The organism is Gilliamella sp. Nev6-6 (assembly GCF_001690605.1).
GTDB classification, from domain to species: Bacteria; Pseudomonadota; Gammaproteobacteria; order Enterobacterales; family Orbaceae; genus Gilliamella; species Gilliamella apicola_C.
Genome location: NZ_LZHP01000079.1, coordinates 1 through 57,671, shown reverse-complemented (window position 1 = coordinate 57,671; position 57,671 = coordinate 1). Strand labels below are relative to the sequence as shown.

51 protein-coding genes, 1 pseudogene and 1 riboswitch are annotated in these 57,671 nt (G+C 34.6%); of the genes and pseudogenes, 36 read left to right on the top strand and 16 right to left on the bottom strand.

Annotated features, from left to right (window positions below):
* Nucleotides 1-615: 615 nt before the first annotated feature.
* Nucleotides 616-1,611, top strand: a complete 996-nt coding sequence (gene gapA, locus A9G42_RS09620) for a glyceraldehyde-3-phosphate dehydrogenase (RefSeq protein ID WP_065567930.1) — start codon at nt 616-618, stop codon at nt 1,609-1,611.
* Between the two features lie 145 nt (nt 1,612-1,756).
* Here gapA and cspE read toward each other — a convergent pair whose 3' ends face one another.
* From cspE to yjgA, 3 genes are all read right to left on the bottom strand, one after another.
* Nucleotides 1,757-1,966 (bottom strand): transcription antiterminator/RNA stability regulator CspE, encoded by a 210-nt coding sequence (cspE, locus tag A9G42_RS09615; RefSeq protein ID WP_065653299.1) that lies wholly within the window; start codon nt 1,964-1,966, stop codon nt 1,757-1,759.
* Between the two features lie 389 nt (nt 1,967-2,355).
* Entirely contained in the window at nt 2,356-2,886 is a 531-nt protein-coding gene (gene ppa / locus A9G42_RS09610) for an inorganic diphosphatase (protein WP_065567931.1), read from the bottom strand.
* A gap of 64 nt (nt 2,887-2,950) precedes the next feature.
* Nucleotides 2,951-3,487: a ribosome biogenesis factor YjgA gene (gene yjgA / locus A9G42_RS09605; protein ID WP_065653298.1), complete on the bottom strand. Its 537-nt coding sequence runs from the start codon at nt 3,485-3,487 to the stop codon at nt 2,951-2,953.
* A gap of 77 nt (nt 3,488-3,564) precedes the next feature.
* Between yjgA and pmbA the strand changes: the two genes are divergently transcribed.
* From pmbA to recG, 5 genes are all read left to right on the top strand, one after another.
* Complete coding sequence (pmbA, locus tag A9G42_RS09600) at nt 3,565-4,917, top strand: metalloprotease PmbA (RefSeq protein ID WP_065653297.1); 1,353 nt, start codon at nt 3,565-3,567, stop codon at nt 4,915-4,917.
* 8 nt (nt 4,918-4,925) lie between these two features.
* Nucleotides 4,926-6,668, top strand: a complete 1,743-nt coding sequence (locus A9G42_RS09595) for a SulP family inorganic anion transporter (RefSeq protein WP_143426144.1) — start codon at nt 4,926-4,928, stop codon at nt 6,666-6,668.
* A gap of 150 nt (nt 6,669-6,818) precedes the next feature.
* A complete protein-coding gene (gene rpoZ / locus A9G42_RS09590; RefSeq protein ID WP_065653296.1) occupies nt 6,819-7,109 on the top strand; it encodes a DNA-directed RNA polymerase subunit omega in 291 nt (96 codons plus the stop codon).
* Between the two features lie 18 nt (nt 7,110-7,127).
* A complete protein-coding gene (spoT, locus tag A9G42_RS09585) occupies nt 7,128-9,236 on the top strand; it encodes a bifunctional GTP diphosphokinase/guanosine-3',5'-bis pyrophosphate 3'-pyrophosphohydrolase (protein WP_065581439.1) in 2,109 nt (702 codons plus the stop codon).
* Between the two features lie 5 nt (nt 9,237-9,241).
* On the top strand, nt 9,242-11,335 hold the full coding sequence (gene recG, locus A9G42_RS09580; RefSeq protein WP_065653295.1) for an ATP-dependent DNA helicase RecG: 2,094 nt from the start codon (nt 9,242-9,244) through the stop codon (nt 11,333-11,335).
* Between the two features lie 90 nt (nt 11,336-11,425).
* Here recG and ulaG read toward each other — a convergent pair whose 3' ends face one another.
* Together ulaG and ulaR are read right to left on the bottom strand one after the other, a co-directional pair.
* The gene (ulaG, locus tag A9G42_RS09575) at nt 11,426-12,493 is read right to left on the bottom strand and encodes an L-ascorbate 6-phosphate lactonase (RefSeq protein ID WP_065581437.1); all 1,068 of its coding nucleotides are present in this window, start codon (nt 12,491-12,493) and stop codon (nt 11,426-11,428) included.
* A gap of 26 nt (nt 12,494-12,519) precedes the next feature.
* Complete coding sequence (gene ulaR, locus A9G42_RS09570; protein ID WP_065567938.1) at nt 12,520-13,281, bottom strand: HTH-type transcriptional regulator UlaR; 762 nt, start codon at nt 13,279-13,281, stop codon at nt 12,520-12,522.
* Between the two features lie 430 nt (nt 13,282-13,711).
* Between ulaR and A9G42_RS09565 the strand changes: the two genes are divergently transcribed.
* The 12 genes from A9G42_RS09565 (at nt 13,712) to uvrD (ending at nt 25,981) form a co-directional block, all read left to right on the top strand.
* Nucleotides 13,712-15,478 carry a PTS ascorbate-specific subunit IIBC gene (locus A9G42_RS09565; protein WP_065653294.1) on the top strand — a complete coding sequence of 589 codons (1,767 nt, stop codon included), beginning with the start codon at nt 13,712-13,714 and terminating at the stop codon, nt 15,476-15,478.
* Nucleotides 15,479-15,501: 23 nt separating this feature from the next.
* Nucleotides 15,502-15,975 carry a PTS sugar transporter subunit IIA gene (locus A9G42_RS09560; RefSeq protein WP_065581434.1) on the top strand — a complete coding sequence of 158 codons (474 nt, stop codon included), beginning with the start codon at nt 15,502-15,504 and terminating at the stop codon, nt 15,973-15,975.
* 3 nt (nt 15,976-15,978) lie between these two features.
* On the top strand, nt 15,979-16,671 hold the full coding sequence (locus tag A9G42_RS09555; protein ID WP_065588448.1) for an L-ribulose-5-phosphate 4-epimerase: 693 nt from the start codon (nt 15,979-15,981) through the stop codon (nt 16,669-16,671).
* A gap of 16 nt (nt 16,672-16,687) precedes the next feature.
* Nucleotides 16,688-17,332: a 3-keto-L-gulonate-6-phosphate decarboxylase UlaD gene (locus tag A9G42_RS09550; protein WP_065653293.1), complete on the top strand. Its 645-nt coding sequence runs from the start codon at nt 16,688-16,690 to the stop codon at nt 17,330-17,332.
* Between the two features lie 65 nt (nt 17,333-17,397).
* A complete protein-coding gene (locus A9G42_RS09545) occupies nt 17,398-18,306 on the top strand; it encodes an L-ribulose-5-phosphate 3-epimerase (protein WP_065588450.1) in 909 nt (302 codons plus the stop codon).
* 309 nt (nt 18,307-18,615) lie between these two features.
* The gene (gene lptM / locus A9G42_RS13705; RefSeq protein ID WP_141673682.1) at nt 18,616-18,783 is read left to right on the top strand and encodes an LPS translocon maturation chaperone LptM; all 168 of its coding nucleotides are present in this window, start codon (nt 18,616-18,618) and stop codon (nt 18,781-18,783) included.
* A 12-nt stretch (nt 18,784-18,795) separates the two neighbouring features.
* Nucleotides 18,796-20,049: a diaminopimelate decarboxylase gene (gene lysA / locus A9G42_RS09540; RefSeq protein ID WP_065567943.1), complete on the top strand. Its 1,254-nt coding sequence runs from the start codon at nt 18,796-18,798 to the stop codon at nt 20,047-20,049.
* Between the two features lie 124 nt (nt 20,050-20,173).
* Nucleotides 20,174-20,998, top strand: a complete 825-nt coding sequence (dapF, locus tag A9G42_RS09535) for a diaminopimelate epimerase (protein WP_065567944.1) — start codon at nt 20,174-20,176, stop codon at nt 20,996-20,998.
* A gap of 167 nt (nt 20,999-21,165) precedes the next feature.
* Nucleotides 21,166-21,900, top strand: coding sequence for a DUF484 family protein (locus A9G42_RS09530; RefSeq protein ID WP_065567945.1), 735 nt, complete (start codon nt 21,166-21,168; stop codon nt 21,898-21,900).
* A gap of 9 nt (nt 21,901-21,909) precedes the next feature.
* On the top strand, nt 21,910-22,830 hold the full coding sequence (xerC, locus tag A9G42_RS09525) for a tyrosine recombinase XerC (protein ID WP_065567946.1): 921 nt from the start codon (nt 21,910-21,912) through the stop codon (nt 22,828-22,830).
* Between the two features lie 2 nt (nt 22,831-22,832).
* A complete protein-coding gene (yigB, locus tag A9G42_RS09520; RefSeq protein ID WP_065581428.1) occupies nt 22,833-23,546 on the top strand; it encodes a 5-amino-6-(5-phospho-D-ribitylamino)uracil phosphatase YigB in 714 nt (237 codons plus the stop codon).
* A 203-nt stretch (nt 23,547-23,749) separates the two neighbouring features.
* Nucleotides 23,750-25,981, top strand: a complete 2,232-nt coding sequence (gene uvrD, locus A9G42_RS09515) for a DNA helicase II (protein ID WP_218837798.1) — start codon at nt 23,750-23,752, stop codon at nt 25,979-25,981.
* An 81-nt stretch (nt 25,982-26,062) separates the two neighbouring features.
* Here uvrD and cyaY read toward each other — a convergent pair whose 3' ends face one another.
* From cyaY to A9G42_RS09485, 6 genes are all read right to left on the bottom strand, one after another.
* Nucleotides 26,063-26,374 (bottom strand): iron donor protein CyaY, encoded by a 312-nt coding sequence (gene cyaY / locus A9G42_RS09510; RefSeq protein ID WP_065581426.1) that lies wholly within the window; start codon nt 26,372-26,374, stop codon nt 26,063-26,065.
* A 104-nt stretch (nt 26,375-26,478) separates the two neighbouring features.
* Nucleotides 26,479-26,991 carry a surface-adhesin E family protein gene (locus tag A9G42_RS09505; RefSeq protein WP_065581425.1) on the bottom strand — a complete coding sequence of 171 codons (513 nt, stop codon included), beginning with the start codon at nt 26,989-26,991 and terminating at the stop codon, nt 26,479-26,481.
* The gene (locus A9G42_RS13955) at nt 26,992-27,783 is read right to left on the bottom strand and encodes a hypothetical protein (protein WP_065653291.1); all 792 of its coding nucleotides are present in this window, start codon (nt 27,781-27,783) and stop codon (nt 26,992-26,994) included.
* A gap of 74 nt (nt 27,784-27,857) precedes the next feature.
* Nucleotides 27,858-28,493, bottom strand: coding sequence for a thiamine diphosphokinase (locus A9G42_RS09495; protein WP_065653290.1), 636 nt, complete (start codon nt 28,491-28,493; stop codon nt 27,858-27,860).
* Between the two features lie 120 nt (nt 28,494-28,613).
* Nucleotides 28,614-29,075, bottom strand: a complete 462-nt coding sequence (gene rimI / locus A9G42_RS09490; RefSeq protein WP_065653289.1) for a ribosomal protein S18-alanine N-acetyltransferase — start codon at nt 29,073-29,075, stop codon at nt 28,614-28,616.
* On the bottom strand, nt 29,044-29,451 hold the full coding sequence (locus A9G42_RS09485) for a DNA polymerase III subunit psi (protein WP_065581421.1): 408 nt from the start codon (nt 29,449-29,451) through the stop codon (nt 29,044-29,046). Before A9G42_RS09485 ends, rimI begins: the two co-directional genes overlap by 32 nt.
* Before the next feature lie 93 nt (nt 29,452-29,544).
* Between A9G42_RS09485 and rsmC the strand changes: the two genes are divergently transcribed.
* A complete protein-coding gene (gene rsmC / locus A9G42_RS09480) occupies nt 29,545-30,579 on the top strand; it encodes a 16S rRNA (guanine(1207)-N(2))-methyltransferase RsmC (protein WP_065653302.1) in 1,035 nt (344 codons plus the stop codon).
* A gap of 156 nt (nt 30,580-30,735) precedes the next feature.
* Here the strand turns inward: rsmC and A9G42_RS09475 are convergent, their stop codons facing one another.
* The 3 genes from A9G42_RS09475 to yihI all read right to left on the bottom strand — a co-directional run bounded on the left by A9G42_RS09475 (nt 30,736) and on the right by yihI (nt 33,952).
* Entirely contained in the window at nt 30,736-31,545 is an 810-nt protein-coding gene (locus A9G42_RS09475; RefSeq protein WP_065588459.1) for a hypothetical protein, read from the bottom strand.
* A 196-nt stretch (nt 31,546-31,741) separates the two neighbouring features.
* On the bottom strand, nt 31,742-33,112 hold the full coding sequence (hemN, locus tag A9G42_RS09470; RefSeq protein ID WP_065581419.1) for an oxygen-independent coproporphyrinogen III oxidase: 1,371 nt from the start codon (nt 33,110-33,112) through the stop codon (nt 31,742-31,744).
* Between the two features lie 327 nt (nt 33,113-33,439).
* Nucleotides 33,440-33,952 carry a Der GTPase-activating protein YihI gene (gene yihI, locus A9G42_RS09465; RefSeq protein ID WP_065653288.1) on the bottom strand — a complete coding sequence of 171 codons (513 nt, stop codon included), beginning with the start codon at nt 33,950-33,952 and terminating at the stop codon, nt 33,440-33,442.
* A gap of 169 nt (nt 33,953-34,121) precedes the next feature.
* Here yihI and coaA point away from each other — a divergent pair, with 169 nt between their 5' ends.
* The 7 genes from coaA (at nt 34,122) to pbpC (ending at nt 45,838) form a co-directional block, all read left to right on the top strand.
* Nucleotides 34,122-35,057 (top strand): type I pantothenate kinase, encoded by a 936-nt coding sequence (gene coaA, locus A9G42_RS09460; RefSeq protein WP_065653287.1) that lies wholly within the window; start codon nt 34,122-34,124, stop codon nt 35,055-35,057.
* Between the two features lie 24 nt (nt 35,058-35,081).
* Nucleotides 35,082-35,519 carry a DUF1090 domain-containing protein gene (locus tag A9G42_RS09455; protein ID WP_065653286.1) on the top strand — a complete coding sequence of 146 codons (438 nt, stop codon included), beginning with the start codon at nt 35,082-35,084 and terminating at the stop codon, nt 35,517-35,519.
* A gap of 545 nt (nt 35,520-36,064) precedes the next feature.
* Nucleotides 36,065-36,109: riboswitch (PreQ1 riboswitch) on the top strand.
* A 2-nt stretch (nt 36,110-36,111) separates the two neighbouring features.
* Entirely contained in the window at nt 36,112-36,585 is a 474-nt protein-coding gene (gene queF / locus A9G42_RS09445; RefSeq protein WP_065567963.1) for a preQ(1) synthase, read from the top strand.
* Between the two features lie 28 nt (nt 36,586-36,613).
* Complete coding sequence (gene queC / locus A9G42_RS09440; RefSeq protein ID WP_065653285.1) at nt 36,614-37,270, top strand: 7-cyano-7-deazaguanine synthase QueC; 657 nt, start codon at nt 36,614-36,616, stop codon at nt 37,268-37,270.
* A gap of 71 nt (nt 37,271-37,341) precedes the next feature.
* Complete coding sequence (locus A9G42_RS09435; protein WP_141673684.1) at nt 37,342-37,992, top strand: 7-cyano-7-deazaguanine/7-aminomethyl-7-deazaguanine transporter; 651 nt, start codon at nt 37,342-37,344, stop codon at nt 37,990-37,992.
* Nucleotides 37,993-38,271: 279 nt separating this feature from the next.
* Entirely contained in the window at nt 38,272-43,425 is a 5,154-nt protein-coding gene (locus tag A9G42_RS09430) for an alpha-2-macroglobulin family protein (RefSeq protein ID WP_179854639.1), read from the top strand.
* A gap of 115 nt (nt 43,426-43,540) precedes the next feature.
* Nucleotides 43,541-45,838: a penicillin-binding protein 1C gene (pbpC, locus tag A9G42_RS09425; RefSeq protein WP_065653283.1), complete on the top strand. Its 2,298-nt coding sequence runs from the start codon at nt 43,541-43,543 to the stop codon at nt 45,836-45,838.
* Nucleotides 45,839-46,068: 230 nt separating this feature from the next.
* Here pbpC and A9G42_RS09420 read toward each other — a convergent pair whose 3' ends face one another.
* Complete coding sequence (locus A9G42_RS09420; protein ID WP_082212104.1) at nt 46,069-47,682, bottom strand: sulfatase-like hydrolase/transferase; 1,614 nt, start codon at nt 47,680-47,682, stop codon at nt 46,069-46,071.
* 222 nt (nt 47,683-47,904) lie between these two features.
* Between A9G42_RS09420 and A9G42_RS09415 the strand changes: the two genes are divergently transcribed.
* Nucleotides 47,905-48,126 (top strand): Flp family type IVb pilin, encoded by a 222-nt coding sequence (locus A9G42_RS09415; protein WP_065589129.1) that lies wholly within the window; start codon nt 47,905-47,907, stop codon nt 48,124-48,126.
* Between the two features lie 44 nt (nt 48,127-48,170).
* Here the strand turns inward: A9G42_RS09415 and A9G42_RS14345 are convergent.
* Nucleotides 48,171-48,711 (bottom strand): annotated as a pseudogene (locus tag A9G42_RS14345) (transposase); the annotation flags it as partial.
* On the opposite strand from A9G42_RS14345, the gene A9G42_RS13950 reads away from it, so the two are divergent.
* From A9G42_RS13950 to A9G42_RS09375, 9 genes are all read left to right on the top strand, one after another.
* Complete coding sequence (locus tag A9G42_RS13950; protein ID WP_179854637.1) at nt 48,650-48,808, top strand: hypothetical protein; 159 nt, start codon at nt 48,650-48,652, stop codon at nt 48,806-48,808. The pseudogene A9G42_RS14345 and the gene A9G42_RS13950 overlap by 62 nt on opposite strands.
* Before the next feature lie 406 nt (nt 48,809-49,214).
* Nucleotides 49,215-49,436 carry a Flp family type IVb pilin gene (locus A9G42_RS09410; RefSeq protein ID WP_065653282.1) on the top strand — a complete coding sequence of 74 codons (222 nt, stop codon included), beginning with the start codon at nt 49,215-49,217 and terminating at the stop codon, nt 49,434-49,436.
* A gap of 205 nt (nt 49,437-49,641) precedes the next feature.
* Nucleotides 49,642-50,949, top strand: coding sequence for a CpaF family protein (locus A9G42_RS09405; protein ID WP_065587833.1), 1,308 nt, complete (start codon nt 49,642-49,644; stop codon nt 50,947-50,949).
* On the top strand, nt 50,946-51,875 hold the full coding sequence (locus A9G42_RS09400) for a type II secretion system F family protein (protein WP_065587832.1): 930 nt from the start codon (nt 50,946-50,948) through the stop codon (nt 51,873-51,875). Before A9G42_RS09405 ends, A9G42_RS09400 begins: the two co-directional genes overlap by 4 nt.
* A 15-nt stretch (nt 51,876-51,890) precedes the next feature.
* The gene (locus tag A9G42_RS09395) at nt 51,891-52,751 is read left to right on the top strand and encodes a type II secretion system F family protein (protein WP_179854638.1); all 861 of its coding nucleotides are present in this window, start codon (nt 51,891-51,893) and stop codon (nt 52,749-52,751) included.
* Nucleotides 52,752-52,764: 13 nt separating this feature from the next.
* Nucleotides 52,765-54,177: a tetratricopeptide repeat protein gene (locus tag A9G42_RS09390; protein ID WP_065587830.1), complete on the top strand. Its 1,413-nt coding sequence runs from the start codon at nt 52,765-52,767 to the stop codon at nt 54,175-54,177.
* Between the two features lie 46 nt (nt 54,178-54,223).
* Entirely contained in the window at nt 54,224-55,096 is an 873-nt protein-coding gene (locus A9G42_RS09385) for a hypothetical protein (protein ID WP_065653281.1), read from the top strand.
* A gap of 62 nt (nt 55,097-55,158) precedes the next feature.
* Nucleotides 55,159-56,529 (top strand): type II and III secretion system protein family protein, encoded by a 1,371-nt coding sequence (locus A9G42_RS09380; protein ID WP_176700821.1) that lies wholly within the window; start codon nt 55,159-55,161, stop codon nt 56,527-56,529.
* Nucleotides 56,530-56,547: 18 nt separating this feature from the next.
* Nucleotides 56,548-57,671 (top strand): hypothetical protein (locus A9G42_RS09375; RefSeq protein ID WP_065653280.1); only part of this gene is annotated, 1,124 nt, incomplete at its 3' end.

Here is a 57,671-nt window from a genome sequence, read left to right as displayed (position 1 = left end):
AAAACTCGTTATTTTTTAACAACAAATTCACCGATACCACATTAATTTTTTCGGCAAACAAGCAAGCGCCATTGTTCCAGCGAATATTTTTATAAGATTCTAGAAAGACTTTTTCTACCCTAGTGATGAAACAAGCATTCTTTTAATAACAATAAAAATAAAATCATTTTTTCTTATGAAGACACCTCTTTTTATGCAGAGATCTTAAATGGATAAAAGGCCGAAAAAGGTTGAATTACGGCAAATAGCACCTTACCTGTTGGTGGCATATTCTGGGGCTGAGTAAGTATGGCGTTAGGTTTGTTGGGTAAAAATCGGTGATTTTTATAAAAAACAAAAAATAAAAACTTCAATAAAATCAATGGCTTTTCTGACTTGTTTTTAAGTGCAAAAATGCCCCATTTTTCACGCTCTTTCGTGTTTATAATTTTATTCAAAATTATTTAATAACATAATGATTTTATTTGTATTAATTCAATAAAGTTTGCGTGTGCTTTAATCTATTTAATCAAATCGTGTTTAATTATTAGGAATCTTCTTGAATAAGTCTTTAAAATTTGATAGTTTACAGGAAAGATTTTTAACATTAAAAACACTAAAAAGAAGGTAATTGTTATGACTATTAAAGTAGGTATTAATGGTTTCGGCCGTATCGGTCGTATTGTTTTCCGCGCTGCTCAAAAACGTTCAGACATCGAAATCGTTGCTATCAATGACTTATTAGATGTTGAATATATGGCTTACATGCTTAAATATGATTCAACTCATGGTCGTTTTGATGGTACTGTTGAAGTTAAAGACGGTAAATTAGTGGTTAACGGTAAAACAATCCGTGTTACTGCAGAACGTGATCCTGCAAACTTAAAATGGGACGAAGTGGGTGTTGATGTTGTTGCTGAAGCAACTGGTTTATTCTTAACTGACGAAACTGCTCGCAAACATATCCAAGCTGGTGCCAAGAAAGTTGTTTTAACTGGTCCTTCAAAAGACAACACGCCAATGTTCGTTATTGGTGTTAATGATAAAGAATATGCTGGTCAAGATATCGTTTCTAATGCGTCATGTACGACTAACTGTTTAGCGCCTTTAGCTAAAGTTATTAATGATAACTTTGGTATTGTTGAAGCATTAATGACAACCGTTCATGCAACAACTGCAACTCAAAAAACAGTTGATGGTCCATCTCATAAAGATTGGCGTGGTGGTCGTGGTGCGGCTCAAAACATCATCCCTTCATCAACTGGTGCGGCTAAAGCGGTAGGTAAAGTTATTCCTGAGTTAAACGGTAAATTAACAGGTATGGCTTTCCGCGTTCCAACACCAGACGTTTCTGTTGTTGACTTAACTGCTCGTTTAGAAAAACCAGCTAAATACGAAGATATCTGTAAAGCAATCAAAGCGGCTGCTGAAGGCCCAATGAAAGGCGTGCTTGGCTATACTGAAGATGACGTTGTGTCTACCGATTTCTTAGGTGAAGTTTGTACATCTGTATTTGATGCTAAAGCAGGTATCCAATTAAGCGATAACTTCGTTAAATTAGTATCTTGGTATGATAATGAAGTTGGTTATTCAAACAAAGTATTAGATTTAATTGCTGTTGTTTCCAAATAATTAGCATTTAACTTGGTTAAAAAGCGACTTTTGGGTCGCTTTTTTTATGCTAAATTTTGAGTAATTTTAGGTTTATTTGGCATAAAAAACGCCCACCTTTTAAGGTGAGCGTTTTGCTAGTATGGAAATAAATTAGTTAGATAAACTAAATAACAACAACTTCAGCTGCTGCTGGTCCACGAGGGCTATCTTGGATCGCACATTCAACTTGTTGCCCTTCAGCTAAGGTTTTAAAGCCATCACCTGAAATAGCAGAAAAATGAACGAATACATCTTTGCTTCCATCCGCAGGAGTTATAAAACCAAAACCCTTACTTTCGTTAAACCATTTTACTTGGCCTGTTTTTTTATTCATTTACTAGACATCCTAACAATAATTAATAATTAGCCTTTTAGGCTCGTATGGGCTTTAACTCTGTATTAATTATGTAACTCAAAACCATGATAAAGCTATCAAAATTACATTATTAAAGTTAATTGATTTCATAATTTCAACGTTGTTGTTTACCCAGTGCTATTACCGCATAAATTATAATCAAAAGCAAGATGTTAATAATAATTTTTTTTCTTAGAACATGGTTTTTTCTTAAATTTTTAGATAATTACTTAGAAATTGATAAAAGACAAATTATTGCATGATTCAAGCGCTGAAATTACTTCAAAAGTTGGCGTATTATAAAATAAAAAGCCATAAAATATTATTTTATGGCTTTGGATTAACAGTGACTTTTTTGTTATTCAATTTTATTTGTTTTTTGCTCGTTCAAATGACTCAAGTATTTCTTTACGAGCGGCATCGGCATTGTCCCAACCGTCAACTTTTACCCATTTACCTTTTTCTAACGCTTTGTATTGCTCAAAAAAGTGTTTAATTTGTGATTTAAGTAGTTCAGGTAAATCATCAACATCTTTAATGTGATCATATTCTTTTGACAGTTTAGTATGAGGTACAGCAACAAGTTTTGCATCTTGGCCTGCTTCGTCTGTCATTTTTAATACACCAACAGGGCGACAACGAATCACTGAGCCTGGTTGTAATGGATATGGCGTTGGGACTAAGACATCAACAGGATCACCATCTAATGATAATGTATTATTGATATAACCATAGTTGCATGGGTAAAACATTGCTGTTGCCATAAAACGGTCAACAAATACAGCACCAGTATCTTTATCGACTTCATATTTTATTGGATCAGCATTAGCCGGAATTTCAATCACAACGTAAATATCATCAGGTAATTCTTTACCAGCAGGTACATTTAAAAGTCCCATTTTTGTATCCTCTATCTAAGTTAGTATAGTGTTTGTTAATAACAGTAAGCGCACATTATAAAGATTATTCTGTATCGCTCAATTCTTTTAAATATTTAAAAATTTGCCTTGCCGTTTTGGTAGGTTTATTGGCTTCTTGCTCTTTTTTGGCTAAACGCGCTAAGGTGCGTAGTTGCTGGCGATTGGCTGTTGGATATATGCTCATGATAGTTTCCGCATCGCCTGTCGCAATCAGGTCATCTCGTAGTTTTTCGAGTTTATGAAATAAAGAAATTTGTTGATTGTGACGATTTTTGAGCTTATCAAGGGCTTGGCTAATGGGATCGATATCTCGGCTACGTAGTAGCTTGCCAATGTATTGGATTTGTCTGCGATACCCTTCTTTTTTTATTTTTTGAGCAAGCTCAATAGCATAAATAAGATCTTCATCGAGAGGAATTTTTTCCAGTTCGTTTTTGCTTAAATTAACAAGCTCAACACCTAATTTTTTTAGCGCTTCCGCATCACGTTTGATTTCGCTTTTACTAACGTAAATGATTTCATCGTCTTGGCTGTCAATAGCAAAGTTGGGTTCTAAATTTGTCTCTTGATTATGATTCATGTTATTTCTTTTGTTAACTAATATTCAATTCTAGCTTATTATAACGTATCACTAGCAGAATTGTAGAAAATAATAAAATGAGTATTGAACAAATTAAAAAAGAAGCGATAAACCAAAAAGAAAATTTATCAGCTATTGTCGCTAATGCTATTAAGCAAGCAAAGTCACGAGTGGATGCCGTTGAAGTATCGATTAATCAATCAACGGGTATTAGTGTTAGCACCCGAATGGGGGATACCGAAAATGTTGAATTTAATAGTGATGGGGCTTTATCCATTACTGTTTATCAAAACCAACGTAAAGGCAGTGCATCAACCAATGATTTATCCCCTTCGGCGATTTTACAAACGGTGGATATGGCGATTAATATTATGCAATATACATCGCCCGATTCTTGTTCTGGTTTGGGCGATGTGAGCCAAATGGCATTTAATCCTCCTGATTTGGATTTATTTTATCCAAGTGATTTAAATGTCGATAATGCCATTGAACAGGCAAAGCAAGCTGAATTAACAGCGCTCAATCATTCAAAACTAATTAACACTGATGGCGGTTATTTTAGTAGCCGTTATGGTATTTATGTTTATGGTAATAGTTTAGGAATGCTACAAGGTTATTGTGCAAGTTCACATTCGCTTTCATGTTCAGTTATTGCCGAACAAGCAGGGCAAATGGAAAGCAATTATGCTTATACCTCGTCACGTGATTTTAGTGAATTAAAATCAGCAAATTGGGTGGGTACGCAAGCAGCTGACAGAGCAATATCGCATTTAGGTGCTAAGCAAATCGCAACCATGCAAGCCCCAGTACTGTTTAGTGCTGAAGTTGCTGTTGGGCTTATTAGGCATTTAGTCAATGCCATCAGTGGTGGCGCAATCTATCGTAAATCCTCATTTTTATTAGACTGTGTTGGGCAGGCTATTTTTCCTGAATGGCTGACTATTTATGAAGATCCTTATATTTTAAAAGGTATTGGCTCTTCGCCTTTTGATAGTGAGGGCACAAAAACAGTTAAGCGTAATATTGTTGAGCAAGGAGTGTTGCAAACTTATTTATTAAGTAATTATTCAGCGCGTAAATTGGGTTTAACATCAACAGGTCATGCAGGTGGGATTCATAATTGGCTTATCTCGCCTAGCCAAACTCATGCTAGCTTTGATGATATGCTTAAAAAACTGGATAAAGGCGTTGTCGTTACTTCGTTAATGGGACAAGGTGTTAATAGTGTAACTGGCGATTATTCACGCGGAGCCACTGGATTTTGGGTTGAAAATGGGCAAATCCAATATCCTGTTAGCGAAATTACTATTGCCGGCAATCTTAAAGATATGTATAAAAACATTGTGGCAATAGGTAATGATGTCGAAACGAGAACTAATATTCAATGTGGTTCGATTTTGATTGATAATATGAGCATAGCTGGAAAATAAGGATTAGTATGGGTCGTTTTTTTAACAATGCTTTTTTTCAAAAATTAGCTTTGTGGATGCCAGGGTTAAGTAGCCTATTACAGTATAAGCGAGAATATCTTAATTTTGACATTAAGGCGGGTTTATCGGTCGCGGCAGTTTCGTTACCAGTGTCAATTGCTTATGCTGAATTGACAGGTGTTGGTGCTATAGCAGGACTATATTCGACCATTTTGCCTTTAATTGTCTATGCACTTTTTGGATCTTCGAAACAACTGATTGTCGGACCTGATACGGCAACATGTGCTGTCGTTGCGGCTGTTGTGTTGCCGTTAGCAGCTAATGATCCCATATTACGTTGGCAATTAGTCATTATATTAACAATAATGATTGGTATTTGGTGTATTATCGCAGGAAAGCTACATCTTGGCGCTTTGGCTGACTTGCTTAGCCAGCCTATTTTAATTGGTTTGCTTAATGGTATTTCAATCACCATTATGGTTGATCAGTTAGCAAAAACACTTGGTTTTAGTTATGATTATTCTTATCTGATTGAGCGAATCGTTTATTTACCTTTTAAAATATCGCAAATCCATATAGCCACTGCACTAGTTTCATTTTTTACTTTGTTTATTTTAATTGCTTTAAAGCGATTAAAACCGTTATACCCAGCGCCACTATTAGCCGTCATTGTGATGACATTTTTTTCATGGTTATTTAATTTTGAGTATTTTAATATTCGTATTATTGGTAATGTTAGTGGAGATTTTATTCCTGCCAAATCATGGCTTGATTTTGATAAAGGGTTGATGCGTGATTTAGTTGTTCCCTCACTGAATATTGCTATCATTTGTTTTGTTAGTATGATGATAACCGTGCGCAGTTTCGCATCCAAAAATAACTATGAAACCAACGCCGATATCGAATTTAAAGCGCTAGGTGTGGCTAATATTGTAGCGGGGTTATCACAAGGTTTTGTTGTTAGTGGTACCTCATCAAGAACAGCTGTTAATGATGCCAATGGTGGTAAAACTCAGCTAGTTTCAATTATTGCTGCAATATTAATTGGTATTGTCGTGTTGTTTTTTCTTTCGCCTTTACAATATATTCCCACTTGTGTATTAGGCATAATTTTGATTTATTCATCCATTTCATTAATTAATTTTCACACAATCCTCCGCTTTTTTAAATTTGATCGAGATGCGTTTTATTTAAGTTTAACAACACTGATTTCAGTTCTTGTGATAGGTATTATTCCCGGTATGGCACTGTCGGTGTTACTTGGGATATTTTTATTTTTGCGCCGTGTATTTAGGCCGAAAGATCAATTATTAGGTGTTGATGCAAGTGGTCGAATTCATTCAATAAACCAAGGTGTTAAATCAATCAATAATACTCTGATTTATCGATTTAACTCTCCACTAACTTATTTTAATATTGCCTATTTTAAACGGAGAATTATTAGTTATATTGATGAGGCAAAAGAGCCAATAAACTATGTGATTGTTGATGCAATTCCTTGTTTTACTTATAAAGACGTGAGTGTGTTGTCAGGAATCGATGAATTAGTAAGATCCTTAAAAGTAAGAAACACCATGTTAATCTTATCAGGTCGGCGTAAAACACTCAAAAATTGGTTTAAACAAATGAACATTAAGCTTGATAACGATCATATTGATTTTGCTTATGATCTTTATTTTGCTGTGAGATTAGTGCAAAGTAAAAAGCATATGGATAATAAAATTGATGATGAATATGAAAAGTTATCGTAATCAATGATAAGAACCTAGCAATTTTTTATTATCTAAGATCCCTTTATTTCAATGTATAAAACAATATTAATATAGACAAATCACTACAAATTTAAGTAGAATATCAGATCTTTCAAATAAAGCATTTTAGTAAACAATTTAGAGGTGAAAATGGCACGTGTAACTGTTCAAGATGCAGTAGAAAAAATTGGTAATCGCTTTGATCTCGTTATTGTAGCAGCAAGACGCGCTCGTCAATTACAAGTTGAAAATAAATCTCCACTGGTTCTGGAAGAAAACGACAAAGAAACGGTTGTTGCTTTACGCGAAATTGAAGAAGGCCTTGTTAATAAACAAATTCTCGATATTGCTGATTTCCAAGCGCGTCAAGATGAAGAAGCAGAAGCACGTGCAACACTTCATGAGTCGATTCTTCTCGAAAACACACCATCATACGAATAAGCTTTACAGGAATTGCTTATGCAATATTTTGATAGCTTAAAAGAGGTTGTAGCATCTTATCTTCCTGCTAAAAAAGTGGAATTGATACAAGATGCTTATCTTTTTGCTAAAAATGCACATGAAGGGCAATTCCGATGTAGTGGTGAGCCTTACATCACCCACCCTGTTGCAGTTGCAACAAATTTAGCTGAGATGCGGCTTGATTATGAAACAATTATTGCCGCACTTTTACACGACACTATCGAAGATACTCCGGTTACCTTTCAAGATATTACGAATAAATTTGGTAAACATGTTGCTATTTTAGTTGAAGGTGTTTCTAAACTTGATAAATTAAAATTCCGTAATAGACAAGAGGCACAAGCTGAAAATTTTCGGAAAATGGTGCTTGCCATGACCGAAGATGTGCGTGTTATTTTAATTAAACTAGCTGACCGTACCCATAACATGCGCACACTCTGTGCCTTAAGATCTGACAAGCGCCGTCGCATTGCCAAAGAAACTCTCGAAATTTATGCCCCTTTAGCTCATCGTTTGGGCATTAATCATATTAAAACAGAGCTTGAGATTTTGGGCTTTACCGCAATGCATCCAAATCGTGCCAAAGTGATTGAAAAAGTAATTAAAACCGCGCGAAATACACGAAAAGAGCTTATCCAACAAATTTTGTCTGAAATACGTAATCGATTATTAGATGCTCATATTGACGCCGAAGTTACTGGTATCGAAAAAAACATTTATGCGATTTATCAAAAGATGAAATTGCGTGAGCAGCAGTTTCATTCCATTATGGATATTTATACGTTTAGAATTGTAGTAAAGGACGTTGATGCTTGTTATCGCGCTCTTGGGTTAGTGCATAATCTTTATAAGCCACGGCTTAATCGTTTTAAAGACTATATAGCGATCCCCAAAGCGAATGGTTATCAGTCATTACATTCATCGTTAATTGGACCTCATGGAACACCTGTTGAAGTACAAATCCGCACTGAAGATATGGATCAAATGGCTGAAATGGGTGTTGCTGCTCATTGGGCATATAACGAAACCGATGAAATGAACAATACTACCACGCAAATTAAAGCTCAGCGCTGGATGCAAAGTTTATTAGAATTACAACAAAGTGTGGGTAACTCTTTCGAATTTATCGAAAATGTAAAGTCTGATTTGTTTCCTAAAGAAATTTACGTTTTTACCCCTAAAGGGCGTATTGTTCAGCTACCTGAAGGCGCAACAGCAGTTGATCTTGCCTATGCAGTCCATTCTGATATTGGTTATCAGTGCATTGGTGCAATTGTTGATCGTAAACCTTATCCTCTATCGCAACCATTAAGTAGTGGTCAAACTGTTGAAATTATTACTTCATCGGAAGGGCGACCTAATGCTAATTGGTTAAGTTTTGTAGTTAGTGCTAAAGCAAAATCTCGAATTCGTCATGCGCTTAGGACACTTAAACGTGAAGATGCAATTAAATTGGGACGACGTTTACTCGATCTTTCGTTAGTTAAATCTGGCGGTATTAGTGAGTTATCATCAAATCAAAAAGCTCGTGCAGCTGAGTTAGCTAAATTGCCAACTTTTGATGATGTTTTGTCCGAAATTGGGCTAGGCAATATTATGAGCCATTTTATAGCTAAAGGATTAGAACATAAATCGCTATTACAAAATAAAACAGAACCCAATAAAACACTAGTTATCACGGGTAGTGAAGGCGTTTTGGTTACGTTTTCTAAATGTTGTCATCCTATTCCAAACGACCCTATCGTGGGACATGTCAGCCCAGAAAAGGGACTGATAGTGCATCACGAATCTTGTCGAAATATTTCAGACTATCAAAATAATCCAGGAAAATATATTCCACTTAAATGGGCGCCAGATATTTTTCAACGCTTTGTTGTTGAAATTTGGGTTGATATTTTAAATGTTCAAGGCGCTTTAGCGAATCTCCTTTCAATTATTAATGATGAAAATACCCACTTGCAGTGGTTAAATACCGAAGAAAAAGACAGACAAATTTATACCATCATTTTGCAAATAGAAGTAAAAAACACTCAGCAACTTAGTGAATTAATGCGGAAAATATCGCTACAGTCCGATGTAGTGAGCGTGACAAGAAATATAAATTAGTCATTATGATAAATCGATTTTTTGATCATTTGCCGTTGATAAAATTAACGGGGATTGGTGCAAGTTTAGAAAAAAAATTTAATACATTAGGTATTTATACCGTCAAAGATCTGTTATTGCATTTCCCTTTACGTTACGAAGATCGTACGTCGTCTTGTTCCATTGGCGATGCGGTTATTGGTGAGTTCACTACAATAGAAGGCTCTATAATCAAAAGTGAAGTTGCCTTTAAGCGTCGACAAATGTTAATTTGCTATATTCAAGATGATTCGGGCGTTGCCGTATTACGATTTATGCATTTTACACCCAGCATGAAAGCTTCTTTGATTAAAGGAAAATGGGTGAGTGCGTATGGCGAGATAAAACGTGGCAAAAATCATATTGAAATTATCCACCCACAATTTAAATTTAAAGCCAATGGAAACGAGTCATCAGTCACGTTAGATGATGCTCAAGAAAAATATACACCCATTTATTCAACGACCTATGGACTATCTCAAGCATTGATTCGACGGTCAATTATGGCTGCGCTTTTGTTGTTAAAAAATAATCCACCTAATGAAATTTTACCACCAGAGCTAGCATGCCTCTTTTTACCAGTATTGGATTCTTTAAATATTGTACATAATCCGCCTATTGATACTCAAATTGAACAATTAATGTTGGGTGAGCACTCAGCCATTAAACGATTTATTTTTGAAGAATTAATTGCTTATCATTTAAGTATGTTGATGCTAAAAAAGCATAATCAAAAACAGCAAGCGCATTTGTTTTCTCCAAATCAATGCTTGATTAAACCATTTTTATCATCATTGCCTTTTAAACCAACTTGTGCTCAGCAACGTGTTGTGCAAGAGATTTATCAAGATATGACAAAACCGGTACCTATGATGCGATTAATTCAGGGGGATGTTGGTTCAGGCAAAACATTAGTTGCTGCATTAGCTGCATTAAATGCCATTGAAAATGGTTGTCAGGTAGTATTAATGGCGCCGACAGAAATATTAGCAGAGCAACATTATAACAATTTTAGTACTTGGTTTGCACCGTTGGGGATTAATGTTGATCTGTTGTCGGGGAGATTAACGGCTAAAAATAAACGACAGTGTTATGAGCGTATTCGAAATGGTGACAGCACGTTATTAATTGGTACTCATGCGGTGTTTGTTGATAAAGTGGAGTTTAACTCGTTAGGATTAGTCATTATTGATGAACAGCATCGCTTTGGTGTAAACCAGCGTCTAAGCCTGTGGGAAAAAGGTATTAAAGATAATTTCTTTCCACATCAATTAATTATGACCGCAACACCTATTCCTCGAACACTAGCAATGACCGTCTATGCTGATTTAGATGTTTCAGTTATTGATGAATTACCACCAGGGCGAACACCAATTACTACGGTAGTAATACCAAATACTCGTCGAGATGAAATTATTGAACGGGTAAACCAAGCTTGTTTAGCAAATCGTCAAGTTTATTGGGTGTGTACTTTAGTCGAAGAGTCCGAAACACTTGATGCGCAAGCGGCCGAAATGCTGGTTACCGAATTACAAGCCCGTTTACCCCATTTAAGTATTGCGTTAGTACATGGCAAAATGAAATCGGATTTAAAACAATCCGTCATGCAAGCTTTTAAAGCTGGGAACATCCAATTACTTGTTGCAACAACAGTTATTGAGGTTGGTGTTGATGTGCCTAATGCGAGCTTAATGATCATTGAAAATGCTGAGCGATTGGGTTTAGCTCAATTGCATCAATTACGTGGACGAGTTGGGCGAGGATCAGCCGTATCGCATTGTGTATTGATGTATCAAGCCCCCCTAAGTAAAGTTGCTCAAGCACGCATGAAGGTGATGCGTGAAAGTAATGATGGTTTTGTTATTGCACAAAAAGATCTTGAACTTCGTGGTAGTGGCGAAATCTTAGGTACCCGGCAAATGGGTATCGCTAATTTTAAGGTTGTTGATTTGGTTCGTGATCAACATTTGATTAGCCAAGTGCAACAAGCCTCTTATGACATTCAAAAACACTACCCGCAAAGTGCTACTCAACTAATTGATTGCTGGTTGCCAGATCGTGAAAGATACATTAATGTTTAATTAATTAGAGTAAAGAGATTGATGTGTGGACGGTAAAAAGCATTGTTTGAATCAGTCCACACATTGAAGCCTAATAATTATATTAGCCAATTATAAGAATGATCGATACGGCAATTCTGGTTCATCGGTAAAAATATCTCTAAAGCCACGGTAATGCTGATAATGCATTTTATGTTTATCGGTTGGATAAGTGTATCTACCACCAACTTGCCAGAAGAAAGGCGTAAATCGATAATCAAGACGATCTTTCTTCATTTGCCATAATACTTCAATTTCGCGTGGGTCACTTTGAAAGTTTGCCCAAATATCGTGATGGAAAGGGATCACAACTTGAGTATTAAGCGATTCAGCAGCACGTAAAATATCGGCTGATGTCATTTTATCCGTCACTCCTCGCGGGTTTTCACCATAAGATAGTAATGCCACGTCAATTTTGTAGTCATTGCCATGTTTGGCATAATAGTTAGAGTAGTGGGAATCGCCCGAGTGGTACAACGAACCTCCTGATGTCTCAAATAGATAATTAACTGCTCTATCATTCATGCCATCTAAAATAGATTTGTCGGTAGATGAAACGCCTTTTGGCAAAGTAACTAACGATGTTCTATCAAAAGAGTCTAATACGCGAATTGTAATATCACCAACCTCAATCGTTTCCCCCACTTTGGCAACAATACAACGATCATCTGGCACGCCCCAGCTTTTCCACAATTCTACACAAGCTTTCGGGCCAATAAATTTTACTTTTGGTGAACAGTTTTGAATAACTGCTGCAGCAACATTGACATCAATATGATCGGCATGATCATGAGTTGCCATCACTGCATCGATTTCTTTAATTGCAAAAGGATCAAGAACAAATGGGCTAGTTCTTAAGTTTGGTTGCAATTCACGAACTCCGCCCATTCGCATCATTTGATGCTGTTTGTTCATTAATGGATTTGCGTGAGTTTTTTTACCTGTACCACACCAAAAATCAACAGAAATATTGGTATTACCCGCTGATTTTAGCCAAATCCCCGTACAAGCAAGCCACCACATAGTAAATGTATTGGGTTTGACCTCGGTTGTTTCGATCTCCTCATTAAGCCACGTTCCCCATTCAGGAAATGTATTTAATATCCACGATTCACGGCTAATTTCATTTACTTTACTCATACTCTGTTCCTTCTACAATTTTATTGTTAAACTAAAATAACCTCAACGCCTTGCTCCTTAATGCATTCAATTACGTCCTTATTAGCTTGTTTTCCTGTGATTAAAATATCTATTTTATTAACAGGGCAAAAAAGCATGCCTGAATTGGCTTTGGTATCAATTTTGGAGCTATCAACTACAACAACTAATTTCTCGGTTTTTTCCAATATTTGTTGTTCAGCTACAGCACCTAATATTTCATTTTTATAAAGACCTGTTGGTGTTAATGTTTTACCACTGGTAAACATCCACTTGCCAGCATAAGAATCGGTTATGTTAGCAATAGGATTAAGAATAATATTTTGTGTTTTGTTATATAATCCTCCCATAATGATGACATTTTCATGATCATGCTCAATTAAGTAACAAGCTAATGGAAAATAATTAGTAATAATTGAAACATTTTTACCACACAATTCACGTCCAAGTAAAAAAGCCGTAGAACCGCAATTTATAACAATATTTTCGTCACTGTTGCATAATTGTGCAGCTCGAATTGCAATACGGGCTTTTTCGTGATAATGATCGGTATTATTACTGTCAATCGGTGCCCAAATTGGTTTTATTTCTTCTAATCGCATAATACCATTGCGGACTTTTTTAACGCGCCCTTCCTGATCTAACTTAGTAATATCGCGCCTTGCTGTTGCTGGTGATATAGCAAATTTTGCGATTAATTCGGACACTCTAACCATACCTTTTTCGTTTACTAACGCTACTATTTCATTATGTCGTGCAATTTCGTTCATTTTTTCTTACGTTTCATTGTGATTAAATATGATTATTTTATCGTAATTTTTATTTGTATTGTTGTCAATTGCTATAATTTTATTTATTAATACTAATATTTTTTAATTAATTGATAATAATAATTTTAATTTTTTTTGTCTTTATATTTTATTTAAGTTGTGATGCTGATCACATATGAAATTATAGTTTGTTGAGAAAAGTGATCCTTGTCAAAACAATCATAAATAATCATTGAATGATTTATTTTGATTGTGGAATATAACAAGTGTTTTTAATGAGCGATGATAAATAAAGTAAAGTAATCAGCGGTTCCATTCATTTACTTTACGGATTATAAGAAACTTGATGAAAGGCAATTAAATGAAACTCAATATCAGAGGTGAGTGTTGTTTGAGCAGTAAAAATGTCAATAACCGATGAGAGGAACATATGGAAGTAATTTATAACGTATTTTATATTTTTTATAGTCAAGTGATGACAAAAGCACCTTTGTTACTTGGCTTGGTGACAATGCTTGGTTATTGTCTATTACGTAAAGATATAACCACCGTGTTAAAAGGCACGATTAAGACCATTGTTGGATTTATGTTATTACAGGTTGGATCTGGCGTTTTGGTATCAACATTCAAACCTGTTATTGCTAAATTGGCACAGTACCATGGCATTAAAGGCTCTATCATTGATACTTATGCATCAATGGTCGCCGTCGAAACAGGTATGGGCGAATGCTATTCATGGGTTGGCTATTCTGTTTTGCTTGCATTAGCGATTAATATTATTTTGGTGGTATTTCGACGTTTAACCGGAATTCGAACCATTATGTTAACTGGCCATATTATGTTCCAACAGGTTGGTTTAATTGCACTATTTTATTTCCTTTTTGGTTACAGCATGTGGGAAACTATCATCTATTCGGCCATTATCACTGCGCTTTATTGGGGAATATTTTCGAATATGATGTTTAAGCCGACCGAGGCCGTTACTGGGGGAGCTGGGTTTTCAATAGGCCACCAACAACAATTCGGTTCTTGGATAGCGGTTAAATTAGCGCCAAAATTGGGGGATAAAAACGATACAGTTGATAATCTAAAATTGCCAAAATGGTTGCATATCTTTCATGATAGTATTGCCGCAACTACAATTGTGATGACAATTTTCTTTGGTATTATCTTGCTGTCATTTGGGTTAGATAATTTACAAACAATGGCAGGATCCACCCATTGGACCATTTACATCTTTGAAACAGGGCTTAAATTTGCCGTCGCAATTCAAGTTATTGTTGGTGGGGTGCGTATGTTTGTTGCTGAATTGTCCGAAGCTTTCAAAGGTATTTCAGAAAAGCTAATTCCTAATGCGGTATTAGCTATTGACTGCGCGGCAATTTATGCTTTTTCACCTAATGCGATGGTGTTTGGTTTTATTTGGGGGGCTTTAGGGCAATTCTTAGCGATTGCATTATTACTCATCTTTAAATCGCCAATTATGATTATTCCAGGCTTTATACCAATGTTTTTTTCGAATGCAACCATTGGTGTATTTGCCAACCATTTTGGTGGTTGGAAAGCCGTAATGAAGATCTGTTTTGCCATGGGAATGATAGAGGTATTAGGCTCTGCTTGGGTAATTCATATCTTTGCTCAAAACGGTACGCCGATTGACTCATGGATGGGGATGGCAGATTGGGCGATTTTATTTCCACCGATTTTACAGGCTTTATCTATTTCACACTTATTTATCTATGTTCTTATTGTTCTAGCCCTGATTTATATGTTTTTTGCTGCTAGACAGCTTCGCCAAGAAGAGGCTAACTCTACAAATCAGCCTGAAGTCAACGATAAACATCAAGATGTCAATGAATCAGTACTTGAAAAAATGGATGAAGTCGCCTTGAGTGAAGGTCGCCCAATTCGTATCTTGGCAGTATGTGGGAGTGGGCAAGGCTCTTCAATGATGATGAAAATGAAGATTGCTAATTATTTAAATAAAAAAGGCATCCCAAACGAAATGGATTCTTGTGCAGTGACTGATTATAAATCACGTTTACCCAATGTCGATATCATTGTTGCATCTAAACATCTTATTCATGAAATTGAGGTGAATGAAGGTCAACATGCGTTAGGCGTACAAAATATGTTAAATCCACAAACTTTTGGCGATGAGCTGATAAAGCTGATTGAACAAGTGTTTTCTAAATGATTTTAAATACTAAGGAGTGCACCATGGCTTTAAAAGAATCACTAATTGACAATAACTCTATTTTACTCAAAGCAAATGCTGCAACTTGGCAAGATGCCATTAAGCTAGGCACTGATATGCTAGTCGCCTCTAAAGCAATAGAGCCGTCGTACTATGATGCTATTGTTCGCTGTGTCAAAACAATGGGGCCTTATATTATTATTGCACCAAACTTTGCCATGCCTCATGCAAGGCCTGAAGATGGAGTAAATCGTACAGCTTTTGCTTTAGTTACCTTAAAAAAACCTGTCTATTTTGATGGTGAAGCTGAGCCTGTCGATGTTTTAGTGACATTAGCGGGTAGCACATCGGATCAGCATATGGAAGGATTAATGGAGGTCACTCAAATTTTAGATGATGAAAACAGTGAAACAGGGGTTGATCTAGATAAATTAAGGCGTTGTAACACCAAAGAAGATGTTTATGCCGTTATTGATCGCGCCTTAAATGGAGGTTAAATCATGTATCAAGCATTAAAAGAACGGGTGTTGAATGCTAATTTATTGTTACCTAAATATCATTTAGTGACTTTTACTTGGGGTAATGTCTCTGAAATCGATCGTGAAAAAGGCGTTATCGCCATCAAGCCTTCTGGTGTTGAATATAGCAATATGAAACTGGATGATATTGTGGTTATTTCGCTAATGGGGGATATTGTGGAGGGAAAATTAAATCCTTCAAGCGATACCGCAACGCATATTGAATTGTATAAAGCATTTCCACAAATTGGTGGTATTGTGCATACCCATTCTCGTTATGCCACTATTTGGGCACAAGCGGAATTAGACATCCCTGCACTAGGTACGACGCATGCCGATTATTTTTATGGTGATGTGCCTTGTACGCGTGCACTAACCGATAGTGAAATTGCAATCGATTATGAAAAAAATACTGGATTAGTCATTGTAGAAGAGTTTAAACGCCGAGGCCTAGATCCCGTAGCAATGCCAGGGGCTGTTATCTCTGGTCATGCTCCATTTTGTTGGGGTAAAAATGCGTTAGATGCAGTGCATAATGCGGTCGTACTTGAAGAAGTAGCTATGATGGCTCTTTCCACTCGGCAACTTAATCAAACAATCAAAATTCAACAAACGTTATCTGATAAGCACTATTTTCGCAAACACGGTGCGAATGCTTACTATGGTCAAAAATAGCAAATAGGAGAACAACATGGCAGCACCTAAATTACAAATCGCATTAGATCAAACCGAATTAGCGCCAGCATTAGACGTGGCAAAAAATGTAGCGGGTTTTGTCGATATCATTGAAGTGGGAACCATTCTTGCTTTTGGTGCAGGTATGCAAAGTGTAAAACGGTTAAGAGAACTTTATCCCAATCATATTTTAGTATGCGATTTAAAAACCACTGATGGTGGTGCGATATTGGCAAAAATGGCTTTTTCCGCAGGTGCAAACTGGTTAACAGTTTCAGCTGCTGCGCATATTGCTACTGTCGAAGCTTGTAAAAAAGTAGCTGATGAGTTTAAAGGCGAAATTCAGATCGAATTATACGGGCATTGGACATTAGAAGATGCTAAAGCTTGGCGTAATCTTGGCATTAAGCAAGCAATATACCATCGCTCTCGTGATGCTGAACTTGCTGGTATTAGTTGGGGTGAAGATGATATAACAAAAATGCGTCAATTATCTGATTTAGGACTTGAACTTTCAATCACCGGTGGCATTGTGCCAGAAGATATTCACTTATTTGCAGGCATAAAAACTAAAGCGTTTATTGCTGGTCGTGCGCTTGCTAATGAAAACGGTCAACAAACTGCGCAAGCATTAAGAACGCAGATCGCAAAATATTGGTAACAACAGCATGCAGTTGAAAAAATCAGCTGCATGGTATTTTTTCATATAAAAAATGGGTTATCACAATGCCACAAAGTAACGATATATTAGAAAAACGGTATCAAATCAAAAACACGCCTCGAATAGGCATTTACGAAAAAGCCTTACCTAATCAACTATTATGGCAAGAGAAATTACAAATAGCCAAAAACTTAGGATTTGATTTTATCGAAATGTCGATCGATGAATCAGATGAACGCCGCGCCCGATTAGATTGGTCTGACGAAGAGATCTATTCACTTAGGCATCAATGTGAAAAAATCGGCATTCCACTACATTCCATGTGCTTAAGTGCGCATCGTAAATATCCATTTGGTTCAGCTAATCATGATACCCGCAATGAAGCTAAAAGCATTATGGATAAAGCGATTACACTAGCTTACAAATTAGGGATAAGAGTGATCCAGCTAGCGGGTTATGATGTCTATTATGAACCCGCTGACTTGCAAACGCATCAACGTTTTATTAAAGGTATGCAGTGGGCCGTTAAGCAAGCTGAGCGAGCTGGGGTGATGTTGGCGGTTGAAATTATGGATACACAATATCTTAATAGTTTAAGCAAGTTTGAAATTTTAAAAAAAGAAATCAACTCGCCTTATTTTATGGCTTACCCTGATGTAGGCAATATTACCGGATGGAATTACGATACTTGTACCGAGCTTATGTTAAGTCGTGATCATATTGTGCAGATTCATTTAAAAGATACCTATAAAGTTAGGTCGAATTATCTTGGTCAGTTTAGGGATCTTGTTATTGGTGAAGGTGAGGTTGATTTTACCGCTATATTCAAAACGCTTAGAGCTATGAATTATGTGGCTCCCCTAGTTATCGAAATGTGGGCGAATGATGATAATTGGGAAACTAATATTATTACTGCGCAAAAAAGATTAAAGCTAATAGGTGATAGAACCAATTTTCCTATTTTTGACAAGTAAACTAACCTTTTTTCAATCCACAGTTAGAATCAGTTTTTGTGCTATGACAACACGGTATTAAGTTCTACCAAAGTAATTCAGCGGTAGAGCTTAATATGAAATTGTTTAACGTGTGTTAAGGTATATGAATCAATGACAACAACAAGACCATAATTAACCTTTTTGGCATTTTACTTATTGCAATACGCCATCGACTTACTAATTTTATATATCGGTTTATCTAGACTTGATTAATTACACTTTGCACTGCTATGGGTATCGTGTAATATAGATAGCATCATAAAAAATCGAAATAATCTTGAATACGATATGAAATTAACTATAAAATTACTCTCTATCTTTTGGATTACGTTAGTTTTAATGGGGTGTGGATTAAAAGGGCCACTTTATCGTCCAGTTGAAACCGCATCAATAGTACAGTTTAAAACTACAACAACAGCCTCAATTCAATCTGATTCATTGATTAGAAAAATATAAAGGAATAAAGGGATGGATTTTTTGCATTATCAGCAGGGTCACTTATTTGCTAATCAAATAGCTATAGCGGATCTTGCCAAACAGTATGGTACTCCATTGTATGTTTATTCAGCAGATCACATAAGCAAACAGTTTTTAGCCTATGAACAGGAATTGGCTGCTAATAAACATTTAGTTTGTTACGCTGTTAAAGCGAATAGCAATTTAGCTGTTTTAAGTTTATTGGCAAAATTGGGATCGGGCTTTGATATTGTTTCACAAGGTGAATTAGAACGAGTATTAAAAGCAGGCGCTGATCCTAAAAAGATCGTGTTTTCTGGCGTGGCTAAATCAATCGTTGAAATTGAACGCGCGCTTGAAGTTGACATTAAATGCTTTAATGTTGAGTCTGAGCCTGAATTATATCGAATTGATGAAGTTGCAAAAAGATTAGGTAAAATCGCACCGATTTCATTGAGGATTAATCCTGATGTGGATGCTAAAACACATCCTTATATATCAACAGGCCTGCGCGAGAATAAATTTGGTATTAGTTATCAGTTAGCGTTGGATATTTATGAAAAAGCACGATCATTAGCGCATATTAATATTGTAGGTATTGATTGCCATATTGGTTCGCAATTAACCCAATTGTCACCATTTCTTGATGCTGCTGATCGCATTCTTGCTTTAGTTGATAAATTACAATCCAATGGTATTTTTATTAAACATATCGATTTTGGTGGTGGTTTAGGCGTTTGTTATGACAACGAGCAACCTCCGACAGCATTGCAACTCGTCACCGAGTTAAAGAATAAATTAGTTAATTATCCTGATATTGAAATTCTGTTTGAACCTGGGCGATCTATTGTTGCTAATTCAGGTTTGTTAATTACTAAAGTTGAATATACCAAACACCAAGATAGCAACCACTTTGCGATTGTCGATGCGGGAATGAATGATTTAATTCGTCCAGCACTGTATGAAGCTTGGATGAACGTATTACCTGAAAAACAACCGCAAGCTAGCGATGAGCCATTCATATACAATGTTGTTGGTCCTATTTGTGAATCTAGTGATGTTCTAGCCTATCAGCGTGCGCTTTCGGTTAAGCAGAACGATTTGTTGGTAATTTGTAGTGCTGGTGCTTATGGGTTTTCTATGGCATCGAATTACAATAGCCACCCAAGACCTGCTGAAGTGATGCTAATTAATGAACAACAGCATAAATTAATTCGCCAACGTGAGTCTTTGGATGATTTATGGCGAGGTGAAGTGGTTTTATAGCATTTATAAATAGTGGAAGGGTTAATAATCTCCATACTATATTCTTCTTTGCGTGGATACGAGTTAACAGCCAAAATAAAAAAATAAAGAACTAATATGTTTGACAACAAAAGGTAAATTTACGATGAACTTTTCAAAAATGCATGGACTCGGAAATGATTTTATGGTTATTGATGCAGTGACGCAAAATGTTCATCTGTCAACTGAAATGATTAAGCGTATGGCTGATAGATATACTGGCATTGGCTTTGATCAACTTCTTATTGTTGAGCCACCTTATGTGCCCGATAGCGATTTTCATTATCGTATCTTTAATTCTGATGGTTCTGAAGTTGAGCAATGCGGTAATGGTGCTCGCTGTTTTGCTCGTTTTGTTCGTTTAAAAGGGTTAACTCGAAAACGTGTATTAAAAGTTAGCACCATGAAAGGCAATATTATTTTAACTGTAAATGATGATGAGACAGTACGCGTTAATATGGGGGAGCCTATTTTTGAACCCAATAAGATTCCTTTCAAGGCTATTAAAGAAGAAAAAACTTATATAATTCGAGCACAAGAACAGACCGTGTTATGTGGCGTTGCATCTATGGGGAATCCTCATTGTGTTATTCAAGTCGATAATATTGTAACAGCAGAAGTTACAAGGTTGGGAGCGGTATTAGAGCAACATGAACGCTTTCCCGAACATGCTAATATTGGCTTTATGCATATTATCGATCGCGATAATATTAACTTACGGGTATTTGAACGAGGGGTTGGTGAAACTCAGGCTTGTGGTACAGGTGCTTGTGCAGCAGTGGCAGTAGGTATTAATCAAGGATTATTAAACCCGCGTGTTAATGTTAATTTACCAGGTGGTAAATTATTGATTGAATGGAACGGTGGGCATCAACCACTTTATATGACAGGACCGGCTACACATGTGTATGATGGCTTTATTGCCATTTAATTTTGATATTATCGCTGTTTAACCACAAGGCTTTGTTATCGAAAAATTTCGACGGGTAAAAATTGTTCAGAAAACCCATTGATTTTATTCAGTTTTTTTTGTTTGTTTTAAAAGGGTGACTTTAATCCCCCAAAAACGTTAGACATATAATATGATAGAAATGAATTATGGTTGCAAAAACTACTAGGAATAGACGAGCAAGAAAATCCCAGAAAAAACCATCTTCTGTACAATTGAATGATGAAATTGTCAGTCAATATATTATTGATAACCCTGATTTTTTTATACGAAATGCACGATGTGTAGAGAGCGTTCAAGTGCCTCATCCTGTTCGTGGGGGGATTTCATTACCTGAATGGTATATGGCACGCCAGCGCAATAAAATTAAGCAATTAGAATCCGAAATTACGTTGTTAATGGAACATGCTAGCGCTAACGAGCTACTTTTTAACCAAATGATGGATTTACAAATTGAATTGTTCAAAGCACAAGATTTAAACCAATTAATAGTCATATTAAACACATGGGCAAAATCGTTAGGTCTCAGTGGTGCTTACTTATATCTTTTTGACGACAAATGGTTACTTAGTGCGCCGTCAAATTATTATTATTTAGCTTTAAATACGTTACAGTTTGATTTTATTCGTGTTAGGCATTTACAGTATAGCCAACAATATTTAGGGACATTGAATTCAACGGAAATTGATTTTTTACTACCAGAACATGGTTATGTTGGTTCGGTAGCTTTATCATTATTAGGACGATTTGGTGATCTGGGTCTGTTAATGTTTACTAGCACTAATCCAGAACATTACCAAGCAGGGCAAGGGACATTATTACTTGAAAAAATGAGTGAAATTTTACCTATTTTAATTAGTAGATGGATCATGCGAATAAATTAAGGAAAGATCATGGCTCAGCCTAATCAAAATGTCGATGCTCGATTAACTTTGCCTGTTGATCAGTTTTTAAATTATTTAAAGTCAGAAAAACAGCTTAGCTTAAACACACAAATCAATTATCGGCGTCAACTTTATGCGCTTATGTCATTGGCAAAAGATGCCGAAATTTCAACTTGGCAAGATTTAGACTCTTCAGCAGTAAGATTGTTAATTAGTCGTAGCAGACAAACAGGGTTACAAGCTAGAAGCTTATCATTAAGATTATCTGCGTTGCGCAGCTTTTGTGATTGGATGGTAAAAAATGAATATCTTAACGCCAACCCAGCTCGAGGCGTGCTAAATCCCAAATTAGGTCAGCATCTACCAAAAAATATTGATATTGACGAAATTAATCAGCTACTTGAAATTGATCATAATGATCCTCTTTCTGTTCGTGATAGAGCGATGCTTGAAGTTATGTATGGTTCGGGGTTACGTCTTTCTGAATTAGTTACGCTTAACTGTCGAGAATTAAATCTGATTGATGGTGAAGTCCGTGTAATGGGTAAAGGAAATAAAGAGCGAAAACTGCCATTAGGTCGAGAATCTATCAAATGGATTAAACGCTGGTTGTCTATGCGAGATTTTTTTATTCCACAGGATGATGCGCTGTTTATTTCAAAGTTAGGTAAACGAATTTCACCACGTAATGTTGAAAAACGATTTGCCGAATGGGGCGTTAAGCAGGGCTTAAGTAGCCATGTCCATCCACATAAATTACGTCATTCATTTGCAACTCATATGCTCGAATCAAGTGGTGATTTGCGAGCAGTGCAAGAGTTGCTTGGGCATGCTGATTTATCTACGACTCAAGTTTATACGCATTTGGATTTTTCACATCTGTCTGAAGTTTATGATTCAGCCCATCCACGAGCTAAAAGAGGAAAATAAAGATGCACTTTTATCGCTCTATTACTACGATTAAAGCGCTGACTTTCGATCTGGATGATACTTTATATGATAACAGTATGATCGTTGAAAAAGCGGAAGACGAAATGATCAATACGCTTAAGCGTTATGAACAGTTGCATACTTTAACTCTATCTGAGTATTTTACTGAAAAGTATGCCGTGCTTGCTGATAATCCCGAAATCTATCATGATGTTAATGTTTGGCGAGCTCAAACGATTAAATCGTTATTAAGTAAAACCAATATTCCAAAATCAAAATTTACCGACGTGATTGATCAATCCGTTGCCTGTTTTAATTTTTGGCGACATAAGATGAAAGTACCTGAATCAACACACTTATTATTAACTCAATTGGCTGCTAACTATCCTTTAGCGGTGATCACTAATGGTAATGTCGATATTAATCAAATTGATTTGGGGGATTATTTTCAATTTTCCTTGCGAGGTGGTGAATGTACGCGTTCAAAACCTTTTCCAGAAATTTTTAATTTAGCCGCTCATAAATTAGCTATTCCATCACACCATATTTTACATGTAGGGGATAATTTATTAACGGATGTCGCTGGTGCTATTGATAGTGGTTTCTTAGCTTGTTTTATCAATATTTATAATCGCGATATTTTACAACTTGAGGAAGCAAGATGCTTGCCCCACATGGAAATAACTCAATTGTCAGAATTAGAGAATCTGCTATAATCTTCATTGTGTCTGTATAAATAAACAGTAAGATTAAGTGAAGATAAATTATGTTAATACCAGCGATACATTTTCTTAATAAATTTCTTTTTTCTTGGCTGCAAGTCGACAATAGTGGCTCAAGATATGATAACAATATTAATAATACACTCGACATTAATGCTGGTTAATGTTTTCGATTACTAAAATAGGTTATGAACGTAATGCAAAATAATAAATCATTATTAGACGACCTGAATACAGAACAACAAAATGCAGTCACCACCGATAATCAATATACCATTGTCCTTGCTGGAGCAGGGAGTGGTAAAACGCGAGTTTTAGTTCACCGTATTGCTTGGCTTTGTATTGAGAAACATTATTCACCGGGATCAATTTTTGCGGTTACTTTTACCAATAAATCTGCTGCAGAAATGCAAGAGCGAATTCAAACATTAGTAGGCGAAAGTTATTTTAATGGGATGTGGGTAGGGACATTTCATGGACTGACTCACCGTTTATTACGCATGTTTCCTGAACAAGCTAAGTTGCCACCAAATTTTCAACTTATTGATTCTGAAGACCAAGTTCGGCTCATCAAACGGATTTTTCGGGAACTAAAAATAGATGAAAAACAATGGTCACCTAAACAATGTGCTGCTTTTATTTCCACTCAAAAAGAAAAGGGGTTACGTGCTGGCGATATTGTTCCAGAAGATCCTAAACAAGTTATGTGGCAAACGATTTATCGCGATTACCAAGCTATTTGTGATAGAGTTGGTTATGTTGATTTTTCTGAATTAATCCTAAGAGCTTATGAACTGCTTTGCCGTGATAATGAAGTATTAGCTTATTGTCATCACCGTTTTTGCAATATTCTCATTGATGAATTTCAAGACACAAATCATATTCAATACCGCTTTGTACAAAAGTTAGCAGGTGGAACTGCCAATGTAATGATAGTCGGGGATGATGATCAATCTATCTATAGTTGGCGTGGTGCGAATGCAGATAATCTTCAATTATTTATTAATGATTATCCTGAAACTGAAATAATTCGATTAGAGCAAAATTACCGTTCGACAGGTAATATTCTTGATGTAGCAAATAAATTAATTGCACAAAATAAAAATCGGTTGGGAAAAAACTTATGGACAGATAGAGGCAATGGTGAGCTCATTTCGCTTTATGTTGGCTTTAATGATGTTGATGAAGCCAGATTTGTTATTGGTCAAATAAAAAAACTGCATCAAGAAGGCGAAAATTATGCAAGTTGTGCAATTTTGTACCGAAATAATGCGCAATCACGCATCTTTGAAGATACCTTGTTACAAGCTGGATTACCTTATCAGATTTATGGCTCTATACGTTTTTATGAACGGCAAGAGGTAAAATTAGCACTGGCTTATTTACGATTATTGCACGACCACCATAATGATATGGCGTTTGAAGCTACAGTCAATACTCCGCCACGAGGTATTGGTCATGTTACGCTAGATAAAGTTAGATTGGCTGCAAAGCAACATAATATTTCATTGTGGCAAGCGTGTATAATGCTAATCCAAGCTAATGCATTGACAGAAAGGCAGTGTTCAGGAATCAGTCGCTTTTTGGAGTTGATAGAATCTATTTTTAATGAAGTAGGTACACAGCCATTTTATAAGCAACTCGACGCGATTATTAAATTATCTGGTGTATTGCAAATGTATGAGCAAGAGCCTGGCATTAAAGGTCAATCCAGATTAGAAAATCTTGAAGAATTAGTATCCGCAGCTGAGCAGTTTTATCTTTCTAATGAAAACACGGTTATTGAAGACAGTGAAACGGGTAAAACATTGACTGTTTTAGAGTCTTTTTTAGCTTATACGTCGCTAGAAAGCCGTGATGCAAATCGCGAACAAGATTTAGTTCAATTGATGACCCTGCATTCAGCCAAAGGTCTTGAATTTGATAATGTATTTATTGTTGGATTAGAAGATGGGTTATTTCCTGCTCTACGCTCTTCCCAAGAGCCTGAAAAAATAGAGGAAGAAAGGCGCCTTGCTTATGTTGGTATTACTCGAGCTCGTAAATTTTTGACCCTTTCATTAGCTGAGCTAAGGCGTTTATATGGACGTGAAGAACGTAATTTGCCTTCCCGCTTTTTGGCGGAATTGCCTGTTGATAAATTAAATGAAATTAGTTATCGAGGCGATATTACCTTATCAGGAAAAGAAAAATATTACGATTCAAATGAAGATAGACAACCTTATCGTGATCGCCAAAAATCTTATATTAAGAAAACTTGCCAAAGCGATGGTTACACACTAGGTCGTAAAGTGTTACATAACCGTTTCGGCGAAGGCACGATTGTTAACCTTGATGGAGACGGCGATCATAAGCGAGTACAAATTGCTTTTGTTGATGAGGGAATTAAATGGTTGGTAGTGAAACTAGCTAATCTTACCTTACTGTAAACTTCATTTTTAAGTAAGCTTCTATAATTATTTGATGAAACGGGGATTGAGCGTTAAATTAATCCCCGATTTTAATCTACCTTATTGATCTGCTTGTTCTCTTACAGATTCCGAAAAAATCTGGTCAAATGGTTGGTTAGTTCGATTACAAATCCAATTATCATTTATATATTCAAAATGATAACCTTGTATACGAGTGGCTAACCAGACCTGAAAAAGAGGCTCTTGGGTATTAACGATGATTTTACTGCCATTGGGAAAACTAACAGTAATGACATTGCCATTTGCTTCATAGTCCAAATCGATATCATGCTTATCTGCATAATCATCCAAATACAATTCAAGTTTATTAAATAGCTCATCAGTAAGTGCATGGAATTGTGCGGTATTCATAAAAGTATAATCGGTTAGGTAAATAATGGCATGATATTAGCATAAATAGATATGCTCTGCCACACAGCAAGGTGGCAAGAGTAAAATAGGTACAGATTTAATTATTAAGGTGCTAGCGGTAATGAACAACCAATAACAAGTAACTTATATTGCTCACTACCTTGGTTTGTATTTACCCAGCGATTTGGCATTTCAATTGTATTGACTAATGTTCCATCGCCAAAGTTGTTTTCAATTGTTCTGAGTTTGCCCTTTGCTAATTCCATTTTATCGCAATTAGCATAATAATCAATTTTAATGGAATGATAAGGCGTTTCAGTACCATCATTATTTTTTTGAACTAATGCTGGACTGTAGTTAGTCACTTCACTAAATACACGAATTTTAGTATTAAAAGGGTGAAGTTTAATCGATTTTCTATCTAAAAAAGAATAACCAACAATATCATCTTCGTTCGATTTCGATATTGGAATGAATTGCTCACCGACTCTAGGATCTTTCAAGCTTTCAGCTGCTGTATTTTCATTTTTTTTAGCGTCATTATCGATTTTTTCTTCAGCAGCATGGCTAAATGTGGCAAAAGAAAAGAGAATTAAAAATAAACTGACCTTTTTCATTTAAATATTATCTCCATCTTTTGAGGTAGTTTCTATAGGGTTAATGTGCGTTTGAGGTTGTTGTTCCTGTTTTTCTTTTTTCTTTTGCATCTTTTCTTTATATGCTTTGATTTTTTCTTGAAGCTCGGCTTCTTGTTTTTCAATAATTGGTTTTAGATCTGGTCGAATAACAAATAGTTCTTTTTTCTCTATATCACCTTGGATAGAACAAAAAATACTACTTTGGTTATTGGCAACTTGTTCTAAGTAAAGTGCTTTATTAATAGTTCCGAACCTTGGTATAACGCCATCAATAGCATAAGGATCGTCTTGCCATGTTGCTGGATTTAATTTGTGATCATAAATTTGGGAATTTGCTATGTAAACATTGGTATTGTATGGTAACCAATTAATATTATTTAAAGCGCCTTTAACCTCAATTTCATTATTATCAAAGATAAAACCCCAATATAAAAAATAACCATACAAGGAGGTTGGAATATAGATATTACGATAACCAATAATCTTTAAACCATGATATTCAAGTGTTTTTTTAAACATGACTTGGTTTTCATCAAGATTTTGAATAGACTTAACGGGAATATAGGTTACCTGTTCAGGCGTAGTCGCTAAGTCAACATATTGGTTGATTGATTCTTGGTGTTTAGCAAGTTGTTCAAAAAACTGATTATCACATTGGAGAAATGTATCAATTACTTTGTCTGTTTCACGTTGCTCGGTATTGGTCTGTGCAAAAGATATACAAGAAATAAATGAAGCACAAACAAGCACAGAAAGTTTTTTTAGAAGCATGGTGAGTTTCCTTGACCAATAAATTATACTTATTTTTTGGGGAAAATTATTGTAAAGTAATGTAAATATGTGTGTCAATTAACATTACGTAAATCCTCAATAAAGACGATTAAATCACCGTTTTTAAATGATATTTTAGCCAAATCACTAATAATTTTGTTTCTTAAACTAACACTTCCACCCAATGATAGCGTTTGCTTTGTTAAGGGATACTGAAAACCAGTGATAGTTAAACCTGTTACTTTTGAAAGTGGCATTAGTGAAATAATACGATTTTTTACATTAGTCATCTTTTGATAACGTTTGGCAAAAAAGAAATGACAATAATTATCATAAAATGTTATTTGAAATCGATGATAATATTTCATTGCAACAGAAATATTACCTAAAAAGTGATCGCTAGCATGACCGCAAGCACCATAAATATCGAATGTGGTTACGCTTTTATCTGCTAAAAACAAGATTGCCTTTTCAAAATCCGTTTTATTTTGATCGGGGGTGTGGATAATTTCGATTTGCTTTGGAATGGTAAGGCTATTATCGAAACTATCTAAATCACCAATAATAAAATTGGGTATAATCGGTGAGTTAATCAAATAGTTATGATAAGCGCCGTCAGTTGCTGCAATATAGGTATAGCTATCTAAATTGTTGGGGTAAAACTTCGGCGGCTCACCATTGACAAATAGTAGGGCTGTATTTCTTTGCATGATTACTTTCTCAGATGTCTTTATCCGTTAAGCCGTAACATCTTGCTTTCTGGGATGAAATGTAAAGGGTAAACGACGGTGGTGGTAGTCATTCACCCATTGTTTAGTGTGTGAAGGATGTCAAAAAGCTAATGTATAAGCCATAATAATTGCATCTTCTCGTTTACCATCAGTTGTTGGATAATAGCCTTTTCGAACTGTTATTTGGTTAAAACCCAATGATTGATATAGTCTTATTGCTGGTGAATTTGATTGCCTTACTTCAAGCCAAAGTGTTGTAATTGGGCTTGGCGATGTTATGGTTATTAATTTCTCTATCAAGTGGTTGAGTAGATCTCTAGCCAGCCCTTGTTTTCTAAAATTGGGATGGATAGCGATATTAAATAACTCAGCTTCATCGAATGCTTGGTGGCAGATACAAAATCCTACTAGCTGATTATCGACAGTTATTTTAAAATTTAAATACCCATTCCCTTGGTTTGAAAAGAATGTCTGTTTTGACCACGGTATCGCATGGCAGATCTGTTCTAATTTAAAGGCTTTAGTTAAATCATTTTTTGTTAGGGTGGAAATCGTTTTCATATTGACATAATTGTTGCCAAAGTTGGCGTTTTTGTTGTGATGCATTTGCAAGTAAGTCTAAACTTATGGTTTGAATTGTAAGTGAATGCTCCCAATGCTCATCAGGTTTAATATCAATAAACCAAACCACGGTTTTAATCTCACTAGCAGGTATAATAAGCTGTGAAGGCGTTAAGACCAGTACTTGCTCTTCGGTAAGACGAATTGCATTTAAAATATCAAAATAGATTTTTTGCGTTGGTTTTTGTTCGGCCACAACGATTAAACGAATCTCGTCACTAATGTGTGTGGATACTTCACCTTTCAATACGGCTGGTCTGCGCAAAACATACTGCGTTATATTGCATTGCTTTAGGTACCAATCTTGTTGCGTCATTATCGACTTACGTTTTTTATTAGAGATTAAAGGTGGTTAATTGTATAATCAACGCATCAATTTATAAAGGTTTTTCATCGAGGAAATATGGCCATATCCACTTTTACTCCTGCAAGTCAGGTTCTTGAGCGCCGCCAAGCATTTTTTAACGATAAAAATGTGGTGATAGCAGGTGATATCCAAGATAGTTATCCATCGGTTATGTCAGCAAATCAAGTTAAGATTCATTGCACACAATTTCATACGTATTTACGTTTAAAAAATAGCGCACGAGGCAATCATACCTATTTTTCATTGTTGCCAGAAGCGGATTTTTACGTTGGAATGAACACACTGATTTACTATTGGCCCAAAACGAAAAGTGAAGCGCAGTTTCAGCTATCGTATTTATTACATAATATGCCTAAAGGGAGTGATATTTTTATTATTGGTGAAAATCGCACAGGCGTAAAAAGTGTTGAATCTTTATTAGGCGATTTTGGGACAATTCAAAAAATAGATAGCGCAAGACGTTGTGGGTTATATCATTTTCAGGCAGAAAACCGTTTAGCGTTTGATCTTAATGAGTGGTGGTTAAGTTATCATTTAACTATTGAAAATCAAGATATCGAAATTAAAAGTTTGCCAGGTGTATTTAGCCAAAAAGGGTTAGATGCAGGCAGTGAGTTATTATTAAATGCATTAATAGATCATGCTGATATTATAAAAGGCAATGTATTGGATGTGGGCTGTGGCTCGGGTATATTATCTACAGTGCTTGGTAAATTATGCCCTGATATAGAACTGACGTTATCCGATGTTAGTAGCACAGCAATTGAGTCAAGCAAAATGACGTTAGCTAGTAATAGTGTAAATGGGGCCGTTGTAGCCAGTGATGTTTTTTCTCATTTAAATGATAAATATCATCTTATTGTTTCGAATCCCCCTTTTCATGATGGTAAACAAACCAGTTACACTGCGGTTAATTCCTTAATTAAGGAAGCTAAAAAACATTTAAAATTAAATGGTTATTTGTGCATTGTGGCAAATTCATTTTTACCGTATCAAGCCATTTTAGATGAAACATTCAAATGTGTTGAAGTGATAGCCCAAACGACTAAATTTAAAGTTTATTTAGCAAGCCATTAATAAGTGAGGTTTGTTTATTTTTTAAAGAAAAGGATGCGTTGCAATACATATCACAAGTTTTATAAATAAAGGGGCGATTTTATCACCCCTTTATTTTAAAATGTAAATAGTTGTTAGATTTAAATTGATTTCACTATTATTGATATCATATCTAGATTATGAGAGGGCTTCTTTTAATGCCTGCATTTCATTATAGGTAAAATCACAGCGCGTAAATTCTTGATCAAGAAGAATAGGAACAGAGTTGCTTTCACCGACTACGGCCAACGCATTACATTTATTTCTAATCCTATCACCTATAATGATTGGTCCACCGTTTGAGTCTTTATTAAAATTGGCTGCATATTTAGCATTTATTCCTTGTGCATTGTTTGCACGATATAAAGCAGTTATTATTTTACCATAAGAGACTAATTTAACTGGCACAATAACAGGTGTTAATTTTTGCCCATTAATTTCCTTGATAACTTTTGTCATTTTATGTGTTCTTAAAAAACATCCTAAACTCATCCATGTAACCAATAACAACAAAAGAATAAGACCAGTAGTAGCCACAAATACAGTTCGCATATTATCAATAGCTAAATTGAGTGTTACTAGTGATGGATCATCGGCAGAAGCCACAGTTACAACTTGATAATTTCCTTTTTTCCCTCCAATGAAAGTATAATCACGCTTAATAACTTGTCCTGTATCAGTGGTAATTTTCACTGAACAGTTATCAACCGCACGTTTTGCACGACATGTTCCTTCTACATCATAGTTAACCACAACTGGATTCCGTGATATTTTATAATCATCAATTAATCCAGGATAATTTCTTATGCCCATAAACATAGCTAACACAAATAAAATTATTGCTGCACCTATTCTTCTTATTTGATGAAGTGAGCCTTCTTGCTTTAGTTTCATAACTTTTAAAGGGCGAGTTGGAAATACTTCCACTAATTTATTCGTCAATCCCATTTTATCAATATACTCCTTACTAAAATAAAAATTTCATGTCTAAACTAAAATTGTGTTATTAAAGGTTAACCTTTAATAACACAATAAAATTAACAAGTTATTACTTTCTTTTATTAAATTGGACTAAATCTTATCATAATATTTATTTTATAGGAATCACTCGCGTTGTTTCAGTGATTTGAAAAATGATATCAAATTAAATAACTCTGGAAAACTGTTGCTGCCTTGCCATTTTTCGCATATAAATATCAAAGCACATACAAATGTTGCGTATCAGTAAATGCCCTTTACGTTGAACTTTAATTATCTTGTCATTTACTGTGACTAATCCATCTTGTTGCAATGGAGCGAGTAGTTTTAAGTCTTCAGCAAAATAGTTATCGAACTGGATATGAAATTGTTCTTCTATTGCTTTTTTATCTAAATAAAAGTGGCAAATGAGTTGCTTGATTACATCTCGACGAATGATATCATCTTGATTTAAATTAAATCCTTTCCATAACCCATGACCTTTTTGTTCAACTTGACTTTGATAGCTACTCAGATCTTTTTGGTTTTGCGCATAACTATCACCTAACATACTAATGGCTGACACACCCAGCCCTAGTAAATCCGCATCTCCTTGCGTTGTGTAACCTTGGAAATTGCGGTGTAATTTATTTTCTTGCTGAGCAATAGCCAGCTCATCAGCGGGTTTGGCAAAATGATCCATACCAATAAAGTGGTAACCAGCATCGGTTAATTTTTTGATGCTGGTTTGTAAAATTCGCAATTTTTGGTCGGCATTCGGTAAATCATCATCTTTAATTTTACGTTGCGCGGCAAAACGATTTGGTAAATGAGCATAATTAAATACACTTAAACGATCGGGTGAAATATCTATCACTTTATTGAGCGTTTCGGTAAAGCTTTCTACGGTTTGCTTGGGTAAACCATAAATTAGATCTAGACTAATAGAGTGAAAACGATTTTTTCGTGCCTGATTAATAAGAGAACGTATTAGTGTTTCATCTTGTTTGCGATTAATTAGATTTTGGATTTCGTGGTTAAAATCTTGAATCCCCATACTCAACCTGTTAAAACCAACACTCGCTAAGTGGTCGATGGTTTGTGGCGTAATTTCACGAGGATCGATTTCGATCGACAGTTCGGCATTATCCGCAAAATTGAAGTGCTTTTTTAGCGAAGTAATCAGCCGAGTAATTTCATCATCAGTTAAAAAAGTCGGCGTACCCCCTCCCCAGTGCATTTGTGTTACAGTGCGTTGTTTGAATAATTTTGCCCGTTCGGCAATTTCAATATCCAAAATATCGAGGTATTTGGTGACTTTTTTTGTTTGGCGAGTAATGAGTTTATTACAACCACAAAAGTAACAAAGTTTATGACAAAACGGAATATGTACATAAAGCGATAATGGCTTTGTAGGGTAACGTGTGGCGGCCGATAAAAAGTCCTGCTTGCTAAATTCTTCATTAAATTCAAGTGCAGTAGGATAAGAGGTATATCTTGGACCAGAATAGTTATATTTTTCAATTAACGCCTGATCCCATAATTGCATATCAGTCATGCTGTTACTTCCGTTTAAATCTCTGTTTAGTGCTGTTATTTTTATCGAATTTTCGTATCAGTTTTCGATGATTTCTAATTTTTGTTTTAATTTTTATTTGATTGGTTTTATTTAAATATAACAATGTGCAAATTAATAACCCAAAATATAAACTTAGCATAATTAATATTGGCATTATGATTCGCTCGCTTTTAAGTTATTAATTAGAGGCATAAAAAATAAAGGTTGTGACATTAAATCACGAGCCGAAACTTAACTATTACAATGGCATTCCAGCTCGCATATCAGAAATATACAATCATGAGTATTAATTATATTTTCCTACCATTAGTTTCGTTTTAACAAACTAACAATATCTTCTTTCTTGTCGTCTTGATCTTCAATATCATCAAAATCGTCGTCAGTATAACCGAGCTCTTGCATTAACTCATCAATTCGATTTAATTTACTATCAAGATAAGTTTGTTGCTCTTTAGTTAGTTTGCTATTTTGCTCGACTAAATCCAGTAACTGATCTAATTTTGGATCATTTTCTAGTTGTTCTAACTCTTGTTGTGGAGATAAATTTGATGATAAAACCATTTTAGTTGGTTTAGTAGGTTGTTTAGCTTGTGTGACATTGCTTGAAGTTTCCGCAATTAAAGAAATTGGCTTTTTGCTACCCACACGTGGATCTTTGACTGTGTTTGTCGAACTTTTATTCTTGTTATTCTCTTGATTATTAAAGCGGGAACCACTTGGCAAACCTTTGTGTTTACGTTTACGCTTTAGTTCACGAGATTCTTCATTGATCTCTTGACGGCTTTTCTTAGTTTTTTGTTTCGATTTATTTTTTAACATACAATCTCAATTTAATACCAGAGTTAAAGATTTAGCTAGTATTTTAACAGTAACTTGACCAGATAGCTATGATGAAGCATCAATGCTAATTTGTGATTGTAAAAAATGAGATTTATGTATAATCTGAGCCAACTATTTGAGAATTAATTGCAATAGAGAAACATAAAACATGAATAATCATTTAAGCCCTTATATGCAATTTAGTCGTAAAGAGTGGGCTAGCTTACGTAATGCAGAGCCAATGACATTAACTTGTGACGAGTTAGTCTCTCTACAAGGCATTAATGAAGATCTGTCAATGGATGAAGTAAGTGATATCTATCTACCTTTATCCAGATTGCTTAATTATTACATTAGTAATAGTTTTAGTCGGCAGGCTGTTTTATCTAAATTTTTAGGCAAAAGCCAAAAAATTCCTTATATCATTGGTATAGCAGGAAGCGTTGCTGTGGGGAAAAGTACTACAGCTCGTGTATTGCAAGCATTATTATCTCGTTGGCCTGAGCATCGCAAAGTGGCTTTGGTGACAACTGATGGTTTTTTATACCCCAATAAATGCCTTGAAGAACGTGGAATAATGAATAAAAAAGGCTTTCCGCAATCTTATGATATTAAAAAACTGATCAATTTTGTTGCTGATATTAAGTCTGGCCAAGCACAGGTTAAAGCCCCCGTTTATTCTCATTTAGTTTATGATATTGTTCAAAATGAACAAATTATTCTCGATAGCCCTGATATTTTAATTCTTGAGGGATTAAATGTGTTACAAGGCGCTGTAAATTATGCACAAGCCAATAATCGTGTTTTTGTTTCTGATTATGTTGATTTCTCAATTTATGTTGATGCCGATGTTTCGTTGCTACACAATTGGTATGTCAATCGTTTTTTAAAATTTAGAGCAGGAGCATTTAGCGATCCCAATTCTTATTTTAATCATTACTCAAAATTGCCAGAGCAAGAAGCGCTTAACATCGCAAACCGTCTTTGGCATGAAATTAATGAATTGAATTTAATAGAAAACATCCTACCAACAAGGGAAAGAGCCAGCCTTATCCTAACTAAAGGCAAAGATCATAAAGTTGATTGTGTTCAATTAAGAAAATAATTTAAAAAGGGGAAGAAGATCGATATGAAATTAACAATAAGATCAATTTGTAAGTTAATTTTTTTAGTATTAACAGCTATCGCTTTTATACCTAATATTTATGCAGCAAATCATGACGAATATCAAGGTGTAACTTGTTTTAGCAAAAAACACATTATGGAAAAACAAATTGATAAGGCAAAAAAGGCGGGTAACTTGCACCAAGCTCAAGGGCTTGAAAAAGCATTACATGATATCAATACATATTGTAATGATGATGATTTAAAAGCTAAATACACCGAAAAAGTAATTGAAAAGACTAAAAAAGTTGCCGAAAAAGAGCAAGCTTTAGCTAAAGCGCAAGCAAAAAGAGACTCCCAAAAAATAGCTAAACAAAAGCTAAAATTAAGTGAAGCTCAAAAAGAGTTGAGAGAAGCTAAAACTAAATTAGCTGAATTTTATAAAGAAATTCAAGCTAAATAAGGATGTGAATTCAAGCATAATTAACTCCTTATTTACTGTCACTGATTTAGCGTTGAATATGTTCAATATATTTACATATATGAAAATAGAATATAAAATATTCAGCATTTTCAATACAATGGATAAGGTTATTTTAATGGCTAGCTTTTGGAAGAAAGCATTCGGCGGTTTATCGGCAAGGTATTTAATACGACAATATTTATTTAGTTTTATAATTACTCTTCCTCCTTTATGTACCCTGATATTCAAATTTAAAATGCCTGAAAGCATATATACAGGGATAGCTCTTTTAATATTATGGGGTTTATATCCATATTCTCGATTTGTTTATGAAAATGTTATTAGTTATATCGTTGGTGATAATACTTTCATTGTAAGTACAGAAACATGGCTCGTTACTAAATTCTTTACAATGGTAATATGCTTTGCTTTTAGTTGGGTGTTTGCTCCATGTGGGTTATTATATTTATATTTTCAATCATCTAAGTTAGGATAAAGCGCTTATAACTAGACATTTTTATTTAAAAAGAGTATGGTGTGTGCTTTGTTACGTGGTTCGTGAACCTCCCACGCTAAAAAACTAAGGAAAATTATGAATAAAGTTACACTACTTGGCGATCAATCTGTTCGCTATCCTACAACCTATTGTCCTGAAATACTCGAAACGTTCGATAATAAACACCCAACTAACGATTATTTTGTTAAGTTCAATTGCCCAGAATTTACTAGTCTTTGTCCTATCACTGGGCAACCTGATTTTGCGACGATTTATATTTCATACGTACCTAATATTAAAATGGTTGAAAGTAAGTCACTCAAGCTATATCTCTTTAGTTTTCGTAATCATGGTGATTACCACGAAGATTGCATCAATATTATTATGAAAGATCTTATTAAACTAATGGATCCTAAATATATTGAAGTCTGGGGAAAATTTACCCCTCGCGGTGGAATCTCTATCGATCCTTATGCAAATTATGGTAAAGCCGGCACTAATTGGGAACAAATAGCGATGAGCCGTTTGGCTAATCACGATCTTTATCCTGAAAAAGTCGATAATCGCTAATTCAATTTACCCTAACAGGAAACTCTCAATGCAAACTCGTAAAGCACTAGTGATATTTTCTGGTGGGCAGGATTCTACTACCTGTTTACTGCAAGCCATTGCTGATTATGGTCGTGAAAACGTCGAAACCATCAGCTTTCAATATGGTCAACGTCATGCTATTGAACTTGAAAAAGCCAAGTGGATTGTTGAAGATCTTGGCGTTAAGCAAACCGTGGTGGATACCTCGGTGATTAAACAGACGACCAATAATGCTTTGATTGATGATTCACAACAAATCACCGCAGCCAAAGAAGGCGATTACCCTAATACTTTTGTGGATGGACGTAATATGCTGTTTTTGCTTTTGGCTGGTTGTCATGCCAAGCAACACGGTATTAGTGACATTATTATTGGCGTTTGTGAAACCGATTTTAGTGGCTACCCTGATTGTCGTGATATTTTTATTAAATCAATGAATGTATCGATGAATCTTGCTATGGATTATAATTTCAATCTCATTACCCCTTTGATGTATTTGACTAAAGCTCAAACATGGGAAATGGCTGATAAACTAGGTTATTTGGATTATGTCCGCGACCATACTCATACTTGTTATTACGGAGTTGATGGTGGATGCGGCAAATGCCCGAGCTGTATTCTTCGAGATAAAGGATTAACAAAATACCTTAATCATTCAAATTAATTGAAACACTGGGTTCACTTACCCCATTAAAAAAGGACAAATTTATGCACCTGAACGCTAATTCAGAACATATAAACCAATTTACTCACGCACAGCAAATCAAGGCTCTAAGCTGGCTTTCGTTTTTTCATATTTTGGTTATCGCTTCCAGCAATTATTTAGTACAAATTCCATTTGATATTTTTGGTTTCCAAACCACTTGGGGGGCGTTTACTTTTCCATTTATCTTTCTTACTACCGATTTAACTATTCGGGTATTTGGAGCGAGTTTAGCTAGGAAGATAATTTTTGTGGTGATGCTTCCCGCATTGCTATTTTCATATGTGATTTCTGTACTATTTTTTGAAACACATTGGGTTGGTTTATCGGCATTGACGGAATTTAATAGTTTTGTTTTTCGAATTGCATTAGCAAGTTTTGCCGCTTATTTAGTTGGACAATTGATGGATATTACTGTCTTTAACTATTTAAGAAAAAATAAATCGTGGTGGGTTGCACCAACAGCATCGGCTATCTTTGGTAATGGTATTGATACTATTGTCTTTTTTGCTATTGCCTTTTATCAAAGTAGCGATGAATTTATGGCAAATCATTGGGTCGAAATTTCTTTAATGGATTACAGTTTTAAAATTATCATTTGTGGCTTATTCTTTTTGCCTCTTTATGGTGTGATTTTAAATTTTATCCTAAAAAAATTAATGTTTGTCTCCAAAACTAATTAATCGTTATAACCTAAATTCCATTGACTTATCTTAATAAACTAAAACTCATTAATTATTTTTGATGAGTTTTAATTCTATTTTCAATGTATGCAATAAAGACTATAAAAAACGTTCAGAAAAGTCATTGATTTTATTGAAGTTTTTCTTTCTGGTATTTGTAATAAAATTGCTCAATCTGTTGCTACACGCTTTGCTAAAAAGCGAAGAACTGTGCATAATATATATAAAATATAATCAATATCAATAATAATAAAATATGAGATGGGAGGTGGACAAAGTATGGCATTAGTAAAACATTTAGCTATATTTAGCCTATTGTTAGCTTTAGCGGGGTGTGACAATAAAGAAAGAGAACAAACAGCAAATGCAGAGCAATCATCACCGCAATTAGCAACAGAAGTTATTGATAACAGCAACACGACCAAAATTGGTGAGCCTAATGAAAATAATAAAATAGCGCAAGATCAATCACCAACAACGGTTTTTAATCCCACACCAGAATTAATCGAAAAATATCATGGTAAGGCCTTAACGGTCATAGATAGTTCCGAAACCATTCTGGATGGTTCTAGCACGTTGGTTGTAACCTTTTCTGTTCCTTTAAATCCTAATCTTAATTTTTCTAATTTGCTTCGTTTAGTTGATAAAAAAATGGGTAATGTTGATGGAGCTTGGGAGCTGTCAGATAATGGACTCGAATTAAGACATCGATACCTTGAACCCAACCGTGAATTAGAGCTCACTATCGATAAAATGTTAGTTGCAATTAATGGCAACAGTTTAAAAGAAGTCTACCAAACCGAATTTAAAACTCAAGATCGCCAGCCGTTTGTTGGTTTTGCTAATAGTGGTGTTTTACTGCCTAGCAAATCAATGAGTGGTTTACCGATTACTACGCTTAATGTTAATAAAATTGATATTAACTTCTTTAAAATCAAACCTGAACATTTATCGGAATTTATTTCTGATTATGGGTTTATTAATCAAATAACAAGTTGGAACTCAAATAATATCAATAAATTTGCTGATTTAGTTTATTCATCTCGCTTTGATCTTAACCCTAAACGTAATTTTCAAGAAACGGTATTGCTTGACTTATCCTCAATTTCTCAATTACAGCAAGAAGGTATTTATTTTGCCGTTATGAATCAAGCGGGAACTTACAATTATTCCAACCCTACATCACTATTTTCGATTAGCAATATTGGTATTGCTGTTCATGCGTATGAAAATGGTAAATTATCAGTGCTTACGCATGCACTAGACAATGGTCAGCCTCTTGGCGACGTTGATATATTGATTTTATGTAATAAAAGTATTCGAGAGAGCAATAAAAACTGTTCCACCATTTTAGCTAAAACTGATGCAGACGGTTATGCTGAAGTAACCTTACCAAAAGGTATGGATTATGCTTTACTTACCGCAAATAAAGGGCAACAAATTTCTTTTGTAAATTTAGATCGTAATGCATTAAATTTAAGCAAGTATAACTTAGTCGGTTCGGCTTTTTATCAAAAACAGCTATTTGTTTTTGGCGCTCGTGATTTATATCGCCCTCAAGAAACGGTTTATTTTAATGCGCTTTTACGTGATGCTAATGGTAAGCCATTGCCAACCCAACCTATTGTGGTTGATGTTATGTTACCAGATAATCAAATTGTTGAAAATTTTACTATCAATGCTAAAGCTGACTCAAATGGCTTATATCAGTGGCAATATGTTATTCCTGCTAATGCAGCAACAGGTAAATGGGCTTTTCGTTTTAATCTAGGTGATGATAACTACCGTTATGCCGGGTTTCATGTGGAAGAATTTTTGCCAGAACGCATGGCAATGGAAATTACAACCGCATCAGACAAGCCGGTTATCTTGGATAAGAATGTCAGTTTTAATGTTAAAGGCTGGTATCTTTATGGTGCTCCAGCAATAGGTAATAACTTAGAAGGTCATGTTTATCTTAAAAAAGCAGATTCAATTGCTAACTTAGCCAATTATAAAATTGGACGTGTGACTGATGATAATCTTGATCGCCAACTTGATAATATTGACATGGTTCTGGATAAAAATGGGATTACACAAGTTGGCATTGATACTAGCGATTGGGGTAAATTAAGCTCTCCAATTAAAGTTATTTTACAAGCAAGTTTGCTTGATTCTGGTGGGCGCCCTGTTACGCGTTATGCAAGCCAAACAATTTGGCCAAATGAAAAAATGCCTGTGGTACGTGCGTTGTTTTCTCAATCGCTTTATTATGATTGGTCAACAGATCGTTATGAAAATAGTCCCACAGTTGATAAAGGTGCTAATGCTGAATTTGAAGTTGCCTATGTCAATACTGACGGAAAAAAGCTAGCATCAAATCATTTAAAAGCAAAAATTATTCGTGAACGTCGCAACTATTATTGGAGTTGGTCTGACGATGCAGGGTGGCACCAAGAATCTAATTTCAATGAATTTGTTGTTCAAGAACAACCACTAACTATTGATGAAAATGGTACAGCTAAAGTAAGTTATCAAACAGAGGATTATGGGTCTTATCGTATTGAAATTGTTGATACTACAAATAATATTAGCAGTAGTTTACGTTTTCGAAGTGGTTACAATTGGGAAGATAACACAAATGGCACAAATGCTGTTCGGCCTGATCAAGTTAAACTAAGCCTTGATAAAACTGCTTATTCAGTTGGTGATACCGCTAAAGTACGAGTACAAGCTCCTGTTGCTGGATCAGGCTATATTTCACTTGAAACTAATGACGGAATGTTATGGAAAAAAGATATTGCTGTTGATGACCAAGGCCTAGATGTTGAGATACCAATTAAAGACTGGGGGCGCCATGATATTTATATTAATGCGATGATCATTCGACCATCAACTGATGCTGCTGTACAAACAATTAAACGAGCAATTGGTTTACTTTATTTGCCAATTGACACGTCAAATCGTCAATTAACCGTGAGCCTTGACGTTCCGCAAAAAACAGAGCCAGAAAAAACAATTCCAATTAAAGTTAAAATAGATAAAAACGCAATACAACAAGATCACAAAGTAACCGTATTGGTTTCAGCCGTTGATTCGGGGGTATTGAACATTACTGGTTTTGCAACACCTGACCCATACAGCGCATTCTTAGGGCGTAAACGCTATAATGTTGATCTTTACGATGTATATGGCAAATTGATTGAAGGCAAAGGGCGTAATGTAAATATAAGTTTTGGGGGGGATGCTTTACTCGGCGCAGAAAATACGGGGGGTAAAACACCATTAACTGACGTCAATATTGTTGCCCAGCAATTGCAAACTATCGAACTGAACAATGAAGGTGAGGGGGTTGTTAATCTTACTTTACCTGATTTTAATGGCGAATTGCGCATAATGGCTCAAGCATGGGATGATAGCCGTTTTGGTAAAGCAGAACAAACTATGATAGTTGCTTCACCAGTAATTGCAGAGCTATCCACTCCGCGATTTTTATCTGGTGGCGATCAAGCCACATTAGCGCTAAATCTTCATAATTTAACCGAAAAAAAACAAACAATACAGCTTGAAGTTTCAACAGGAGGTTTGATTTTTCAAAATTCGGTAAACACTACAGCAATAACTTTAGAAAGCAAGCAAAGGCAGATTATTCAATTGCCTGTTGTTGCTAATTATGGCTATGGGCAAGGATCTATAACAATTAATGTTAAAGGGATTTTGTTAGATGATGGTTCAAATTACCAAATCAAACGTTCATGGCATGTAGGCGTTAGACCTGCTTATGCTGCGACCACAAAATACTATGCGGCAGCAATAAATGGTGGTGACAGCTGGGTTTTACCTGAAGAGAGTATTGCCGAAATGATTGAAAATACGATTGATGGTAAATTGATTGTATCAAATCAACCACCGCTGAATATAGCTCAGTATATCAAGTCGTTATTGTCCTATCCGTATGGCTGTTTAGAACAGACTATTAGTAGCTTAATGCCATCATTATATGCAAACCAAGAACAGTTGGCTGCATTAGGAATCAAAACTGAATCGGATACCAAACGTCGCGAAAAAGTACAAGTAGGGATTTCTCGAATATTATCAATGCAACGTAATGATGGTAGTTTTGGTTTATGGACTAAAGATAGTTCAGAAGATCATTGGTTAACCGTGTATGCGACCGACTTTTTATTGCAAGCTAAAGAGCGTGGTTATAATGTTAATAATGCTGCACTTGATGCGGCTATTTCTCGTATTAACCAATATATTTATGATGTGAATGTATTTAATAGTTTACAAAACTATAATGATAATTCACAAGTAAGTGACTACACGCAATTTGCAACTAAAGCTTATGCTTTAGTTGTACTAACCAAACAAAATAAAATCACTGTACCTGTACGTAATGAAATTAATAAAATGTATCAACAGATCACCGAAAGCGATTTTAAGGTGTTTTCGCCGTTGCCAGTTGCTCAATTAGCATTATCAGCCAAACTTGCAGGTTTTGAAAATATCTATAACAGCTTAATGCCACAAGTATTTACAAAAAGTTACGACAATCAATATCCTTGGCTTGGAGAGTATGGGAGTGCAGTTCGTGATAATGCGTTAATTTTAGCTTTATTGATTGAAAACAAGTTGAGTATTGATAAACAAGCTGACTACTTAATCCATTTATCTGATTTACTCAATGATACTCGCTATTTTTCAACCCAAGAGCTTAGTGCATTATTTGTGGCGGGTTGGTCATTGGATCAACATAAATCTTCAAAGCAATTTAATGTTACAATTAATAAACAGAGCAATGATGTAGATACTAGCTTATCACGCTCACTCGATTTTGCTAATTTAGCAAACGGATTAACGATTTCGAATCCAGAAAATGCACAGCCACTTTATATTAAATTGACCGTTTCCGGTTATGGTAAAAAAACCCCTGCGCCAACAAGTGATGAAAATAAATTAACAATTAATCGCTCTTATTATGATTTAAAAGGAAATAAAATCCAACCTGATCAGATGAAAGTAGGTGATTTAATGGTGGTTTTATTAGATGTCAACGCTCATAAAGAAGCTATTCATGATGCATTAATCGTTGATTTCTTACCTGCTGGACTTGAAATAGAAAATCAAAATCTAACTAACAGTAGTGTCAGCTTACAGGCGATCCCTGAATTAGCCAATCTATTGAAAGATGATGATAGTAATGATATTAAACATCAAGAATTCCGTGACGATAGATTTGTTGCTGCGGTTGATATCAATCATTATGTGAGTGAAGATTCTTATCGTTCACGTGTAGCTTACTTAGTTCGGGCTGTAACAGCTGGTAATTATAGGGTTCCGTATCCTTATGTTGAATCAATGTACCACCCAGATAGATTCGCTGTTGGTCAATCGCTTAACTTCATGTCTATTGTTGAACGCAAATCAGAATCGAATAATGCCGAGCAATAATAGCATTGGTATTAGAATTGATTAATAAAATACAAACAAAACGATGATCCGCTAACGAAAGTTAGCGGCACCATTTTATATTGAACCATAGATTTTTTGAGGCTTTTTGACAAAAATGAAAAAGCGCCTGCTAAAAATTCTGGCTTTATTGCTTTTTGTAATCCTACTATTAGTTGGTATTTTTTTTGTTGCCGATTGCTTGTTTCCAATATCAATAGCAAAACAAAAAAACACACAAACAATTCTTGCACAAGATGGCACTCCGCTTTGGCGATTTGCTGACGAAAACGGTGTGTGGCGATATCCTATCAAATTAGATGAAGTGCCCAATGATTATCTTGATGCTTTATTAAATTATGAAGATCGCTATTTTTATCATCATTTTGGCGTTAACCTAGCATCATTACTGCGCGCAGCTTGGCAAAATATTACCAATAAAAAAATTATTTCAGGTGGTAGTACTATTTCAATGCAGGTTGCAAGGCTGCTTTACCCTCACGATCGCACCATGATAGGTAAGCTGAAACAAATGTTTCGAACGCTACAACTTGAGTTGCACTTCAAAAAAGATGAAATTTTAACTTTATATATTAACCACGCACCATTTGGTGGCACAATTGAAGGTTTAGGTGCTGCCAGTTGGTCATATTTTGGTAAAGCACCAAAAGCATTAACGCGTAGCGAAAGTGTCTTATTAGCTATATTGCCTCAAGCTCCTAGTCGTTTGCGCCCAGATAGATACCCTGAAAGAGCCAAAAAAGCTCGAGATAAAGTTCTAACAAGATTGTCTCAATACCAAATATGGTCGCCCGATATGATAAAGCAAGTTCAAAAAGAAGAAGTCTGGGTTTATCCACGTAAAAAGCCACAGCTTGCGCCTTTATTAGCTCGTAGACTCAGTCAACAATACCCTAATATTGACATTATTCATTCAAATATTGATCTATCTCTTCAATATAATCTTGAAGATATTGCTAGAAATCGAAAAAACCAGTTACCACCTAAAACTTCACTTGCTATTTTAGTTGTCGATCATACCGATATGACTGTAAAAGGTTATGTTGGCTCAGCTGATTTTAATGATAAAGAACGATTTGGTCAGGTTGACATGATCAGTGCACTACGTTCACCAGGATCAACATTAAAGCCTTTTATTTATGCATTAGCGATTGATGATGGCATGATTCATTCTGAATCATTATTACAAGATACGCCTCGAATTAACTCTGATTACCTTCCTACTAATTTTGATAAGAGCTTTTATGGTCCTGTAAGTGCTTCAGAAGCGCTAAAAAATTCGCTAAACCTACCAGCGGTTCAACTAATTGAACACTATGGTCCTAAAAGATTTACCGGTAACCTTGTGGACATTGGTTTATCCCTTGTATCTACTGGTAATAATCCTAATATTTCATATATATTAGGAGGCGCATCGTTAAGAATGGATAATTTAGTTAGCGCATATAGTGCCTTTGCACGTCATGGACAAGTCAGTCCTTTACGATTTACGCAAATCGAACCACTGTTAAGTAAACCATTTATTAGTGATGGAAGTGCATGGATCACAAGGCAAATGTTAATTAATAACCAACAACTTGCCTATAAAACAGGGACTAGTTATGGCTATCGTGACGCTTGGGCAATTGGTATCAATCCTCGCTATTTAATTGGTATTTGGGTTGGCCGCCCAGATGGTACCCCCGTTGTTGGCCAATATGGTGCTATCACAGCGGTGCCAATTTTGCGACAGGTTAACACGCTATTATTAAATAAAGAACGGCGATTGAATCGTCCATTACCCGTGGTGACCAAACCAGTAACCGTTACCTTACACAAAATTTGCTGGCCATCAGGGCAAATACTGCCTATAACTGATGAAAACTGCCATCGTCAAAAAAGTGCTTGGATATTAAATAACATGGTACCGCCAACGCTTGATACTCTTGCATCGCTTAATAATAACATCTATCGCTCAGGCTGGGCGACTATTTGGGTAAATGATAAAGGAAAACGAGTATCAGCAGATTGTAACAATGCGCATAAAAAACAGATTGCACTTTGGCCAATAGCATTAGAAAATTGGTTATTACCTAAAGAGCGCCGACAATCAAGACTCCCTGAGGTTGATAAAAATTGCCCCATTCTTGGTAAAGATACCTTTTCGCCACTGAATATTATCGGATTGCGCGATAAACAATTGGTAAAACGCCTACCAGGGCAAAAAGATGTCACCATTGATTTAACACCACAAGGTGGCAATGGTGATAAATGGTGGTTTTTAGATGGCGAACTCATTGCGCACACCCATAACGAGCAAAAAGCATCTTTAACTATCACTCAAAAAGGCTTACATAACCTTTTATTGTTAGATCAGAGTGGGCAAATTGTGCGAATGGCATTTACTTTCGATTAATCATATAGAAAGTAAACTTATGGCTATTAGGAAAACATTATTTGTAGAATTTGCTAGCGCTATTCACTGTATTACTCAGTATAGTTACAGGCGTCAGAGTAAAATATTTAAAGGAGCATATTGTTAATTGATCTTTTCTTCCATCACATTTTACAAATGCCCCCTTTATTTTTGTATTGTAAAATTTATATTAGATATCGCAATTTATTGATGAAAAATTATAATAAAACCTAATCATTATTATAAAATTTTAAAAAAGGCATAACGCTACCATCAGGCATAAAAACACGATCATTATTTTTTTCTTTGTTCAGAGTAGTTTGATCAACATTGTACCCTAAAAGATTAGATAAAATATATTTATTCATCAACCCACTTAAATAACCAGTTGGGTTTCGAAACGACTCTATAAATTGACAGTTATAACGATCATTTGTTGATATAAACATAAACGGAATTAAAAATTGGTCAACATTTGTGTTGTTTACACCATGCCCAACATTAACGATTTCGCCATGATCCGAGGTATAAATTAAGGTATAATTATCGCTATATTTGTTAATAACATCATACAATGCTTTCACTGTACGATCTGTATGATGGATGGTCAGATCATATTTTTCAGCATCAGGTAAAGCTTGCTTATCAATTTCATCATAATTTTCATAAGGTTGATGACTTCCTCGCAAATGTACGAAAATGAATTTTTTCGGTGAATTGTCTTGTTGAAGTGCTTTTTCTAATAACTCACTTAAATGAATATCGTGCCTGCCTTCACCAAAAGTGATAACATCGCTCTTACGTGCAATAAAACCGTATTTAGTTTCAAATGAATCTTTAATCCCTTGAAGAGGTGAGGCTAGCCAATAGGTTTTGTAATGATTGAATTTAGCCATTTCAATAATCGACTTATTATTAAATAAATTATCATCACTTTCTGGAATATTAAACGAAAGCGTTAATGGTAACGAATCTCTTGTAAAAGCGGCTGCCGAGTGGCTATTTTGAATAATACAAGCACCATTTTGACTAAAAATATTGGTCATAAACGGTGTAGTTTGTTTATGGTAACCATAGGTGCTGTATCGAGTTACTAATGAGGATTCTCCCATAATTAATACTACTAAGTCGTTATCGGTTTTATTGGGTGGTAAAAGAATAGCTTCATTAAATTTTTCAATTTCATTTGTACTAGAATAGATATTTGTTGATGCAAAACTAGCTAAAAGATAGGATAAGTTACCCACAACAACAGGGTGAGTAAAACGAAGTAGGGTTGCACTTCCTTTATAATAACCACGTTTAATGTCATTATTTAAAGATGAATCTGTTGTTATAACAGTAACAATAAATAAAGCGATTATATAAACGATTATATAAAAGAAGAAGGGGATAATGGATTTAAATTTAGCAGTAATTATTTTTCTAAAAATAAATAAAATAAGAGTTGTTGCGATAAATGCGGGACCTATTATAATTAAAATTTGTTTAGACATTGAGAAAACTTCATTAGAAGTCGTATCTATAATAGAATCAAGCACGCCTGTTGATATTACTTCTCCATAATAAATGAAGTAACTAATTTCGGATAAAAATAGGAATAGAAATAGTGTACTAATCCCAACAATAAAATAATGGCGACTATAGACGCCTATATGCACAAGTACTATAAAACATAGTGTTGTTATCCAATCTATATAAAATAAAGTTTTTCCAAAAACAGGTTTATTATACAAGGTATCAGTTTTTATTATAACGATATAAGCCCAAATAGCACTAAGAACAGTGTAAACTAGCAATAAAATTAGCCATTGATTATTTTTTATAATTTTACATGTTTTCATAATTTATTTTTTATTCCTTTTTATTATTAATTAATGTGGCAAGTAAACGATTGTTCTTATAACAAAGTAATTTTTATATGAAATTTTTCATATAAACAAGGCGGATGACGAAAATTATAATTATATGTTATTTATTGTTAAATAATATACTTTATTTGTTACTAATATCAACGTATTCTATATATAAGTATATACAAATAAATAATATTAAAGGAGAAAATAATGTTTTTGCTTGTAGCTAATACGCAGATTAGAGATTTTTTTACGCAATTTATCAAAAATAAAGAAGCTGTATCAGCAATTGAATATGCCATTATTTCGGCGGGTATTGCGGCAACCGTATTAATTATCTTTCAAGGAAGATCGGGGACGATTATGTATGATTTGTTTGATGGTATATTTTCATCGATAAAAAATCGATTAGAAGTGATTGGTAGTTGGTAATAATATCCAGTATGAGGCCGTTCATAATTCTGTGTCAGTTTAATTCACAAAGAGAGCACCTTATCAAGACGATTAGGAAAAATATCATCGTGACAATGCTAAATTCTAATTTTGGCTTGGCATTGTCCATTTTTCATCCGTATTTTGCAAACTCAAATACAACAGTTTGAGCAAATTATTTTCATTAGGAAAACCGTTTTTGATCTTTGCTAATTTGCGAAATTATCGATGAATAGACTCAATAGCATTCGTAGTATAAATCACCTTACGAATAGCCTCAGGATAGTGGAAATAAGCCGATAAATTATTCCATTTACGGCACCACGACTGGATGATTATTGGATATTCATCGCTCCATTTTCACTCAAGTTCATCTAACGCATCAATTGTCGCATCCGAGGCATTGCCTTGTAGACAAGTTTCAAATCACTCATAAAGACTTTGTGATGTTTAGATGCAACATACATAATTGAATGACGAATATTAATGAATAACGCAAAGTTGAGCCGCTGTTTGTGAGTAAATGGTATTCATCGCTTCAGGGAAACCAACCAAGCCATCAACACAAGCGATTAATAAGCTTTGCCAAGCCAATAAAATCAATCAAAAGTTGACTAAAACCGCCCGTCTCCAACCCAATGGTAAAGTTGAACGAGTAATAAGTACATTAATGGAAACGTAGCATGAACAAGAAGCATTTATCGATGCAATTAGTTGACAAGCCAACCTCGGTTATTTTATTAACTTTTACCATACAATTATACCAAATAAAGGTTTAAATTCTGTTACACCTTATGAGATACCTGAATTTTATTTTAGCTAAAATGTGCAAGCAATTCGAGGGAATCCTGCTAATAAAAAATAATTTTCTCATTTAATTTTTGATAAAAAACATTTTTGTGAAAAAATACGCTAAAAAATCAAACAATTGATTTTTATTTCTATGGTTAATAATAAATTATCATCAATTATTTTTTATTTACCATCTTGGAAAAAAAGATAATTGGGTATATTATACACCCACTTTCTGGTTAGAAAGCGATATTTTAAAATAAAAGAAATGTAAGAAATATTTAAAGGAGAAAACTATGATGTATTTATCAGCACTTCGTGCTCAAACTAGAAATTTTGTAGGCAAATTTGTTAAAAACGAAAAAGGTGTTACAGCGATTGAATATGCTATCGTTGCAGCTGGTGTTGCGGCAGTAGTATTAGTTATCTTTAATAAAGACAGCGGTCCTGTAAAAGAAATGTTGAGTAATGTATTTAGTTCTCTGAAGGAAAAACTAACAACTACTATTACTTCCTAGGTTAATTACGAACTAAAGTGTATTAATTTATTTTAGTGGATGATGATTATTAATAATTCATATTCTACTGTATGGTTATATACAACTTAGTCATACTGTTCGGGGATAATCCGTTAGGATTATCTTCGCAATAATAAGATAAAAGTAGTCAAAGTAGTTGGCTACTTTACTACTATTACAATAACAATAATAATGAAAGTATAGCATGGTTAATGAAGCGTTTAAGTTTTCTAATGAGTGGGGTGAAGTTCGTGATTTAGTATTTCAGGTTCTTGACCTTGAATTGATTGAGCAGTTGAAGAGTGATCCGAATCAGGTTCTCCGTGAAGTTCAGTCTGTAATCAGAAATATTGTTAATTCTGGTGGTGTCAGTATTACGGCAGATGAATCAAGTGTGCTGGCAAATATGATTTGCGACGAAATTGTTGGCTATGGTCCTATCGATTCGTTGATGAAAGATGAAGCAGTTAATGATATTTTAGTAAATGGTCCTTATAGTATTTATGTTGAGCGCGGAGGAATTCTTAGTAAATCTGATAAGTTTTTTATCAACGAACGCCAGCTTCTTGATATTGCAAGGCGTTTAGTTAATAAAGTTGGCAAAAATATCGATGAATCACACCCTTTAGTTGACTCACGTATGCCTGATGGTAGTCGTCTTAATGTTGTTATTCCTCCCGTTGCCATTGATGGCACATCCATGTCAATTCGTAAATTTGGTACTGGCCGTCGAACATTCCATGATTTAATAAAGTTTGGTTCTTTAAATGAGCATATGGCAAACTTTTTAGTTATTGCAGCGCGTTGCCGAATGAATATTATTGTTTCGGGTGGTACTGGTTCAGGTAAAACAACAATGCTTAATGCATTATCTGGATTTATTGGCGAGCATGAACGTACTATTACACTGGAAGATGCTGCGGAGTTAAGGTTACAACAAGACCATGTTCTTAGACTGGAAACCAAAACCGGTAGCGATGATGGTCGAGGAAGAGTAACTATGAGAGATCTATTGGTTAATGCATTGCGTATGCGTCCAGATCGAATTATCGTAGGGGAATGTCGCGGGGAAGAGGCATTTGAAATGCTTCAAGCTATGAATACTGGTCACAATGGTTCAATGTCAACACTGCATGCTAATACCGCTAAAGATGCGTTATCTCGGCTAGAAAGTATGATTATTATGGCTCAATCTGAATTACCCATGATTGCCATTAAAAGTTATATCAGTTCTTCAGTCAATTTTATTATTCAAGTTTCACGTCTTCCAGATGGGCAGCGTAAAGTAATGAGCATCACTGAAGTTCTTGGTGTAGAGTCTGGTAATATTGTCACACACGATGTTTTTAAATTCCAGATCAGCGATGAAAGAAATGATCAAGGTAAGATTCAAGGTGAATTTATCTGTAATGGATTGGTGAAACGCTCTGCGCTTTATGAAGGCGCCCAATATTACGAAATGTCAGAAATTTTAGAAAAGCTTATGTTTACTGCGATGGGGATTACAACATGATAATCGTTCTTTCAATTGTACTCGTTCTTGTTGGTGTTACGAATATTTTTTCGTTGCGCAATCGTCGAGAAAGATTACAAGCTTTCTATAGAGTCGAGGTCAAAAAAAATTCGTCTTTAGTTAGTTTAGTTGAAGAACGATTAACTAAACGAAAAAGATCTTTTTTTGCTCAAATAGCTTTGGATCTAAAAATAATAATTAAATCTTATTATGCAATACTAATGATAGAGCAATCGAAAGCTAGATTGATTGTATATATTTTAGTTGGTATTATTGCGGGCATATTTTTGAATCAACGATATATCGGCTATGGCAATTACATAGTAATTCCTGCTAGCTTTATTGCTACAATTGTTGCCATTATTTTCTTTAAGAAAAAACAGATTTCAAAAAAGTTTTACGAAACATTTCCAGAAGCGTTAAACGCTTTTTCTGGTGTTGTGTCGTCTGGCTATGCCGTGACAACAGGGTTTAAAGTATGTGGAAACTCTATTGATGGAATTGTTGGTAAAATAATGAAGGAAATTGATAGCCGACTAGAACTTGGCGAAAGTGCTGAAAGTGTCTTATTTAATTCCTACCAGCGACTTCCGTTTCCAGAATATTATTTTTTTATTTTAACTATAATGGTTAATCTTGATAGTGGCGGTGAATTAAAAGAAATTTTTAATCGATTAGCAAAAATGTTAACAAATAATCGCATCCTTACTAAAACTCGAGATGGTAAAACTGCTGAATTAAGGATGTCAATCAAAATTTTAGGTTGCATGCCTTTTGGCTTTATTTTTGCACTTAAAGGAATTTCAGAAACACACTACAACTATTTAGTTGATACAGCCATTGGTCACTATCTTTTATATTATGTTGTAGCTAGTGTAGTTATAGGTTTTTTGATAATTAATGGTATGATTAATAAGATTATTTAAATTATGGATAGTTTATTGCATATATTAATTCCAATTTTTTTAATTTACTTTGGTTGTAGCGAGCTATTTAGTTCCTATTGGTTATATCAACGAAAAGAAAAAATTAGCTTGCTTTTGAACAGCGAAAATAAAGAAAAGAAAACGCCAAAAAAACATGTAAACCAAAAAGATACTGCTTTTGAAAAAATTGCTGCTAAAAATAGTTTAAGCCTCAGTTTTTTACGTCAGTTTCAAGAGAAAAACAATTGGAAAGTGTACTCAGTCATTATTATTTTTTCGCTATTCTATTTGTTTAACCAACTTTTTTCGTTTATTGAACTTAGTTCAAGTGTGTTGCTAATTGCTTTGTTGGTAATTATTATTGTAGTTATTATTCTACCAGATAGGCTAGTAAAAAGGCAGACAGAAAAGAGAATCAGAAAAGTTTCCCGCGATTTACCATTGATTATCGATATGATGGCAATTATGGTTAGATCAGGCATGACTGTTGAAAATGGTTTTCGGTATTTAAGCATCAGAGTAAAGCCAATCAATAGTGATGTGGCCGCTATTTTAGAAAGAGCTTGTTTAATGATGGATGTGAATGGTATAGAACTTTCTATTGATTTGATTCAGCGAGAAGTACCTTGTAAAGAGATTAGAATGTTTTGTGTGACTTTAAGAAGAAGTATCAGTTATGGTAACTCAATTTATGAGGCTTTATTAGAGTTATCAGCAGAAATTAGAGAGATGCAAAAATTAACGATAGAAGAAAGAATTGCGGCTATTGCAGCTAAGATGACAGTACCTATGATGGTTTTTTTCCTTGCACCTGTTCTTGTTATCATTGCAGGACCTGTTGTTATGAATATTGTGTCAACATTAAGTAATAGATAAGGATTTAGAGATAATGAATTGCTTTTCAATATGCTGTAAGCCGATAGAGTTAATAAAAACGAAATATATTGTGGTGTGCTCTGTATTATTTTTTGTCACTGGGTGTCAAAATAGCACTTTAAAATATGATTTAAATGAACAACAGAAAATCTACATTCATGAAACAACAAAAAATTATGGCGGTTTAATTGAGCTTTATAAACAACGTTTACAACGTTTTGATACCGTAGATACAAGGTATAAGCTTGCTCGGATCTACTACCTTTCTAATGATTTCGATGCAGCAAAAAGGGTTTTAACACCGGTTTTAAATAAAACTAATAACGAAAGCGTTTTTGTTTTATACGGTCATGTTGAGTCTAGGCTTGGTAATAATGATACGGCGTTAACATATTTAGATAAAGCGATTGCAATCAATGGTAAAAATGGAGAAGCTTATAATATAAAAGGTGTTATTTTATTGAAAAAACGGCAATATGATGCTGCGCTTTATTCGTTTAATTTAGCTAGAGAAAATTTTTATGATGAAAATAAAGTCACAAATAATTTGGCCATGTTATCAATTTTGAATAAAGAATATAATGAAGCCTATAAGCATCTAAATATTCTATATACAAAAGGATACCGTGATCAAACCATTCTTCATAATTTACTTTATACGTTGGTAAAATTGAATAAAATGCAACTAGCTAAGTCATTTTGCATAGCGCATAAATTATCTAATGATCCAGAAATATTAATTCAAGAATTAAAACAAATTGAACCCAATAAAGCTATCAAATTTAATGAAATTACATCTGGACAAGCTGAGAATCAAAAGAAATATACAACTGAAAGAATAGCATCAAAACAGATATCTGAAAAAGAGATAATTGTAAAATCAGAAAAAGGGATTAAATCGGAGAATGTAGAAAGTTCGACCTTGCGTGCTAAATTATCTAATATGACTAAATTAGAAACGGCTACAGACAAGCCGGTAGATTCTAGTGCGATTTATTCAAAACCAGAAAAGGCCAACGATTCTAGCGTTTCTAAACAAAATGATCAAGCAAAGCAACCAGCAACTAAATCAACTATTTTAGCAGTTCGTTCTGGTGAGCATGACAAATTTAGCCGAATTACTATCGAAACTGTAAGTCAATTAAATAAGAATGAATACTTAATTGAAAAAATTTCTCCAACAGAGTTCAAATTATCATTTTATAAGGTCACATTGCCAGCAGCGGGTATAAATTATATTATTAACCGAATTTCGCATAGTGAACGAGATTTTTCTAACGTCACAGGAACGTTGACGGCTGAAAAGACATTAGTTTTAAATATAAAAACTAAACAAAATTCAAGAGTGAAAGATTTTTATGCAGGTCTGAATTCAAAAGGGAAGGCTCATTGTTTTGCATTTGATTTTTATTTAGAAAATAAATGAATGCAACTGAGACAACGATAAATATTGGGTACTATATGGAGTTTGCATGAAAGATAAGAAGTTAATTATTTTATATGTATTAATGTTAGTTGTTGGACTAGCATTATTATTTACAAAGTCTTCTCCTCCTGCTGTTGTTGAAAGTCCAGTTGAGCAGCAGGCTGTAGCAGAAGAACCTAAAATAGAGCTACCAAAGACAGAGATGATATCGGTTGCTTTTGCAAAACATACTATCAATAAGAAAACGATATTAACTAAAGATGATTATTATTTTAAGTCGATAGAAGTTGACAAAGACAGCAGTGAAAAGTCGAAATATATAACTGATTCGGCGGAAATTGATGCTTATGTCGCTAAGAACCATATTGCGAAAGATTCTTTTATTGAACGTAGTTTTATTGCTTCACCTAATTCGCCTGATTACCTACTTTTAGCATTAAAGGAAGGGAATTATATGTTTCCATTTAAATTAGAAAAGATGGATTTTTATTTAACGAAGAATTTGAAAAGTGGTGACCTTGTTGATCTTTATATATTTTATTCTGATGAAACAGTGCGCACTCGTAATAACAATGAAGAGGGAAAGTTGGTTTCGCCAAGTAATGATTTTGCTAAAAATCGTATAAAACCAATTATTGTTGGCAAGAAAATCCTCTATATTGATTTAGGCGATGAATTTGATCCAAATTTCCAAAAAAATGATACAGGGCAAATTCAACTAGAGCTTTCTAATCAAGAAATAAAATTGCTAAGAACATTAATGACGAACTCTAAAATTATGATATACCCGAGTATTTACAAAAAAAATGTTGAAGATGGACTACGTTCGTTAAGTGATAAAGAAAAGAAATGGCCACTATCTGATAAAGATATCTTTTTAGAGAAACAGAAACGGATTAATTTGCTCAAAGGTAACTAAGAATGCTAATAAAAATTAGATCAATTATACATAAAATTAAGCTTCTCTTTTGCTTATTATTTATGGGAATTTCTCCATTAGCTTTTGCTAATATTCATAATTTACAAGTTGGGCAAAGTAAAACAATTGTTTTACCTGATAATGTAGGTACAGTGTTCATTAGTCAAGATACTGTAGCAAATTATGAGGTCATTGAGGGCAAATCATTAATTATATATGGAAAATCAAATGGTAGAACCAGTTTGATAGTTTATGATGATGCAAACAATATTATCATTAATGATACTATTAATGTTGATCCACTTTTGTCTCAAATCACGTATAGGTTAGCTCAAAACTTCCCAAATAGTAGCGTGACAATAGATCGTTATGATAATGGAGATCCTAGTGGACGATTTGTCTATGTACTAAACGGAACCACGCCTGATAGTACAACAAAAAATAAAATTATTACAGTTGTGGGTTCACTTGTTGGGCAAAATTCCGAGCGAATTCGAACAGAGGCGTCAGGAGATGTATCAGTTAAGCCGGATCTATCGTTTCAGGATCATTATATTTATAGCAATATTATTGATAATATTAGAGTAATTGAAGAATATCAGGTTAATGTGAAACTAACCTTTGTTGAGGTTAGTAAAGAATTTACTGATTCATTAGGTATTGAATGGCAAAGTTTAACTTTGGACAGCATGATGGCTGGTGGTTCGGCTATGAATGGTGTAGGAGAGTTCACATTATTAGGGCTGAAAAAAGGATTTGATATCCACAATATTACTACAGTGATTAGGGCAATTAAAAATGATCATTTAGCTAAAGTTTTAGCGCAACCCAATTTGTCGGTTCTATCAGGTGAAAGTGCCTCATTTTTAGTCGGTGGTGAAATACCCATTGTAACTAAGAATAAAGATGGTGATGCAAATATTACCTATAAAGAGTATGGTATTAAATTAAATATTAGCACTAAAGTTAATAATGATAAGCGTATTAGGCTATTTATTGATAATGAAGTCAGCTCAGTTTCTGGTTCATATGCGTTTAATAACTATAATATCCCAACGTTATCAACTCGAAGAGCAAGCTCAACTATCGACTTATCTAATGGAGATAGTTTTGTTATTGCTGGATTAATTAACGAACAAGATGAAGAACAATTGTCTCGGCTTCCTTTTATTAGTGAGATTCCTATTTTAGGTGCAATAGCTCGTAGTGCAACAACAACTCGTGGTAAAACGGAAATGGTTGTATTTGCGACAGTTAACTTAGTGACATCGAATAATAGTTTTGATGGAGTAGAGTTACCAATTTTGGATCGTACTGATGTGATTAATGGCTTCTTCAATATTAAAAATAACATTGATAAACAAAGACGTAAAACTGTACCTGTGTCTAACGAAAGTCAAAAATTTATTAACGATATGGGCTTTATTGAATAAAAGGTTATTGGAATTCTTATGCAATTATTTGGTAATAAAAAAGATACAAATGGATCAAACGATTCTTCACAAGAATTTGTTGTTGGACGTATATCTGGTTTTCAAGTCGCAATTTTAAGTAAAAGAAGTGAATTGATTGAAAAGATTCGTTCTGTGTTATTTCTTTATAATGTATTGAGCATGGAGGTTATCCCATTAGAATTATCCGAGTTGAAAGAAGATCCTCGTTGGAATAAGTATGAAGTAGTTATTTTAGATATTAAAGATGAAGACGATGCAGAACTATTATCAGAAAATATCAACCGCTGTATACCTATTCAAGCATCAACAATACTTATAGGCAGTTATGATTCAATCCAGTTTTCTGAATTTTTGTTAAAAAAAGGGATACATTTTTTATTAGAAAGCAGCCAATTAGAGAAGATCCCCTCTATTTTAAATTCAAGAAGCTTAACTCCACCAGGTTCAAGTAAAAGAGTGGGTAGTATTGTTACATTTTTAGGCTGTAAAGGTGGAATTGGTACATCGTCATTAGTGGTTCATATACTAAAAAATATTAGTAAATTAACTAATTATCCTCTACTTTATATTCAAGGTGCAACAACAAGCCCTAATGCTGATTTTTTGTTTGAAATGCCTATACCTCAAGATGGCTCATTGACTAATGTTGAGAGTGCTTTACAAGTAAAAGTAGAAAATAGTGATAGTTCTTGGGAATATGATGAACTTAATTCTGGACAATTTAATATTACATTTATTGATCAAAATATGGGATTATCATCTTCATTTAAGCACCTTGATGATATTATTACTATTTCTAATATTATATTTATTGTAATAAATCGAGATCCTTATTCAATTAAAGTTGCTAAAAAGATATTAGAGGAAATTTCACGGAGTACTGCTCAAAAACCAGAATTTCTAAATAAGCGATTTTTAATTTGTTTAAATGACAATTCTTTCTATGATAAAAAAAATGCTTTACGTGATGACGATATTGAAGAGTTTTTAGAACGCAGTATCGACTTTAAGCGTAAATATATATCAAAGATAAGTAACTTTAAAAAGGCTGCTAATAGTAGTGAAATAAAAGAAATCTCTTCAGCTATTATTGGGAATAAGAAAATTCAAAAAAATAAGTC

What these genes read in the sequence shown, in the direction of transcription:
- gapA (WP_065567930.1), top strand. Translation starts at nt 616, where the DNA reads ATGACTATTAAAGTAGGTATTAATGGTTTCGGCCGTATCGGTCGTATT.
- cspE (WP_065653299.1), bottom strand. Translation starts at nt 1,966, where the DNA reads ATGAATAAAAAAACAGGCCAAGTAAAATGGTTTAACGAAAGTAAGGGT.
- ppa (WP_065567931.1), bottom strand. Translation starts at nt 2,886, where the DNA reads ATGGGACTTTTAAATGTACCTGCTGGTAAAGAATTACCTGATGATATT.
- yjgA (WP_065653298.1), bottom strand. Translation starts at nt 3,487, where the DNA reads ATGAATCATAATCAAGAGACAAATTTAGAACCCAACTTTGCTATTGAC.
- pmbA (WP_065653297.1), top strand. Translation starts at nt 3,565, where the DNA reads ATGAGTATTGAACAAATTAAAAAAGAAGCGATAAACCAAAAAGAAAAT.
- A9G42_RS09595 (WP_143426144.1), top strand. Translation starts at nt 4,926, where the DNA reads ATGGGTCGTTTTTTTAACAATGCTTTTTTTCAAAAATTAGCTTTGTGG.
- rpoZ (WP_065653296.1), top strand. Translation starts at nt 6,819, where the DNA reads ATGGCACGTGTAACTGTTCAAGATGCAGTAGAAAAAATTGGTAATCGC.
- spoT (WP_065581439.1), top strand. Translation starts at nt 7,128, where the DNA reads ATGCAATATTTTGATAGCTTAAAAGAGGTTGTAGCATCTTATCTTCCT.
- recG (WP_065653295.1), top strand. Translation starts at nt 9,242, where the DNA reads ATGATAAATCGATTTTTTGATCATTTGCCGTTGATAAAATTAACGGGG.
- ulaG (WP_065581437.1), bottom strand. Translation starts at nt 12,493, where the DNA reads ATGAGTAAAGTAAATGAAATTAGCCGTGAATCGTGGATATTAAATACA.
- ulaR (WP_065567938.1), bottom strand. Translation starts at nt 13,281, where the DNA reads ATGAACGAAATTGCACGACATAATGAAATAGTAGCGTTAGTAAACGAA.
- A9G42_RS09565 (WP_065653294.1), top strand. Translation starts at nt 13,712, where the DNA reads ATGGAAGTAATTTATAACGTATTTTATATTTTTTATAGTCAAGTGATG.
- A9G42_RS09560 (WP_065581434.1), top strand. Translation starts at nt 15,502, where the DNA reads ATGGCTTTAAAAGAATCACTAATTGACAATAACTCTATTTTACTCAAA.
- A9G42_RS09555 (WP_065588448.1), top strand. Translation starts at nt 15,979, where the DNA reads ATGTATCAAGCATTAAAAGAACGGGTGTTGAATGCTAATTTATTGTTA.
- A9G42_RS09550 (WP_065653293.1), top strand. Translation starts at nt 16,688, where the DNA reads ATGGCAGCACCTAAATTACAAATCGCATTAGATCAAACCGAATTAGCG.
- A9G42_RS09545 (WP_065588450.1), top strand. Translation starts at nt 17,398, where the DNA reads ATGCCACAAAGTAACGATATATTAGAAAAACGGTATCAAATCAAAAAC.
- lptM (WP_141673682.1), top strand. Translation starts at nt 18,616, where the DNA reads ATGAAATTAACTATAAAATTACTCTCTATCTTTTGGATTACGTTAGTT.
- lysA (WP_065567943.1), top strand. Translation starts at nt 18,796, where the DNA reads ATGGATTTTTTGCATTATCAGCAGGGTCACTTATTTGCTAATCAAATA.
- dapF (WP_065567944.1), top strand. Translation starts at nt 20,174, where the DNA reads ATGAACTTTTCAAAAATGCATGGACTCGGAAATGATTTTATGGTTATT.
- A9G42_RS09530 (WP_065567945.1), top strand. Translation starts at nt 21,166, where the DNA reads ATGGTTGCAAAAACTACTAGGAATAGACGAGCAAGAAAATCCCAGAAA.
- xerC (WP_065567946.1), top strand. Translation starts at nt 21,910, where the DNA reads ATGGCTCAGCCTAATCAAAATGTCGATGCTCGATTAACTTTGCCTGTT.
- yigB (WP_065581428.1), top strand. Translation starts at nt 22,833, where the DNA reads ATGCACTTTTATCGCTCTATTACTACGATTAAAGCGCTGACTTTCGAT.
- uvrD (WP_218837798.1), top strand. Translation starts at nt 23,750, where the DNA reads ATGCAAAATAATAAATCATTATTAGACGACCTGAATACAGAACAACAA.
- cyaY (WP_065581426.1), bottom strand. Translation starts at nt 26,374, where the DNA reads ATGAATACCGCACAATTCCATGCACTTACTGATGAGCTATTTAATAAA.
- A9G42_RS09505 (WP_065581425.1), bottom strand. Translation starts at nt 26,991, where the DNA reads ATGAAAAAGGTCAGTTTATTTTTAATTCTCTTTTCTTTTGCCACATTT.
- A9G42_RS13955 (WP_065653291.1), bottom strand. Translation starts at nt 27,783, where the DNA reads ATGCTTCTAAAAAAACTTTCTGTGCTTGTTTGTGCTTCATTTATTTCT.
- A9G42_RS09495 (WP_065653290.1), bottom strand. Translation starts at nt 28,493, where the DNA reads ATGCAAAGAAATACAGCCCTACTATTTGTCAATGGTGAGCCGCCGAAG.
- rimI (WP_065653289.1), bottom strand. Translation starts at nt 29,075, where the DNA reads ATGAAAACGATTTCCACCCTAACAAAAAATGATTTAACTAAAGCCTTT.
- A9G42_RS09485 (WP_065581421.1), bottom strand. Translation starts at nt 29,451, where the DNA reads ATGACGCAACAAGATTGGTACCTAAAGCAATGCAATATAACGCAGTAT.
- A9G42_RS09475 (WP_065588459.1), bottom strand. Translation starts at nt 31,545, where the DNA reads ATGGGATTGACGAATAAATTAGTGGAAGTATTTCCAACTCGCCCTTTA.
- hemN (WP_065581419.1), bottom strand. Translation starts at nt 33,112, where the DNA reads ATGACTGATATGCAATTATGGGATCAGGCGTTAATTGAAAAATATAAC.
- yihI (WP_065653288.1), bottom strand. Translation starts at nt 33,952, where the DNA reads ATGTTAAAAAATAAATCGAAACAAAAAACTAAGAAAAGCCGTCAAGAG.
- coaA (WP_065653287.1), top strand. Translation starts at nt 34,122, where the DNA reads ATGAATAATCATTTAAGCCCTTATATGCAATTTAGTCGTAAAGAGTGG.
- A9G42_RS09455 (WP_065653286.1), top strand. Translation starts at nt 35,082, where the DNA reads ATGAAATTAACAATAAGATCAATTTGTAAGTTAATTTTTTTAGTATTA.
- queF (WP_065567963.1), top strand. Translation starts at nt 36,112, where the DNA reads ATGAATAAAGTTACACTACTTGGCGATCAATCTGTTCGCTATCCTACA.
- queC (WP_065653285.1), top strand. Translation starts at nt 36,614, where the DNA reads ATGCAAACTCGTAAAGCACTAGTGATATTTTCTGGTGGGCAGGATTCT.
- A9G42_RS09430 (WP_179854639.1), top strand. Translation starts at nt 38,272, where the DNA reads ATGGCATTAGTAAAACATTTAGCTATATTTAGCCTATTGTTAGCTTTA.
- pbpC (WP_065653283.1), top strand. Translation starts at nt 43,541, where the DNA reads ATGAAAAAGCGCCTGCTAAAAATTCTGGCTTTATTGCTTTTTGTAATC.
- A9G42_RS09420 (WP_082212104.1), bottom strand. Translation starts at nt 47,682, where the DNA reads ATGAAAACATGTAAAATTATAAAAAATAATCAATGGCTAATTTTATTG.
- A9G42_RS09415 (WP_065589129.1), top strand. Translation starts at nt 47,905, where the DNA reads ATGTTTTTGCTTGTAGCTAATACGCAGATTAGAGATTTTTTTACGCAA.
- A9G42_RS13950 (WP_179854637.1), top strand. Translation starts at nt 48,650, where the DNA reads ATGGTATTCATCGCTTCAGGGAAACCAACCAAGCCATCAACACAAGCG.
- A9G42_RS09410 (WP_065653282.1), top strand. Translation starts at nt 49,215, where the DNA reads ATGATGTATTTATCAGCACTTCGTGCTCAAACTAGAAATTTTGTAGGC.
- A9G42_RS09405 (WP_065587833.1), top strand. Translation starts at nt 49,642, where the DNA reads ATGGTTAATGAAGCGTTTAAGTTTTCTAATGAGTGGGGTGAAGTTCGT.
- A9G42_RS09400 (WP_065587832.1), top strand. Translation starts at nt 50,946, where the DNA reads ATGATAATCGTTCTTTCAATTGTACTCGTTCTTGTTGGTGTTACGAAT.
- A9G42_RS09390 (WP_065587830.1), top strand. Translation starts at nt 52,765, where the DNA reads ATGAATTGCTTTTCAATATGCTGTAAGCCGATAGAGTTAATAAAAACG.
- A9G42_RS09385 (WP_065653281.1), top strand. Translation starts at nt 54,224, where the DNA reads ATGAAAGATAAGAAGTTAATTATTTTATATGTATTAATGTTAGTTGTT.
- A9G42_RS09380 (WP_176700821.1), top strand. Translation starts at nt 55,159, where the DNA reads ATGGGAATTTCTCCATTAGCTTTTGCTAATATTCATAATTTACAAGTT.